Origin of the sequence: Hyphomicrobium sp. (assembly GCF_036833075.1) — a bacterium.
Taxonomy (GTDB): domain Bacteria; phylum Pseudomonadota; class Alphaproteobacteria; order Rhizobiales; family Hyphomicrobiaceae; genus Hyphomicrobium_C.
In genome coordinates this window covers 1-57,403 of the sequence record NZ_DAITQL010000016.1, presented here as the reverse complement: position 1 = coordinate 57,403, position 57,403 = coordinate 1, and the positions used below count along the sequence as shown (strand labels likewise).

52 protein-coding genes (1 of these 52 cut by a window edge) are annotated in these 57,403 nt (G+C 63.8%); 38 read left to right on the top strand and 14 right to left on the bottom strand.

Annotated elements, in window-relative coordinates; translation table 11 throughout:
- From V7082_RS07170 to V7082_RS07150, 5 genes are all read right to left on the bottom strand, one after another.
- On the bottom strand, window positions 1-3,073 hold the 5' portion of the coding sequence (locus V7082_RS07170) for an Eco57I restriction-modification methylase domain-containing protein (RefSeq protein ID WP_334147164.1). It extends 1,769 nt beyond the left edge of the window; only the first 3,073 of its 4,842 coding nucleotides appear in the window; the start codon lies at window positions 3,071-3,073; its stop codon lies off the left edge, out of view.
- A 3-nt stretch (window positions 3,074-3,076) separates the two neighbouring features.
- Window positions 3,077-5,536: a DEAD/DEAH box helicase gene (locus V7082_RS07165; RefSeq protein WP_334147162.1), complete on the bottom strand. Its 2,460-nt coding sequence runs from the start codon at window positions 5,534-5,536 to the stop codon at window positions 3,077-3,079.
- Window positions 5,537-5,859: 323 nt separating this feature from the next.
- Window positions 5,860-11,043, bottom strand: coding sequence for a DEAD/DEAH box helicase (locus V7082_RS07160; RefSeq protein ID WP_334147160.1), 5,184 nt, complete (start codon window positions 11,041-11,043; stop codon window positions 5,860-5,862).
- 130 nt (window positions 11,044-11,173) lie between these two features.
- The gene (locus tag V7082_RS07155; protein ID WP_334147158.1) at window positions 11,174-12,190 is read right to left on the bottom strand and encodes a nucleotidyl transferase AbiEii/AbiGii toxin family protein; all 1,017 of its coding nucleotides are present in this window, start codon (window positions 12,188-12,190) and stop codon (window positions 11,174-11,176) included.
- Complete coding sequence (locus tag V7082_RS07150; protein WP_334147156.1) at window positions 12,183-12,776, bottom strand: DUF6088 family protein; 594 nt, start codon at window positions 12,774-12,776, stop codon at window positions 12,183-12,185. Before V7082_RS07150 ends, V7082_RS07155 begins: the two co-directional genes overlap by 8 nt.
- Window positions 12,777-12,926: 150 nt before the next feature.
- Here V7082_RS07150 and V7082_RS07145 point away from each other — a divergent pair, with 150 nt between their 5' ends.
- The 6 genes from V7082_RS07145 to V7082_RS07120 all read left to right on the top strand — a co-directional run bounded on the left by V7082_RS07145 (window position 12,927) and on the right by V7082_RS07120 (window position 22,602).
- Window positions 12,927-13,679 (top strand): ImuA family protein, encoded by a 753-nt coding sequence (locus tag V7082_RS07145; RefSeq protein ID WP_334147154.1) that lies wholly within the window; start codon window positions 12,927-12,929, stop codon window positions 13,677-13,679.
- Window positions 13,594-15,117: a DUF6504 family protein gene (locus tag V7082_RS07140; RefSeq protein WP_334147152.1), complete on the top strand. Its 1,524-nt coding sequence runs from the start codon at window positions 13,594-13,596 to the stop codon at window positions 15,115-15,117. The genes V7082_RS07145 and V7082_RS07140 overlap by 86 nt, the downstream gene beginning before the upstream one ends.
- The gene (locus V7082_RS07135) at window positions 15,114-18,386 is read left to right on the top strand and encodes an error-prone DNA polymerase (protein ID WP_334147150.1); all 3,273 of its coding nucleotides are present in this window, start codon (window positions 15,114-15,116) and stop codon (window positions 18,384-18,386) included. Before V7082_RS07140 ends, V7082_RS07135 begins: the two co-directional genes overlap by 4 nt.
- A 153-nt stretch (window positions 18,387-18,539) precedes the next feature.
- Entirely contained in the window at window positions 18,540-20,831 is a 2,292-nt protein-coding gene (locus V7082_RS07130; protein ID WP_334147148.1) for an AAA family ATPase, read from the top strand.
- A gap of 5 nt (window positions 20,832-20,836) precedes the next feature.
- Window positions 20,837-21,688 carry a hypothetical protein gene (locus V7082_RS07125; protein ID WP_334147146.1) on the top strand — a complete coding sequence of 284 codons (852 nt, stop codon included), beginning with the start codon at window positions 20,837-20,839 and terminating at the stop codon, window positions 21,686-21,688.
- Window positions 21,689-21,750: 62 nt separating this feature from the next.
- Window positions 21,751-22,602, top strand: a complete 852-nt coding sequence (locus V7082_RS07120) for a DUF6615 family protein (protein WP_334147144.1) — start codon at window positions 21,751-21,753, stop codon at window positions 22,600-22,602.
- Window positions 22,603-22,619: 17 nt separating this feature from the next.
- Here the strand turns inward: V7082_RS07120 and V7082_RS07115 are convergent, their stop codons facing one another.
- Window positions 22,620-23,210, bottom strand: a complete 591-nt coding sequence (locus V7082_RS07115; protein ID WP_334147142.1) for an SOS response-associated peptidase — start codon at window positions 23,208-23,210, stop codon at window positions 22,620-22,622.
- A gap of 60 nt (window positions 23,211-23,270) precedes the next feature.
- Between V7082_RS07115 and V7082_RS07110 the strand changes: the two genes are divergently transcribed.
- Window positions 23,271-23,777, top strand: coding sequence for an SOS response-associated peptidase (locus V7082_RS07110; protein WP_334147140.1), 507 nt, complete (start codon window positions 23,271-23,273; stop codon window positions 23,775-23,777).
- A 214-nt stretch (window positions 23,778-23,991) separates the two neighbouring features.
- Here V7082_RS07110 and V7082_RS07105 read toward each other — a convergent pair whose 3' ends face one another.
- Entirely contained in the window at window positions 23,992-25,851 is a 1,860-nt protein-coding gene (locus V7082_RS07105) for a bifunctional diguanylate cyclase/phosphodiesterase (RefSeq protein WP_334147138.1), read from the bottom strand.
- A 302-nt stretch (window positions 25,852-26,153) separates the two neighbouring features.
- Here V7082_RS07105 and V7082_RS07100 point away from each other — a divergent pair, with 302 nt between their 5' ends.
- The 4 genes from V7082_RS07100 to V7082_RS07085 all read left to right on the top strand — a co-directional run bounded on the left by V7082_RS07100 (window position 26,154) and on the right by V7082_RS07085 (window position 28,826).
- Complete coding sequence (locus V7082_RS07100) at window positions 26,154-27,113, top strand: ArdC family protein (protein ID WP_334147136.1); 960 nt, start codon at window positions 26,154-26,156, stop codon at window positions 27,111-27,113.
- A complete protein-coding gene (locus tag V7082_RS07095; protein WP_334147134.1) occupies window positions 27,110-27,481 on the top strand; it encodes a DUF2958 domain-containing protein in 372 nt (123 codons plus the stop codon). The genes V7082_RS07100 and V7082_RS07095 overlap by 4 nt, the downstream gene beginning before the upstream one ends.
- Window positions 27,482-27,770: 289 nt before the next feature.
- The gene (locus V7082_RS07090) at window positions 27,771-28,163 is read left to right on the top strand and encodes a DoxX family protein (RefSeq protein ID WP_334147132.1); all 393 of its coding nucleotides are present in this window, start codon (window positions 27,771-27,773) and stop codon (window positions 28,161-28,163) included.
- A gap of 27 nt (window positions 28,164-28,190) precedes the next feature.
- Window positions 28,191-28,826, top strand: coding sequence for a TetR/AcrR family transcriptional regulator (locus V7082_RS07085; protein ID WP_334147130.1), 636 nt, complete (start codon window positions 28,191-28,193; stop codon window positions 28,824-28,826).
- 118 nt (window positions 28,827-28,944) lie between these two features.
- Here the strand turns inward: V7082_RS07085 and V7082_RS07080 are convergent, their stop codons facing one another.
- Window positions 28,945-29,193, bottom strand: a complete 249-nt coding sequence (locus V7082_RS07080; protein WP_334147128.1) for a hypothetical protein — start codon at window positions 29,191-29,193, stop codon at window positions 28,945-28,947.
- 268 nt (window positions 29,194-29,461) lie between these two features.
- Between V7082_RS07080 and V7082_RS07075 the strand changes: the two genes are divergently transcribed.
- The 4 genes from V7082_RS07075 (at window position 29,462) to V7082_RS07060 (ending at window position 32,638) form a co-directional block, all read left to right on the top strand.
- Window positions 29,462-31,609 (top strand): ParB/RepB/Spo0J family partition protein, encoded by a 2,148-nt coding sequence (locus V7082_RS07075; protein ID WP_334147126.1) that lies wholly within the window; start codon window positions 29,462-29,464, stop codon window positions 31,607-31,609.
- A 60-nt stretch (window positions 31,610-31,669) separates the two neighbouring features.
- Window positions 31,670-31,888 carry a hypothetical protein gene (locus V7082_RS07070; protein WP_334147124.1) on the top strand — a complete coding sequence of 73 codons (219 nt, stop codon included), beginning with the start codon at window positions 31,670-31,672 and terminating at the stop codon, window positions 31,886-31,888.
- A gap of 70 nt (window positions 31,889-31,958) precedes the next feature.
- Entirely contained in the window at window positions 31,959-32,372 is a 414-nt protein-coding gene (locus tag V7082_RS07065) for a hypothetical protein (protein ID WP_334147122.1), read from the top strand.
- The gene (locus tag V7082_RS07060; protein WP_334147121.1) at window positions 32,369-32,638 is read left to right on the top strand and encodes a DUF6117 family protein; all 270 of its coding nucleotides are present in this window, start codon (window positions 32,369-32,371) and stop codon (window positions 32,636-32,638) included. The genes V7082_RS07065 and V7082_RS07060 overlap by 4 nt, the downstream gene beginning before the upstream one ends.
- On the opposite strand, the gene V7082_RS07055 is transcribed toward V7082_RS07060, so the two are convergent.
- A complete protein-coding gene (locus tag V7082_RS07055) occupies window positions 32,607-32,966 on the bottom strand; it encodes a hypothetical protein (protein ID WP_334147119.1) in 360 nt (119 codons plus the stop codon). The genes V7082_RS07060 and V7082_RS07055 overlap by 32 nt on opposite strands.
- Before the next feature lie 232 nt (window positions 32,967-33,198).
- Here V7082_RS07055 and V7082_RS07050 point away from each other — a divergent pair, with 232 nt between their 5' ends.
- From V7082_RS07050 to V7082_RS07040, 3 genes are all read left to right on the top strand, one after another.
- Window positions 33,199-37,527: a strawberry notch family protein gene (locus V7082_RS07050; RefSeq protein WP_334147118.1), complete on the top strand. Its 4,329-nt coding sequence runs from the start codon at window positions 33,199-33,201 to the stop codon at window positions 37,525-37,527.
- A complete protein-coding gene (locus V7082_RS07045; protein ID WP_334147117.1) occupies window positions 37,527-38,561 on the top strand; it encodes a DUF7146 domain-containing protein in 1,035 nt (344 codons plus the stop codon). The genes V7082_RS07050 and V7082_RS07045 overlap by 1 nt, the downstream gene beginning before the upstream one ends.
- 308 nt (window positions 38,562-38,869) lie before the next feature.
- On the top strand, window positions 38,870-39,793 hold the full coding sequence (locus V7082_RS07040; RefSeq protein WP_334147115.1) for a DUF2493 domain-containing protein: 924 nt from the start codon (window positions 38,870-38,872) through the stop codon (window positions 39,791-39,793).
- A gap of 19 nt (window positions 39,794-39,812) precedes the next feature.
- On the opposite strand, the gene V7082_RS07035 is transcribed toward V7082_RS07040, so the two are convergent.
- Window positions 39,813-40,313, bottom strand: coding sequence for an SRPBCC family protein (locus tag V7082_RS07035; RefSeq protein WP_334147113.1), 501 nt, complete (start codon window positions 40,311-40,313; stop codon window positions 39,813-39,815).
- Window positions 40,306-40,659, bottom strand: coding sequence for an ArsR/SmtB family transcription factor (locus V7082_RS07030; protein ID WP_334147111.1), 354 nt, complete (start codon window positions 40,657-40,659; stop codon window positions 40,306-40,308). Before V7082_RS07030 ends, V7082_RS07035 begins: the two co-directional genes overlap by 8 nt.
- Before the next feature lie 322 nt (window positions 40,660-40,981).
- On the opposite strand from V7082_RS07030, the gene V7082_RS07025 reads away from it, so the two are divergent.
- The 3 genes from V7082_RS07025 (at window position 40,982) to V7082_RS07015 (ending at window position 42,626) form a co-directional block, all read left to right on the top strand.
- A complete protein-coding gene (locus V7082_RS07025) occupies window positions 40,982-41,149 on the top strand; it encodes a hypothetical protein (protein WP_334147110.1) in 168 nt (55 codons plus the stop codon).
- 141 nt (window positions 41,150-41,290) lie between these two features.
- On the top strand, window positions 41,291-41,734 hold the full coding sequence (locus V7082_RS07020; RefSeq protein ID WP_334147108.1) for a hypothetical protein: 444 nt from the start codon (window positions 41,291-41,293) through the stop codon (window positions 41,732-41,734).
- 565 nt (window positions 41,735-42,299) lie between these two features.
- On the top strand, window positions 42,300-42,626 hold the full coding sequence (locus tag V7082_RS07015) for a DUF736 domain-containing protein (protein ID WP_334147106.1): 327 nt from the start codon (window positions 42,300-42,302) through the stop codon (window positions 42,624-42,626).
- Between the two features lie 193 nt (window positions 42,627-42,819).
- Here V7082_RS07015 and V7082_RS07010 read toward each other — a convergent pair whose 3' ends face one another.
- A complete protein-coding gene (locus tag V7082_RS07010; RefSeq protein ID WP_334147179.1) occupies window positions 42,820-43,749 on the bottom strand; it encodes a LysR family transcriptional regulator in 930 nt (309 codons plus the stop codon).
- A 106-nt stretch (window positions 43,750-43,855) separates the two neighbouring features.
- Here V7082_RS07010 and V7082_RS07005 point away from each other — a divergent pair, with 106 nt between their 5' ends.
- From V7082_RS07005 to V7082_RS06990, 4 genes are all read left to right on the top strand, one after another.
- Complete coding sequence (locus tag V7082_RS07005; protein ID WP_334147104.1) at window positions 43,856-44,608, top strand: 3-oxoacyl-ACP reductase family protein; 753 nt, start codon at window positions 43,856-43,858, stop codon at window positions 44,606-44,608.
- 35 nt (window positions 44,609-44,643) lie between these two features.
- The gene (locus V7082_RS07000; protein WP_334147102.1) at window positions 44,644-45,246 is read left to right on the top strand and encodes an NADPH-dependent F420 reductase; all 603 of its coding nucleotides are present in this window, start codon (window positions 44,644-44,646) and stop codon (window positions 45,244-45,246) included.
- 61 nt (window positions 45,247-45,307) lie between these two features.
- Entirely contained in the window at window positions 45,308-45,706 is a 399-nt protein-coding gene (locus V7082_RS06995; protein WP_334147100.1) for a hypothetical protein, read from the top strand.
- A gap of 76 nt (window positions 45,707-45,782) precedes the next feature.
- A complete protein-coding gene (locus tag V7082_RS06990) occupies window positions 45,783-46,829 on the top strand; it encodes an IS110 family transposase (protein WP_334147099.1) in 1,047 nt (348 codons plus the stop codon).
- A 199-nt stretch (window positions 46,830-47,028) separates the two neighbouring features.
- Here the strand turns inward: V7082_RS06990 and V7082_RS06985 are convergent, their stop codons facing one another.
- Window positions 47,029-47,247 (bottom strand): helix-turn-helix domain-containing protein, encoded by a 219-nt coding sequence (locus V7082_RS06985; protein WP_334147098.1) that lies wholly within the window; start codon window positions 47,245-47,247, stop codon window positions 47,029-47,031.
- Window positions 47,248-47,406: 159 nt separating this feature from the next.
- On the opposite strand from V7082_RS06985, the gene V7082_RS06980 reads away from it, so the two are divergent.
- The 3 genes from V7082_RS06980 to V7082_RS06970 all read left to right on the top strand — a co-directional run bounded on the left by V7082_RS06980 (window position 47,407) and on the right by V7082_RS06970 (window position 48,544).
- Entirely contained in the window at window positions 47,407-47,670 is a 264-nt protein-coding gene (locus V7082_RS06980; RefSeq protein WP_442909764.1) for a DNA -binding domain-containing protein, read from the top strand.
- A gap of 108 nt (window positions 47,671-47,778) precedes the next feature.
- Window positions 47,779-48,093: a transcriptional regulator domain-containing protein gene (locus tag V7082_RS06975; RefSeq protein WP_334147096.1), complete on the top strand. Its 315-nt coding sequence runs from the start codon at window positions 47,779-47,781 to the stop codon at window positions 48,091-48,093.
- A gap of 67 nt (window positions 48,094-48,160) precedes the next feature.
- Window positions 48,161-48,544, top strand: coding sequence for a DUF2285 domain-containing protein (locus tag V7082_RS06970; protein ID WP_334147095.1), 384 nt, complete (start codon window positions 48,161-48,163; stop codon window positions 48,542-48,544).
- 38 nt (window positions 48,545-48,582) lie between these two features.
- On the opposite strand, the gene V7082_RS06965 is transcribed toward V7082_RS06970, so the two are convergent.
- On the bottom strand, window positions 48,583-48,981 hold the full coding sequence (locus V7082_RS06965) for a hypothetical protein (RefSeq protein ID WP_334147094.1): 399 nt from the start codon (window positions 48,979-48,981) through the stop codon (window positions 48,583-48,585).
- A gap of 302 nt (window positions 48,982-49,283) precedes the next feature.
- Here V7082_RS06965 and V7082_RS06960 point away from each other — a divergent pair, with 302 nt between their 5' ends.
- The 10 genes from V7082_RS06960 to V7082_RS06915 form a co-directional block, all read left to right on the top strand.
- Window positions 49,284-49,565 (top strand): helix-turn-helix transcriptional regulator, encoded by a 282-nt coding sequence (locus V7082_RS06960; protein ID WP_334147093.1) that lies wholly within the window; start codon window positions 49,284-49,286, stop codon window positions 49,563-49,565.
- A gap of 11 nt (window positions 49,566-49,576) precedes the next feature.
- The gene (locus tag V7082_RS06955) at window positions 49,577-50,464 is read left to right on the top strand and encodes a replication initiator protein A (protein WP_334147092.1); all 888 of its coding nucleotides are present in this window, start codon (window positions 49,577-49,579) and stop codon (window positions 50,462-50,464) included.
- 211 nt (window positions 50,465-50,675) lie between these two features.
- The gene (parA, locus tag V7082_RS06950; RefSeq protein ID WP_334147091.1) at window positions 50,676-51,314 is read left to right on the top strand and encodes a ParA family partition ATPase; all 639 of its coding nucleotides are present in this window, start codon (window positions 50,676-50,678) and stop codon (window positions 51,312-51,314) included.
- Window positions 51,311-51,565, top strand: a complete 255-nt coding sequence (locus tag V7082_RS06945) for a hypothetical protein (protein WP_334147090.1) — start codon at window positions 51,311-51,313, stop codon at window positions 51,563-51,565. The genes parA and V7082_RS06945 overlap by 4 nt, the downstream gene beginning before the upstream one ends.
- On the top strand, window positions 51,562-52,071 hold the full coding sequence (locus V7082_RS06940) for a DUF2840 domain-containing protein (protein ID WP_334147089.1): 510 nt from the start codon (window positions 51,562-51,564) through the stop codon (window positions 52,069-52,071). Before V7082_RS06945 ends, V7082_RS06940 begins: the two co-directional genes overlap by 4 nt.
- Window positions 52,068-52,613 (top strand): S26 family signal peptidase, encoded by a 546-nt coding sequence (locus tag V7082_RS06935; RefSeq protein WP_334147088.1) that lies wholly within the window; start codon window positions 52,068-52,070, stop codon window positions 52,611-52,613. Before V7082_RS06940 ends, V7082_RS06935 begins: the two co-directional genes overlap by 4 nt.
- 45 nt (window positions 52,614-52,658) lie before the next feature.
- Window positions 52,659-52,997 carry a DUF736 domain-containing protein gene (locus V7082_RS06930; RefSeq protein WP_334147087.1) on the top strand — a complete coding sequence of 113 codons (339 nt, stop codon included), beginning with the start codon at window positions 52,659-52,661 and terminating at the stop codon, window positions 52,995-52,997.
- 3 nt (window positions 52,998-53,000) lie between these two features.
- Window positions 53,001-53,765 carry a lytic transglycosylase domain-containing protein gene (locus tag V7082_RS06925; RefSeq protein WP_334147086.1) on the top strand — a complete coding sequence of 255 codons (765 nt, stop codon included), beginning with the start codon at window positions 53,001-53,003 and terminating at the stop codon, window positions 53,763-53,765.
- Between the two features lie 244 nt (window positions 53,766-54,009).
- Entirely contained in the window at window positions 54,010-55,749 is a 1,740-nt protein-coding gene (locus V7082_RS06920) for a relaxase/mobilization nuclease domain-containing protein (RefSeq protein ID WP_334147085.1), read from the top strand.
- Between the two features lie 23 nt (window positions 55,750-55,772).
- Window positions 55,773-57,403, top strand: a 1,631-nt coding sequence (locus V7082_RS06915) for a conjugal transfer protein TraG (protein WP_334147084.1), incomplete at its 3' end; no start/stop codon positions are given.

Genomic DNA, 57,403 nt, shown 5'->3' with positions numbered 1-57,403 from the left:
CGTCCTTCCGCCAGCCCTCAGCCTCCATCTGCGCCGGCGTACGGAAGAACTCCGAGTCCCCGGACATATCGAACATGCGCTGGAAAGTGATGCCCCAGGGATTGACGTTTCCACCTTCTTCTTGGGAGCGTTCTTGGATCATTACAGGCGCGTTGGCATAAATCTTAGCCGATAGCTCTGCGTCCGCGCGGGAACGGAAGACTGGCGCTGTACCCGTGTTGGGGTTAATGCGCGCGATCTCATCCTCTGCAAGAATGAACAGGCGTTCTTCACGGTCAATTTCCGCCATGTCCTTTATATCAAAACAGAAACTCGCAGCCTTTGCCTCGCCGCCAATGCAAATAATACAGAATGATTTTCGATCGTCGGTTCCTCTGAACCATCCTCTGATCTCATAGAAACTAAACAACGACTGGAGCTTGCGACTCCGCACGAGATGCCGGAAGAATCCGGACGTGGAGGAATCCGTTGCGATGCCCGTTGGCACGACCAATCCGGCTCGGCCAGTGGGCTTGGCCAAGTTCGAAAACAGCTCCGCAAAAAGAGCGTAAGTGTTGACGTCGCCCCGACCCGTAAGTGGGTATCGGCCCGACGAACGCGCAAACTCGCTGGCAGCCTCTGCCGTACGTTTGGCGAAGACGAAATCCCGCCATAGCCTACCATCCGCGCTGTCGGGATCAGCCCTCTCGAGGGGGGCAATCAGCTTCTGACGTTCTGCCTTGTTGGGCGCGCTTGCGATCGCCGGCGAGCGCGTGGCGAAGAACTCTTGCTCCTCAAGCTTGATACGCTCCCAAGGTGGATTGCCGATGACGATATCGAAACCGCGATCGCGCTCCATGATCTCAGGAAATTCGATGAACCAATGGAAGGCGCTCACCTTCTCGGAGGTCAGCGTAGCGCCCTCGCGCAGATGCTCAGCGGGCGCTTGGCCACCTGCCGCCAGCCACACGTGCTCGGTTAGGGGCATAGCATCTAGACCCGCGCTGCCAGCCGCCTTCGGCGTGAAGAACGCCGCCATGTAAAAATTGGCCGAGATATAGAGATCACTAGCAGTCTTCAGGCGCTGCCAATCATCCGATGCCCGTATGGCCTCGAACCCTCGTGCTTTTGCCTCGACGCTCGCCAGATCGTCCTGCGCCATCTCCTTCAATTTATGATCCCGCTCGGCCAGGATTTCAGGTGGCGACCAGCTCTTGAATAGTTGTGGATGTCCTTTCGCGCGATCGCGCTGTTCTTTGTTAAGGCGCGCGTAGCGGCGAGAGAGTTCCTTGTCGTCGCCTGTCAGCGGCTTGTAGGCTTCGTCCGGCAATCCTTCCCGCAGCATCGCGCGATCGAACACGCCGATCAGACTGTCGCCGCAGCGAATCTGCGCATCGAAGAAAGCGAGCGGTCGACCCGGCTCCAGCGCTTCGATCCAAAGCGCGACCTTGGTCAGCTCGACCGCCATAGGATTGCGGTCCACACCGTAGAGGCAGCGGCACGCCACTTCGCGCAGCGCATGGCGGAAGTCCGCCGCTGAAGGAATCCCACCGGCGCGATGGCGTGCGACCCGGGTGGCGATGCGCCGTGCAGCCGCAAGGAGGAAATGTCCTGAGCCGCAGGCAGGATCGATCACAGTAAGCTTCAGTAGTTCTTCGGCGGGATCGGAAGCTCTGGCCTCCCGGGAGTCGAGCACCGGATTGAGCGTGGTGTCGAGCAGGAGCTGCACCAGGCTGTCGGGCGTATAATAGGAGCCGGTTGTCTTCCGCTGGTTGCCTTTCTGCTCGGCCGCCTCCGACGCGAAGGTCAGAGTCTTGCCGTTGTCGCCGAGTTGCGGTTGGAGCTCGAGCAGGGACTCATAGACCGAACCCAGCTCCTCGGTCTCCATCGCCCGCCAGTTCACCGGGACCATGCCGGTTTTGTCGGAGAGCCAAGAGAGACGAAACAGCGCCTCCATGAAAGCGCGGTTGCGTAGGCGGGCGGTTTCGAGATGCGGCAGCATGCCCGCACCGAAGAGGCCACCAAGGGCAGGGAGGCCGAGCGTCTCCTGCCCATGGGCGAGAGCGCGGAACACGACTTTCACGCCTTCGTAGCGGTCGTGATACCTATCCCAGGAAGCCGCGCGAGCGCATTGTGCGCGCAACACAGCAAGGCTGTAGCCTTCGGCATACAGCTTGCGAGCGTCGGGTTTCGTCACCTCGGGGTGAAGCAGGTTCCGATCCTCCGCCACCATCAGGAAGATGAGGCGATACACGAGGCGCAGAAGCTCGTTGAACCATTCGGTCAAGTTGACCTCGCCCGATTTCAAGCGTCCGGCGAGATCGGAATTGGCTTCGAGGAAGCCGGAGCCAAGCACCTTAAGCGCAGTTTCCACCTGGTCCGCCAGTCGATCGCGGACAGCCTCGCCTTCGCGCGAACCCGCTTCGCGCCAGCGTTCCAGTGCGCAGTCGGTGATAGGCGTGTCGGCAACACCGAAACGGGTTCGGTGGATCAGCGACCAAAGGACAGCGAAAGAGGCGGCGTCCTCATTCGTGAAGATCTGGGTAAGGTCGGCTTCGATATAGGCCGGGCGGGTCAGCGAGGCATTGTCCCGCATGAGCCGGAGCACCACGCCGTTCGTGACTAGGCCCCACAACGCCTCATCGCTATCATTGAGCCAATCCTGGAGCGCGAAAGCCGGTGATCGCGAGCGGTCGGTCGATAGCGTCGGACTGCGCCTATCGAGCTTTTCGTCGGTAGGCGGCACAACGACCACAGGGACGCGGCCACCCGCAACGAAGGAAATGACTCCATCAACCGGACGGAGATCATCGAAGCCGAAGGTTTCCGCGAGGAAAGCACGCACGAAGCGCCGTGTGGCCTCAACTGAGGGCTTCTCCAGTTTGGCGAAGGCATCGTAATGCGACTGGCCGACTCGGAAAGCGGTCGAGATCTCCTCGCGGATCGTCAGTCCCTTGCGGATCCGGTAATCCTCTTCAGTCTGCTCGGCCGCTTGTCTGCGATCGATGCTGGCGACCATCGCCGGCGCAATGAGGGTGCCCTCAAGCGTGAGTGAGGGCCAAGCGGACATGTCGGTGACGGGCTTACGTGACATCGCTCAGGCCTCGCCCGGCATCAGCACGAACAGGCCAATCACGTCCGGCGGCAGCACGGCCTCCACCGTGACGCGCGACGCAGACCCCGACGCTGCGCGGAGTCGAGCATGGTCGTTCATGAGTTGTTGCGCATGCGATCGACCGAATTCAGCGATCGGACCTTCAAGCAGGCCAGGCAGGTCCTCCTTCGCCCTCGCGACGAACCTATCGCGCGCCACGGGCGCGAGATCTGCGGTGGCGGGGGCATTCAGCAATTCTCGCGCGACCTCGCCGATCGCAACGATCCGGCCGCCCTGGATCGCAACGAGTGCGGCCTCCTCAGCCAGCAGCAGTCGTTCCTTGCGAGCATGGACTGTCAGCTTGAAGCGGATACGAAGCAGGAGCACACGGGTGATCTGCTGTACGGCCATGGTCGGCCAGGCGCCGACCCGACCGATGCCGAGACCGGATAACGCTTCCGGATCAAGCGAGGCCTCAACCAGCGCTTCTGCGAGAGTCGCTGTCAGGGGATGTGTCCTGGTCAGCAGCGCCGTGCCCGAGGGTGCCGGCTCGGCTGTCGCCAGACGCACCGATGCAGTCAGGTTATGCTCGGCCAGACGTTCGCGCAGGCCGACATCGAGCGCATCGACATGAGCCAGCAGCACAGTTTTCCGCCTTTCCAGCGGCACGCCGAAGCGTGACATTGCCCGTTCGACGAAGAGCTTTGCGTCCGTCGGCGAGCCGAGTAGGGTCCGGACCTTCTCCCATTCTGGGGCCACTTCCTGCGGCTTCATTGCGTTCTGAGCGAAACGCGCCCGGGACTTTTTCTCGTTTTCGGCGGCGTCTCGCCACCGCGCCTCCATGATCCTGGCGCCATCATCAAAGCGCAGATCGAGCATGAGTTGGGGGGATACGCCTCGGCGTAGCATCATCGAGGCCATCAGGGCGTCCGTCACCGGACCTCGCTCCTCGGGAAGCGGGACGGTTACCCCTGTCGCTTTGCGAATCTCCTCGGCCTTGCGAATGATGACCTCGAGCACTGCGCCGTCGATGGCGCTGTCCGGCGAGAACATCATGATGGATCGGACGAGTTCCGCCGGCTGGCCGAAGCGGTCCACCCGTCCTTCTCGCTGCTGATGCCGGGTCGGGTTCCAAGAAAGATCGTAATGGACGACCGTATCGAAGAGCAGCTGCAGGTTGATGCCTTCCGACAGACAGTCGGTGGCAACGAGAATGCGCTGGATCGGCTTTTCCTCGTCCACGGGCGCCATGTCCGCTACACGGTCGCGACGCTCGTCCGGCGTGAGAACGCCTGTCACGGCTTCGATGGTCAGTTTCGGGAAGGCCTTACGCAGGCCATCGCGGACATGCTCGGCTGTCGCCAGATAGCGGCAGAAGACAACTGGGCTGACGCCCTTTTTTACGAGGGGGGTCAGTGCATCGACCAAAGCAGCCAGCTTCGGATCGGGTTTGCCGACCAATTCTTCGGCGCGCTTCACCAACGCGAGAAGCTCCGGATCGGCGTCAAAGGTCGTGCCCGGTTCAAGGTCGACCGCGTCTTCGTCGTCCCCGTCATCATCATAAATTTGAGGCTCGAGGCGATCGCTCTCGTTTGACATGCGGTTCCGCAGCGCGCTCAGGGCCGCGGCGGGCGAAGAGCCGACGCAGCGCATCAGCGCCAGCGTGCCCCAGAAGGCCAGGCGCCGCTCCCGCTGCCCCGTTCCTGCTCGCGAGGCGACGCCGAGGCAGTAGTCGATGACAGCTTCGTGAAAACTGAGATGATCAGGTGAGAGGCGGAAGGGAAAGCCGAGCTCTCCTTCGCGATGCTCGTATGCCTGATGCTGTGGAAACGTGCGATCTTCCGACCAGTCACCTTCCTTAAGATCTATCCTTCTACGCTGCACGAAGTGCCGCGCGAGACGTTCACGATAACGAGGATCCTCGAAGCTCATCGATGCAAACGACGGCTCGATGAGGGACAGGAGGCGTGCGAAGGCTTCCTCGTCTCCGGAATGCGGCGTCGCGGTCAGAAGGATCATCCGCCGCTCGGGATTCCGGGCCAGTCCCGACAAGAGCTCGAAGCGTTGTTGTCGGCCCCGGTGCGTGCCCACGCAGGCATGGGCTTCATCGACGATGACGAAATCCGGGCAGGTGCGCGCAAAACCTTCGCGGCGCCTTTCGGCCTTGATGTAGTCGAGGCTGACGACCGTGAAGGGATAGGCATCGAATAGGGTCTGAGTAAGAGGCAGGCCGCGTTCCAACCGGCTCGCGGTGCCCGACGTAACCGGAACGGCGTCGATCCCGAATCGCGCCTTCAGCTCTCCGACCCACTGCTCGACGAGATGCGGCGGGCAGAGCACCGAGAAGGCATCCACCTCACCTCGGTCCATCAGTTCGCGTAGGATGAGGCCAGCCTCGATCGTCTTGCCGATGCCCACGTCATCCGCGATGAGAAGGCGCGGCACTGGCAGGCGAAGCGCCATAAGCAAGGGCACGAGCTGGTAGGTCCGCGGTTCGAAGGCGAGGTGCGCGGCGGATCGGAAGGGACCCGCACCGCGACGCAATGTCAGACGCATTGCATCCGAGAGAAGCGCCGCCTTCGCCTGGACAGTTGTCGTAGCGTCGGCAGGCAGATCGAAACGGGCGGGCTGGACCGGGAGGAGCTCGAGCCTCGGGTCGAGGATCACCGTATCATTCTCGCTGCCCGAAAGTGGGCGAAGGGCCAGAATGCCGTCCTGCCGCGATGGCAACGCGACCCACTCGCGCCCGCGTGCACGGACCAGATCTCCGGGTGCGAAATTCACCGTCATCGGGACGCCCCCCCAAACATCGAGATCATGGCGTCAGGCAGGCCTGCAGCAGCTGTTTCCGGCAACTCAAACAGCGTCCAGCCCTTGGCTTCAGCCTCCCGGTGCGTTGCCTCGGTCAGAGGAGATACGCAAGCAGCGACAAAGTAGCTGCGCCACACGAAGCTCATCGTCTGGCCGGAGGAGAAGCTGACAGCGGAAGTGTCGGGAGCCGGAAGCCCTGCGTCTTTGAAGACGCTCTCCCATTCGGCGCCTTCGCCGAATTGACCAGGCGCCGTGGTAAGCACCACCTGCCCACGCGCCAGATCGATCAGCATCTGTTTCGCTTCGCCGCTCGTGCGGTCGATCAGCTCGTGATCGGGTTGGTTGAAATAAGAGAGCAGGCAGCGATAGCATCCACGGACGCAGGCCTCGCCATCGTGACTGACGAGCAGTTTGGCATCGCCGGCCGCGATCGCTTCATCGACCTTCTCGAAATGCATGAGGATCAGCGCTTCCCGTGCGACTTTGCCGAGAGCTTGCGGATCCTCGATCAGACGGCTCAATACTCCGGCGCCACCCTCCGTAGCTTCGTAGGCTAGGACAGCGCGACGGTTGTCACGGGCAGGCAACGGCTCGCCGAGGACCTCGCCTTCCTCCAGTTGGAAGACGACCTCAATGCCTCTCATCAGTGCGTGTTGCACGGTGACAATCGTCCCAGGCGCATAGGCCGTCGGCTCGTTGAACCGGAAGAGCAGCGCGTTCTTGTGGTCCCGGACGATGGGAACGATCCGAACCGGCTTCACGACGTCCGGCGGCACATCAACATCCGAATCTTCGTCTTCGGACTTTGCCCAGTAGCCACTGCGCGGGTCGATATAGAAGCCAAGCTCGGTTTGTTTTGCGCGCCGCTTTAGTCCCTTATTGATCCGGCTGATCTCGGCGCTATTGGCATATTGTAGTTTGAAGATCGCCGTGTCATCGCAACGGAAATCGGCCTCGGTGATCTGCACTCGGCCATCCCGTTTTGGCCAAGAAAAGACAGTCTGAATCTCAAATCCTTGGCGGACTCGCTCTTCGTCATTGGCAGTGATCCGCTCGGCAGGCATGGCTTCTACATTGTCGATCCGCAGCGTTCTCTGCACACCATCTTTGTCCGTTATCGGGGTATTGCAGGCGTGGCAGCGCTCGACCTCGCCGTCATGACAGGCTCCGCAGTTCGAGCAGATGAAGACGTCTCTGGTGGCGAGCTCCGACCCGTCTCCTGTCCGGACTTCGGGCGGCAGCTTGGCTTTCATGACCCTGTAAGCGCGGCCTTCGTGATAGATCAGGCTGCGCGGCCCAAACTCTGAGATGGCCAGGAAGCGGGCACGCTGCAGGAACGAGCCCGTTTTTCCCTCTCCAGGGATGAAGGCGTAGAGCGGCAGACGCGGGAAATTATAGCCCGGCAGGAAGCCCTCTGTCGCGAGATAGCGATAGGAGTAGAAGTCCGAGCCGTTCGAGGCCTTGCCCTGCTCGAGAATTGTGATCTGGTCGCTCGCCTGCATCTGCGCGGCCTTGATTCGACGACGGTCCGCGCCCGAGAGACCAGTGATCTCGGAGCGGGCATTGGCCTCCATCAGCTGCGTCCGGGCTGAGTTGTAGAGTTCCCGCCAACGATCAAAGGCCCGATCGAATTCCTGCGGCGCGCGCCGGGCGACCGCGGAGACGAAATCATCCGGTTCGTCCATCCAGACCGGTTTCCGGCCCCCTACCGAAGCGAGAATCTGATCGAGAACGCGCTTCATCGCGAAATGCGTCGCACTTGCCAATTCAGGCCGGTCGATGACGTCGTGGATCTCCTGCTTCAGTGGGTAGCCGGTCTGCGTCAGGTCGAGAATTTCCGGAATGTCCGGTGACAGTGCGAGCTTCGCCTCGGCAAGCCAGACGGCGTGCAGGTGCGAGCGCACAAGCTCCTCATTGGTGATGTCGAGGGCCGGAGGACGAACGACACCCGCCACCATCTCATTACGCCGTTCGAAGAAGTACTGGTCGTGAGGCGACTGGGCTGCGCAATAGGTCACAATGACGGCAGCTTGCCCGGAGCGACCTGCGCGGCCGGCGCGTTGCGCGTAGTTGGCCGGTGTCGGCGGCACGTTTCGCAGATAGACGGCATTGAGTGCCGAGATGTCCACGCCGAGCTCCATGGTCGGCGAACAGAACAGGGCGGGCAGAAATTGCTCGGATTCGCCAGCCGCCTTGAGATCGACGGCGTTCTTCGCGAGGCTCTGCTGGTCGTCCTTCTCGAAGCGGAAGCGCCACTCGCGCCATACGCGCTGTCTCTGAGACACCTGGGCCGTGTGTTCACGGCCTTCAAGACCCCAGAAGCTGCTGTGGCCGGCTTTCAGATCGGCAGCGATCTCGTTGTAGAGATCATGAAAGTAACGATTGCCTTGCGCTTCGTCGCTTCGAATGGCTTCGCCGGGCACGATACGGACGGCTGACGGCGACAGACGCCACCCTTGCAAGTCCTCCTCTAGGTCGACGCGCGACACGAGTCCCTCCCGCGCGAGGAGGTCCATCAGGCCGGTCATGACCGTCAGGTAGTCGGCCTTGCCGAACTTGGTGCCGATGACACTTCTGCGATTGATCAGGCGTCCGATACGGGAATTGTGACCGGCGCGGACGATCGTCTGTTCCTCTCGCAGCCCCACGCGGTCCTTGCCTGGAGCCTGCAGGAACAGGGTCGTTCGGCTTCTAGGCATCTCCTTGATGTCGATGGCCCACGGGGCGCGCAGTAAGTTGCGGGACTTCTGGGCGACCCCTTCGAGAACGGTCGGGTCGAGGGCTTCCGTTCCGACGGCCAAGCCGTCGAGCATGGCTCCGAGGACCAGCTTCAGCATCTTCTTGCGCGCGGGCGCATCAAGCGCGCCGAATTCTGGCCGGATGGCCGTCAGACGCTTGGCATCTTCCGCGATGTCATCGAGGCCGATGAATTCGACGTCGATGAGCTTGAGAACAGAGAGGCTCGGGTTGGTGTAACGCCATCCCCGGCGCAAGTCCGTCCAGAGTCGATGGGCGAGCACCTTCTGGAGAGAGCGTTGGGCATCCTCGCGGATCACGGCTCCCGCCTCAGAGTCGAGCATCCAGTGGATGCGAGCATCCCGGTTGGCGGCGGTGAAGCCGAGCGCCCTGACGATCCGAAGGCCGAACTCGTCCTCGGTCAAGCCATCGTCGCCGGCGTCCAGAACGGCCCGCAAGATCGCACCGCGCAGGAGACTGACGAACAGAAAGTCATTGAAGTGACCCGCCTGAAGGGCAGCGTCCTGACGATTGTCCGTGAAGCCCAGGAGCTTGCGCTTCTCCTTTGGAACACCGCTGTCGCGCCTGTTCATCCATTCGAGGGCGGTGGCAACGAGAAGCGTCGTGGCCGAGCTTCGACCCTCGCCCGACAGGCCCGTAAGCTTGGTGCGTTCGCGCATGCCGGGGTGCGGTTGATCGAGGCAACACGGGCAGAACCCAAACTTGCCAGGTATGAACCAGAAGCTCTTCCCCGATGAATCGTAGCGCCCATCCGGAGCCACTGTGACCATCTGAGGCATCCGGCGTTTCCGGTTCGCGCGAATCCGCTCGACGCCATTGCGCTCCTCGCGCCAATCCTCGGGATAGGATTCGATATCGCCTGTGAAGTAATAATTGGGATCGGCGTCACCTGTAGGAATCAGGTAACCTGCGGCATCTTCCTCCTGATCGTCGAGCGGCGCGTCATCGATGTTCCTTGGTAGGAACAGCGCGCGTTCGGCGTCCTCGGTCCGGGTGACGACATGGACCTCATGTCCGCACTCTCGGCAGAAGCGCGTTGGATAGAGGCGATGGCCCGGCGCGCTGGGGTCTTCGAGTTGACCTTCGAACAGCACATTCCGGGGCATCTCGGCCAGCGTCGTGAAAACTTCGCCTGCGCCGGAGATGAACTGGTGTAGCTTGAACGCTAGAAATGCGCCGCTTCCAGAGCCACCGCGCTCCGTTTCCGGTAGGCTAATGCGGGTCAGAAATGTCTCGAATCCGCTTCGGCACGTTTCGAAATTCACACCGCTATCCTTTGACAGCAGCGCGACGGCCTCTCCGAACGGAATCGGCTTCTTGCGTTTGAGTTCCTGCGCATCCTCCAGACCGATCGCCAGTTCAGCCCAGACCGCCAGAGGATGCACTCTCAGGACTTCATCGGTCAGGGCGTCTGAAATTGTGGATGTCAGCACAGACGCGAGCTTCGGCCGCGCGTCGTCGAGTTTCAGCCGATCATCCGTCGCTCTCTGAAGCGACTCGTCGATGACCGCTTCGGAGCCAATAGGGGTTCCGAATAGGCGCGATGCAACGTCCGCCACCGCCTGCGCGCGGTTGGCGTCGGATCCTTCGCTCACCATGGTGGCCGAGGTTCCGATGCAGATTGGCGCCTTGTCCGGCGTACAGCGGTTGCGAAGACGACGAACGAGAATTGCGACGTCGGCGCCCTGGCGGCCGCGATAGGTGTGCAATTCGTCAAGAACGATGAATTTCAGACCGTTTGCATTCTCTATGACCTTGGTGTCGAGGCTGTCCTGCCGAGTCAGAAGCAGCTCAGCCATCATGAAGTTGGTCAGCAGAATGTCGGGCGGATTGTCTGCGATCCGCTGGCGCTCCTCCTGACTCTCCTGGCCAGTGTAGCGCCGCACGACCGGCTTTAGATCCTCCGGCAGGCCGGACTTGGAAACGAAGTCCTCGATCCCCTTGAGCTGGCTGTTGGCCAGCGCGTTCATCGGATAGACGATAATGGCGCTGGTCCGGCGCGGCGTCCCGGCCTTCCGCGCGCGGACAATAGCGTCAACCACCGGCACGAAGAAGCACAAGGACTTTCCCGAGCCGGTTCCGGTCGTGACGACATAACTGTGCCCAGCCCGAGCTTTTGCGATGGACTGCGCTTGGTGACGATGAAACCGCAGAGGCGCTTCGCCGAAACGAAATATCTTGCCAGTCGCCTCGTCGAGATCACCGGAAGCAACCAGTTCATCGACGGTCGGACCCTGAAGATAGCGAGGGTTCAGCGACAATAGAGCATCTGGCCAAAAGCGTCCGGCATCGTACTGCCGATCGATCTCTGATTTCAGGTCATCGGATCGAATGGTGCTGAATGATCGCGAGAAGCGAGCGTAAGAATCTACAACACGATGGCCAAATTCAAACGCCCTCATTGCCACCCCCCACTGCCGACGTTGTTGTCATTGAGAACAACAATGTCATCACTCGGTGCGCACATCAATTTTGAGAAACTGACAAAGTTATTTATTTGAGAAATTTGCACAATGCCCCCCTGCTATTTCTCTATGTGCCCATCCGGTTTACACGCTCGGCAATGTGTGCGCACCGCTCAATGAGCGCGTCGAACGGCTCGGCTTCTTCGAGCAATAGGCCATCATCGATCATTTGGTTGTAATCCTTGGCCAGCGCCGCGAGCGCTTCACCCGTCGGCACAAGCTGAACGCCTCCATTCACGGCGGCGTCGTAGTCAATCGCCGCGCCGTGCGCAGCCTTCTCGGCGAAGAACATGCCCTTGTGTCGCGCGACAGCATTCGCGAGGTCGCGATCGGCCACAGCGCTCCCAACGATTCCAGCTTCGTCGAGCCGAACGACATCGTGCCAGTGACGCGCAAAACGATCTCCGCGAAGCCGTTCCTGCAAACAAAACACGTGGATCGCCGTCGCCTTCTCCCAGAAGGTCCGCTCGGCATGCATCACCCGCGGCCGAGCCGTCGGAAAGTCCACACCCTCAATCAGTCCGGCCGCATCGCACACGACATCGCGCGGGCTCGCCGGCTCCCCCGTCGAGCGAGCGCCGAATTCCAGCATCACGCTTGGAGCCACGTAACCCGATCCCGCCGAGGTCGCCTCGTAGTCGACGAACAGCTTCTCGCCTTCGACCCTGAGCGTTGCGGGAAGCGATTGCGCGTCGATAGCGCTGGCAACAAGAGGCAGGACGGTTCCGTTGATCCACTCGGGCAGACGGTGTCGGACGGCCTTCGACCACCGCTTTTCCTCGCTGCGATTTTTCGGCAGGGCCTCGCCATTCTCACCCACGAGGTCGGGAGCGATTGCGCGAATGTCGTAGGTCAGATCCACGTCCTCGGAAAAACGTCGGATGACGCCGTATGCCTTGGACAGGGATGTGCCGCCCTTGAACACGAGATGCTCGCCGAGGTTGGACCCAAACAGCGTGGCAAGGGTCCAGACGACCCACGCGTCCTTTTCCAGCAGATGGGCTGGGCGCCCAGACCGGTCGGCAGCGACGGCCAAAGCTTCGCGCCGATCACCCGCCGACAATTTGAGGAACGCCTCAGCCATGCGCGACTTTGCCGACGGTTCTGGCGAGCCAGCTCGGTAGCTGAGGCGCGGCCGCGACGAGTTCGCCAAAACTGGAAGACGGCAGCTTACGCTTCAATGTCTTCAAGGCCGCTTCCGCCTTCTCAGGCCCCAACCAGGCGAGCGCGCGCACGGCCTGCCCGGCGGGCCGATCAGCCAGCGCCAACTGCCAGCGCGGCGCGTGCCGCAGCTCAACGACCTGTTGGCCCAAATTCATCGTTCGACTGCGGCCGGATGTCAGATAGACCGACCGGACTGGCACCTGGGTTGTGAGGCCAAGCGCGTTTGCGGCCGCGGCACCGTTCGGTACGATTACTTCGCCGCGCTGAAGGGCGAGCGCTTCGACGGCCTTCTCGACGGAAGGCGCCCGAACCCCAAATCGGCTCGAAACCGGGCGCAAGTAGACACCGCGCCCGGCACGCATCAGCCGGCCACGTTCAGCCAATCGCGACAACGCTTGGTCCACCGCGGCTCGAGTACCGAGATGGAGCAGGCCTTTCGCTGCGATCGGCGCGCCCTCGGGCAAGCCTTCCGTATGCGCCAAAATCTGTTCGGTCAGTCGCTGCATGATCGATCTCCTGTCAGAAGTTTAAGCGGTTTTCTGACAGTTTTCAATCTCGGCTGCGCCGCGGACGCTTTGGGCCTTGACTCCCAGCATCAGGAAGAGAACAAATAGCGAACATGAGAACTGCCCCGCCATCGGAGGTCAATAGGGAGCTTGCGGCCGCGGCCCGCCATAGAGTCTTTGCGCGCGCAGATCGAGAAGATCGAAGGCCGGAGCCAGCGCGCCAGATCGGCGCTCCCATTCGGGATCGCCGAAATTGACTCGCGACTCCCGGGTGGTGGTTTAGCTCTCGGCGCACTGCATGAAATAGCAGGCGGCGGAAATGGCGCCATCGATGGCGCTGCCGCGGCACTTTTCGTCGGCGGAATCGCGGCGCGCACCAAAGGCAAGATCCTGTGGTGCATCACTCGGCCCGACCTGTTCGCGCCGGCCCTCGCGCAGACCGGACTCGCGCCCGATCGCGTGATCTATGTCGAGGCGGGCGACGACAAGACGATCCTCGCGTGCATGGAGGAAGGCTTGCGGCATGGCGGGCTAGGCGCCGTCGTTGGTGAGGTCGCGCGCCTGTCCATGACCGCGTCACGGCGGCTCCAGCTCGCCGCTGAGGGAGCCAACACCATCGGAATCGCGCTCCGACGCTGGCGGCGGCAGACCGAGGCGGCGGATTTCGGCCAGCCCACAGCGGCGATGACACGCTGGCGCGTCTCGGTTCTTCCTTCAACACCGCTCCCCGTGCCGGGTGTCGGCCGCCATCGATGGCTTGTCGAATTGATCCGAGCCCGCGCGGGCGACAGTGCAGATTTCGAATTGGAGGCGTGCGATGACACGGGTCGTCTCGCTCTTCCTGCCGACCTGGTCCACCGACCGGCTGCGGCGGAAGGCTGGCGACGCGGCGCCTCCGGCTGAGGCGCCGCTCGTCCTGATTGGCCGGGAAGGAAGCAGGCGGGTGGTTGTTGCAGCGGACGTCGCCGCCCAGGCCGCGGGCCTGCGTCTCGGCATGCCGGTCGCCAAGGCGCTGGTGCTCGTGCCCGACCTCATCATTCAGGATGCCGATCCGGCAGCGGACGCCGACGCGCTGGAGCGCTTGGCTCTGTGGGTTCTCCAACGCTTTGCGCCGATCGCCGCCGCCGATCTTCCGAGCGGCATCGTGATCGACTCAACCGGCGCAGATCATCTTCATGGCGGCGAAGCCGCGATGCTCGACGTTTTGATCGGCCGGCTCGCCGTCTCCGGCGTCACCGCGACAGGTGCGATCGCCGACACCTGGGGCGCGGCCCACGCGCTTGCGCGCTACGTTGCGCGGCCGACCTTCGTCGCGCCGCGAGGACACGGTCCCTCGGTGCTGGCCACGCTGCCGCTGGAAGCGCTTCGGTTACCCGCTGAGATGGCGACGGACCTGCGTGTCCTCGGCTTCGACCGCATCGGCGATCTTCTGGCGCAGCCGCGTGCTCCGCTCACCCTGCGCTTCGGCCCGGAGCTCGGCCGGCGTATCGACCAGGCCCTTGGCCATCTCGCCGAGCCGATCGAGCCCGTCCGACCGGCCGATCTCGTCGAGGTCCGGCGCGCCTTCGCTGAGCCGATCGGCGCCGCCGAGACTATCGCGCGCTACATCGGCAAGCTGGTTATCCAGCTCTGCGCCGCGCTCGAGGAGAAGGGCCTGGGCGCACGACGGCTTGATCTCCTATGCCTGCGCGTCGACAACCGCCGCCAGGCCGTCCGCGTCGGCATGGCCGTGCCAGTGCGTGATGTGAAGCGCCTGACGCGCTTACTGTGCGACAAGATCGAGACGATCGATCCGGGCTTCGGCATCGAGGTGATGACACTCGCCGCAAGCATCGCCGAACCGTTCGTCCGTAAGCAGACCGTCAGCGCGCTGGTCGAGGAGACCGCGCCCGACATCTCGGATCTAATTGACACGCTCGCCAACCGTGTCGGCGACCGCGCGATCTACCGCGTCGCGCCGATGCCTAGCGATGTGCCGGAGCGGTCAGTCTGCCGCATTCCCGCGATGACGTCCGATTCCGGCGCGACTTGGCCCAACCATTGGCCGCGGCCGTCGCGTCTCTTGCCGCAGCCTGAGCTGATCGAGACCGTCGCGCTGTTGCCTGACCATCCACCGGTGTCCTTCACCTGGCGCGGCATCCGCCGCCGCGTGCAACGTGCCGACGGCCCGGAGCGCGTGTTCGGCGAATGGTGGAAGCGCGACGCCGAGTTGATCGCCGTGCGCGATTATTTCCGCGTCGAAGACGATGCAGGCGAGCGCTACTGGATCTATCGCGCCGGCGATGGCGAGGATGCCGCCACAGGGTCGCATCACTGGTTTCTGCATGGGGTGTTCGGATGAGCGCTCACCGCTATGCCGAACTGCAGGTCACCTCGCATTTCAGCTTCCTTCGCGGGGCGTCATCGGCGGAGGAGCTGTTCGCGCAGGCCGCGCTGCAGGGCATCGAGGCGCTGGCCGTCGTGGACCGTAACAGTCTGGCGGGCATCGTGCGGGCCCATGAGGCGGCGAAGGCGACCGGCGTACGCCTCGTCGTGGGCTGCCGTCTCGATCTCGCCGACGGCACCTCGCTGCTCGTCTATCCAACCGATCGTCCGGCTTATTCTCGCCTGTGTCGGCTGCTGTCGCTCGGCAAGCAACGTGCCGGCAAGGCCAAGTGCCATCTCGAATGGGCGGACGTCGTCGCCTATGGCGACGGCCTGATCGCTGTTCTCGTGCCGGATATGGCCGACGATCAAACCGGACTTCACTTGCGCCGCATGCGCGAGGCGTTCGGCGATCGCGCCTATATGGCGCTGACGCTGCGCCGCCGGCCGAACGACCAGCTTCGTCTTCACGACTTGTCGAACCTCGCCGCGGTGATGAAGGTCCCGACCGTCGTCACCAATGACGTGCTCTTTCACGAGCCCGGCCGACGCATCCTGCAGGATGTGGTCACCTGCATCCGGCATAATGTCACGATCGACGCGCTCGGCGATCGACGCGAGCGTCACGCCGACCGTTATCTCAAACCACCTGACGAGATGCACCGGCTGTTTTCGCGTTATCCGGAGGCGCTGGCACGCACACTCCAGATCGCCGAGCGTTGTCGGTTCTCGCTCGACGAGCTCGCTTATCAATATCCAGAGGAGCGCGACGATCCCTCGCTCACGCCGCAGCAAACGCTCGAAAAGCTGACCTGGGAAGGCGCGGCTGCTCGCTACCCGGAAGGACTTCCGGACAGGGTTCGCGCCACGCTTCAGCATGAGCTCCGGCTGATCGAGAAGCTCCGCTACGCACCGTATTTCCTAACGGTGAACTCGATCGTGCGGTTCGCCCGTTCGAAAGAGATCCTTTGCCAGGGTCGCGGCTCGGCCGCCAACTCGGCCGTCTGTTATGTGCTGGGCATCACCTCGATCGACCCGGGGCGCAACGACCTCCTGTTCGAGCGCTTCGTGTCGGAGGAGCGCCGAGAGCCTCCCGACATTGACGTCGATTTCGAACACGAGCGGCGCGAGATCGTCATGCAATGGGTTTTCGAAACCTATGGCCGCGATCATGCTGCTCTGTGCTCGACGGTCATCCGCTATCGTACCAAGGGGGCGCTGCGCGACGTCGGCAAGGCGCTCGGCTTGCCGGAAGATCTGGTCCGCACGCTCTCGAGCCAGGTTTGGGGGTGGTCGCGGGAAGGCGTCGAGGATCGCCATGTCGAGGAACTGAACCTCAGTCTCGCCGATCGGCGTTTGCGCCTGACGCTTGATCTCGCGCGCGAGCTCATGGGTGCGCCACGCCATCTCAGCCAGCACCCAGGCGGCTTCGTTCTCACCCATGACCGGTTGGACGATCTCGTGCCGATCGAGCCGGCGGCGATGAAGGATCGCCAAGTCATCGAATGGGACAAGGACGACATCGACGCGCTGAAATTCATGAAGGTCGATGTCCTCGCCCTCGGCATGCTCACCTGCATGAAGAAGGGGCTGGATCTGCTCGCCGAGCACAAGGGCGTCCACCTCGATCTCGCGACGATCCCGGCCGAGGATCCGCGCACCTATGCGATGATCCGCAAGGCCGACACGCTCGGCACGTTCCAGATCGAGTCGCGTGCCCAGATGTCGATGCTGCCGCGGCTCAAGCCACGCACCTATTACGATCTCGTCGTCCAGGTCGCGATCGTCAGGCCGGGGCCGATCCAGGGCGACATGGTCCACCCCTATCTCCGGCGCCGCGAAGGCTTGGAGCCTGTGCATTACCCCAAGCCAGAGCTGGAGAAGGTGCTCGGCAAGACCCTCGGCGTGCCACTGTTTCAGGAGCAGGCGATGCGGGTCGCCATCGAGTGCGCCGGCTTCACACCCGGCGAGGCCGACATGCTCCGCAAGTCGATGGCGACCTTCAAGCACACGGGCGGGGTGTCATCCTTCCGGGCGAAGCTGATCGACGGCATGATCGCTAACGGATACGAGCGCGAGTTCGCCGAGCAGACGTTCAAGCAGCTCGAAGGCTTCGGCTCTTACGGATTTCCGGAAAGCCACGCAGCCTCTTTTGCGCTGATCGCCTACGCCTCGGCCTGGCTCAAATGCTGGCACCCCGATGTGTTTTGCGCGGCCCTCCTCAACAGTCAGCCCATGGGATTTTATGCCCCTGCGCAGATCGTGCGTGATGCGGTTGCCCATAGCATCGAGGTGCGACCGGTCTGCGTCAACGCCTCGCGCTGGGACTGCACGCTCGAGCCAACGAAGGACGATGGCCGCTTCGCGGTTCGGCTCGGCCTGCGCATGGTGCGTGGTCTTGCCAACATCCATGCCGCGACGATCGTGGCCGCACGCGCCGACCAGCTTTTTGCCTCCGTCGACGATCTCTGGCGTCGCGCCGGCGTGCCCCAGGCGGCACTCGTCCAGCTCGCCGAGGCTGACGCCTTTCGGCAGTCGCTCGGACTTGCGCGGCGCGAGGCGCTGTGGGCGATCAAGGCGCTGCGCGACGAGCCGCTGCCCTTATTCGCGGCGGCCTCTGCCCGCGATGCCGCTGTCGTCCCTGAGATCGACGAGCCAGCGGTCGCTTTGCGGCCGATGACGGCCGGCGGCGAAGTCGTCGAAGACTATCGCCATGTCGGCCTGTCTCTTCGGAGCCACCCGATGGCCTTTCTGCGCCAGGACCTCAACAGACGGCGGATCGTCTCGTGCGCCGACGCCATGAACGCGCGCGACGGCCGCTGGCTGGAGGCCGCGGGCATCGTGCTTGTGCGGCAGCGACCCGGTTCGGCTAAGGGCGTGATGTTCATCACCTTGGAAGACGAGACGGGCATTGCCAACCTCGTGGTCTGGCCCAAGGTGTTCGAGCAAAACCGCCGCGCGATCCTGTCAGCCGGCGTGCTTGCTGTGCGCGGGCGTATCCAGCGCGAAGGTGAGGTGGTTCATCTGGTCGCGCAACGGGTCACCGATCTATCGGCCGAGCTCGCCAGCGTTGGCGAGCGCGAGGCCAGCTTCCCCGTGCCGCACGGCCGCGGCGACCAGGTCCGACGCGGCGGTTCGGGGCCCGATCCGCGCGAGGTGCCTCCCAGGGGCCTTCGCATGCGCGACATCTATATTCCCGATCAGCATATTGATACGATCAAGGTGAAGACGCGGGATTTTCGCTAATCGAAAATTTGCAAGGCCTCTGCTACACTTAGCGAGGTGCATTCGATACGAGCAGGTTGCGGGTGGAGGGCAAAAAAAACAGGGGACAAGATAGTGGTGAGCCAGTGACGATCTGAACAAGAAAGTATCCGGGCATAGAGGGGGGCTCTAGATTTGCTCGAACGCATCCAATTGCTGCGCAATATCGGACAGTTTGAATCGGTCAATGCGGGCGCGCAGCTTCCATTTGCAAAATTGACGCTGATTTACGCTGAGAATGGGCGCGGCAAGACGACGTTAGCTTCGATCTTGCGATCGCTCGGCACCGGCGCTGCAGACCTTGTCCTCGAACGCCATCGATTGGGGGCAGCTCATCCACCCCACATCGTGCTCGGTATTGCGGGCGCGCCTGTCCAGTTTCAGAACGGCGCATGGACCGCTGCCCTGCCCCAAATTGCGAGCTTCGACGACGCCTTCGTCGCAGCCAACGTCTGCTCCGGCGTCGAGATCGGAGCCGGACACCGCCAGAACCTGCATGAGCTTATCCTCGGGGCACAGGGTGTTGCGCTCAACGCGGCACTGCAGGCTCATGTCGCGCGCATCGAAGAACACAATCGCAACCTCACACAGAGGAGCGCAGCAATTCCTGCGGCTGCGCGCGGCGATCTCGGCGTTGACGATTTTTGCGCCCTCGCAGCTAATCCCGACATCGATGCGGCGATTGCTGTTGCGGAGAGGAATCTCGCTGCCGGCAAATCCGCCGACGCCATCCGGCAGCGGCCGGACTTCCAGCCGCTCGCACTAGCGGAATTCGACGTCGCAGGCCTGAACGAGGTATTGGCCCGCTCGCTGCCCGATCTAGAAGCCGACGCGGCTGCTCGCGTCCGCGCGCACCTGCGCAGCCTCGGCCGCGGCGGCGAGGCCTGGGTCGGGGACGGCATGACGCGGATCGCAACGGCCTCCGAAGGACACGAGCATCAGGTCTGCCCCTTCTGCGCCCAAGACCTGGCGGCCTCACCAGTGATCCACCACTATCAGGTCTACTTCAGCGAGGCCTATCGAGGGCTGAGAACGGCGATCAACGAGGCCGGTCAGGCGATCAATGCTGCTCATGGCGGCGATATTCCTGCGGCCTTCGAAAGAGCCGTGCGCGTTGCCGTCGAGACACGTACCTTCTGGAGCGCCTTTACGGAGGTTGCCGAATTTGAGATTGACACCGCCGCGATCCTCCGCGCCTGGACCGCGGCTCGGGAGGCCGTCCTCGTTACCCTTCGCGCCAAGGCCGCCGCACCGCTCGATCGCATTGAACTTCCAGCCGAGACCATCGCGCTGATCGAGGCCTATCACGTACAGCGTGCGGCCGTCACCGGCATCTCGCAGGCGCTCCAAGACTGCAACCCGGCGATCGCGATCGTGAAAGAGCAGGCTGCGGCGGCGAGCCTTGCGGCGCTGACCGCGGATCTCGAACGCCTGCGGCGTGTGCGGACCCGACACAGCGCGCCGGTCAATGCGCTTTGCGCCGACTATCTTACGGAGAAGACCGCCAAAGCGGAGACGGAGACTCTCCGTCGGCAGGCACGGACCGCCCTCGACAACTATCGGCAGAACATCTTCCCCGCCTATGAAGCGGCCATCAATACCTATCTCCAACGCTTTAACGCCGGCTTCCGGCTCGCCTCGGTCAGTCCCGTAAACACGCGTGGCGGCTCGTCCTGCAACTACAACGTCGTCATCAACAATGTGCCTGTGGCGCTCACGGCTGATGCAGGTCCCGCCTTCCGAAACACGCTCAGCGCCGGCGATCGCAACACACTCGCGCTCGCGTTCTTCTTCGCCTCGCTCGACCAGGATCCACAGCCTGCGCAGAAGATCGTGGTCATCGACGATCCGATGACCAGCCTCGACGAGCACCGCTCGCTGACCACCGTGCAAGAAATGCGGCGCCTGGTCGGCCGCGTGGATCAGGTGATTGTCCTGTCGCACTCGAAGCCCTTCCTTTGCCAGCTTTGGGAAGGCGCCGATTCGGCCGGACGCCAGGCGATCCTAATCAGGCGAGACGGCACGGGTTCGACGCTGGCCGCATGGGATGTCAACCAAGATTGCATCACCGAGCATGACCGTCGGCACGCGCTTGTGGCGGATTATCTCCAGGCGGCCGATCCTGCGACGGAGCGGCGCGTTGCCGCAGCCTTGCGCCATATACTCGAAGCCTTCATGCGCGTCGCGTACCCAGGGTCGTTCCCACCAGGAACGCTGCTCGGGCCGTTTCTGGGTATCTGCCAACAGCGCGTGGGCCAGCCGAACCAAATCTTGGACCAGGCGGACATCGATGAGCTGCGAGCCGTTCTCGCCTATGCCAATCGCTTCCACCACGACACCAATGCAGCGTACGAGACTGCGGCGATCAACGATCAGGAGCTCATACATTTCGGCGGGCGCGTCCTCGCATTCGCGAAGCGCGGTTAGCTGCCATGCCGTCCCCATTGATTGATGTCTGGGACGCGGCGACGTTCGACGCCGAGCTCAACGCACGCCTCGAAGCCAGCAGTGAGCTCCTCCGCAACTATCTCGCTCGAGACCATGCGATCTTCCTTTCGCACGACCTGGGCAGAGGGCCGGGACGGTCGACGCTTAGGCCCGACAACGAATTCGCGGCTGAGTTTCTCGAGCTGCAGGAGGTGATTGGCCGCTCGATGGAGGCGCGCACCATTCGTGCGTACCACTATACTCGGCTCACCGACGAAGAGATTGCGCTGCTCACACGCGATGGCCTCCATCTGTCCACCCCTGCCAGCTTACGCGAGCGTCTCGATGCGCTCGTCGCGTCAGGTCACTTGCCCCATGATGTTGCGAACCTGCTCTACGCGGCGAGTCCTTTCCATAGCGATCAGCTAGAATCCCGCTCGGGCAAGTTCTGGATGACCTCACATCCCCAGGCCATCGACGACGGTGGAGTCATTTCGCTTCTCGATCGCTGGGGTGGTGAGGTCGCGTCCATGTGGGTTGACAACGAGGAGCTGGCGACGCGGCTCCGCTCTCTCGGCACACCCCACGTCTTGGAAATTGCAGTCCCGATGAGCTCGACCAGGCACAGCTATCACGCCGGTCGCGCAGTCGTCGCAAGCTTCGCTCGCGCCCATGGGTCCATACCGGAGAAGCTCGCCTTCGATCTCTATGTAGACCGGCCGCTTCCGGCGGAGGCGATCCTGGCGGCCCATTCCGAGGGAAGCGTTCCATTCGCGACCATGGGGCGCGGCTACCCAGCCCGGTTCGTCGACGTCGCGATCGGCCGATGGAAGGAACTTACGGGCGAGGATGACTAGATCGATCGCACTGGCGCAATCGCGTCAGGCCTGGAATCTGCGGCTGGGGAGCTGATGAGAACATGACAATCACGAGTGCCTTCACCGCGAGCGGACTCCTGCCGTCCGACCCGCTCTGCAGTACGTTCATCAGCATGGCTCGGAAGATATGGAATGACCTCGGTGCTGCGCGCGCACTGGGAATCAGCCGAGGCGAAGAGACCGTCACCGACAACTTCCTGCTCGATGTGCAAATGGCTCACCCCGCGGACGTAGCCACCTTCCAGTTCAACAAGCCCGAGGAAGCGATCACTGGGGCCGACTGGGAGTGGTGGCTAACAGACGGGCGCCGCTGGGCAGGCCTGCTCATTCAGGCGAAGATCCTGAAGCCGAAGGCGAACCTCTATTCCTCGATCAAACACAAAGTCCGCGGTCGGCCGCAGATCGACATTTTGTTGGAACAGGCCGGTCTCAAGGGAATTCCCGCGCTCTACTTCCTCTACAACCATACGCAGCTCACATTCCCGAAGCTGAGCTGGAACTGCGGTTCTACGTCGCCTGACATTGAGCAATTGGGCTGCACAGTCGCTTATGCAGCGGCGGTGAAGCCGCTCGTGAAACAGGGTGGCGTCGGCATCACAACGCTTGGTCCTGTCTCTGTTCCGTTGCGATGTCTCGTCTGCTGCCGCGTTCATGCCGAGCCGCCCGATGACTCCTCACTGCCTAGTCGAGTGAATGGCATCGTGCAGGTCCTGGCGTCGCGCGCAGGCGACGACGCGATCAGGGTTGATGCCCCACGATTGCGTACAGACCCACCAAGCTATGTCCGAGAACTGATCGCCGCCCCGATCGACCAACGACAACACGTGATCGAACGAGTGCGCTCGGAAGTGGGGCCGATCGGGTCTCTGGTCGTCATCAAGGACCGTTCCTAGGCGGAGATAGGCCCCGCTTATCCCACCTGCTGGACCTGTAGCGTTCCGGCCCGGAGCGGCTTGATCAAAGACTTGGCCGACACCGACGGGTCGAGCCAGTCGGCCCAACTATCCCGTTCGAGAACGACGATCTGCCGGTCATGGTATGGCACGATGTCGGGGCCAGGCTCCATGGTCAACATGGTGAAGGCCTCGCCCACGTCCTTGGTCTCGCGCCAGATGCCGGCGATGCAGAAGATCGGCTCGTCGCTCTTGGTGAAGAGCCACTTGTCCTTTCTCTTCTTTCCCTTCTCGGTCGGATCAGTGAATTCGTAGAACCCATCCGCGACGATCAGACAGCGGTTCGAGGCGAACTCGCGCCCCTCTGATCGGAAATTGTAGACCGGCCGCTTGTTCTGGCCCGGCCAGCTCCATCGCCGCTGGACCATATCGCCTTCGCCTCGGAGACCCTCGATCGTGCGGATAATCGGGGCGACGTCAGTGATCTTGATGTCCTCACGCGCCGGGATGTTCGGCGCGCCTTCGCCGAACCGGATCTTGATCTTGAGATCTGCAAAATCTTCGACGATCGAGGCGACATCCACCATCAAGCGATAGTCGTTACACATCCGTCCTTCGTCCCCATCGTCGTTGCGCCGCGATGATGTTCCTATTATGTTCGCCTGACCATGAGCGCGAAGGCTTTCGATTCTGACGCATCGCTCGACGAACGCCGTATCATCATAAGGCGCTGCGGTGGCGATGTTGAGATGGTGGAACTGCCTTGGGGGCTTCAGCCTAGAGAGCCGGGCGGACGGCCATTCACGGTCGTGCGTGCCGAGGGCCGAACCTTCCCCAGCCATCGCTGTCTCGTTCCGGCCTCCGAGTTTCGGCATCGCAGCCACGGCAAGAACTACAGCTTCTCCCTCGCCAGCGGAGACTGGTTTTACTTCGCGGGCATCTGGCGGCCGGCGACGCGCGACTGGCCTGAAGCCTACGCGATCCTGACTATCGAATCGAACGTAGATCTCGCTCCCTACCACGATCGCCAGATGGCCGTGGTTCGCCGCGAACAGCGCATGGTCTGGCTCGATCGGACATGCCGTGAGGGCGAGCTTCTCCGACCGCTGGCTGCAGGGACCTTCAAGGTCACACGAGCGCGCACTGAGCCGCGACAAGCGGAGCTTGCTGTCTGAAATCCCGACTTACGTTTGTGTATATTTACACATTTGCGGGGGGGGGGAAGCCTCCCCCTGCGGCCGAGCCAAGAGTTGCCGATCCCTTCTGCGGGGAGAGGCCAATCCGAAGGCTGGAAATTCCATGAACGGTTGAGCAAGCCTGACGGCGGGTGCAGGCTGGGAATAAGTGGGCGCCAGACGGGCGGTGATGAGCAGGCGCATTGCACGCCCGTCAGCCCGTGCCGGTGAGCGACATCTCCGGAGATGCGATGGCAGGTCCCCGCGAGAGCCTGACCGGCTCGGCGTACAGCGGTAACACACCTTCAACGCCCTGCGCGTGTCGTCGAAGCAGCCTCGACGCCTCCTCACGGGCTACAGCCGGGGAGAATGCAAAACCTTGCCCCAACCGACAGCCCATCGTCCAAAGCTGGCTGGCCTGAACCTCGGCCTCGATACCCTCTGCAGTCACACGAATATCCAGCTTGCGCGCGATATCGATCAGGCCTTGCACGATCACCATGCTGGGATCGTCCGGCCACAGCCGCGTGACAAATGAACGATCGATCTTGATGATATCGATGGGGATATTGAGCAGATGTGTCAGCGACGCGTAGCCCGTCCCGAAATCGTCTAGCGCAACGCGAACGCCACTTGCGCGCAGGGCGGCAATCTCGCGCTCGACGACTTTATCGCGTCTGCCGATGCAGACGGTCTCGTTGACCTCGATAATGAGGTGGTCGAGCGAGACGCGAGCACGTCCGAAGGTGTCGTCAAGCTTGCGCCGCAGATCACCCGTATAGAAATCGGCCGTCGAAATGTTCACGCTTACATGCTGAAACGGGATGCCGTCATCAAGCCAACGCCGGACGTCCGCCGCCGCGATCGCCAACATGCGTTCCGTGAGCTCGGATGCGACTTGCGCGTCCGAAGTTGCATCCTGGAAGGTCTTCGCAGGCATGACCTGACCTGAGGTCGTTGTCAGCCGGCACAATGCTTCGAAGCCGATAATTTCGCCTGTGTCCAGGCGAACGATCGGTTGGTAATGGGCGTCGATCCGCTGATCATCCAGTGCTTCCGAGACGTTGCGGATCGAGTCGCGACGGTGGGTGATGCGCGTTCCTATTCCCGGCCAGTAACGGACAAAGCCGCCGCGGCCGGTTTCCTTGGCGTGGTAGAGCGCGAAGTCTGCGTTCTGGTTGACCGTCTTGGCGTCGAGGTCACTCGTCTCGAACACGGCCCCACCGATCGTCCCGCCTGGAACGACGGCGTGGCCCTCGCAGTCCGCCGCGACGTCAAGCGCCTCGAAAATCTTCGCGGCGGCGGCGTCCAGGTTCCTGAGCGCTTCCGCGCTTTGAATGATGACCCCGAATTCGTCCCCGCCAAGGCGAAAGGTCGCGTCAGGCGCCATAGCCTTGGCGATCCGGGAACTGGCGGTCCGGATCAACGCATCGCCCGCCTGGTGGCCGAAGGTGTCGTTAACGGCCTTCAGATTGTCGAGGTCAATCACGAACAGAGCCCAGGATCCGGGCTGTTCGCACGGCACCTTCGCCAAGGCCGCGTTGAACGCAGCGCGGTTTGGCAAACCGGTCAGCGCGTCAACATAGGCGCGCCGCTCCCTGTCGACCACGCGTTCGTGTCGGCGCAATGCCAGCTCGCAGAGCTCGACGCATGCCGCGATCGTCTGCTGCTCGCGCTTCCGTGGGCCGCGCTGTTGTCGATAATACAAGGCGACCACGCCGATCGGCGCACCATCTTCGCCGGTGACCGGCGACGACCAACAGGCCTTGAGACCAAGCGCGAGCGCCTGATCCTTGTATTTGGACCACTTCGGATCGCGCTCGATGTTTGTAACAGTGACTGGAGTGCGGAGATAAGCAGCCGTTCCACACGAGCCGACGTCGGGACCTATCATCACCCCGACGATCGTCTCGAGGAAAGTCTCAGGCAGACTTGGCGCGGCTAATGGGTGGAGCAGGCCCGCAGCGTCGACGCTCATCACGGTGACGACGGTGCCAGGCAACATGTTCTCGAAGGACGTGCAAAGATCGCGCGCTGTCTCCTCGACCGGTGCGCCATATGCGATCGATCGCAAAATTCTGTTCTGAGTTGACAGCAAAGCTAGAACCACGCGAGGCAGGCAATCGTAGTGTGTCTAAAATAGTCGTCCGCGGTAAATTGAGCGTTCGCACAGATGATAAAAAGCAAATTAACTCTGTAAATTCCGACAAGGATGAGGGGGAATGCCTTCCCCTGCGGCCGAGTCAAGTGTCTCGGCCGACCCCTTCTGCGGGGAGACCCCGCAACGCCCCCTTAGAGTGAGAGTGCGGACCGGCTTTGCCGTGACGGGTTAAGGGCTGGGAGAGAGGCTTCCGGCGCCCGTCGCGGAGATCCGCGATGTCCAGAAAGACCGCAACCGCTCGCGCCGGCCAGAACCGGACGAGCCTCTATGACGAAATCACCGACAAGATCATCGCCGAGCTGGAAGCAGGCCGTATTCCCTGGGTTCAGCCGTGGGGAACGGCGGCGGCGAAAGCGCCGCTCGCCATGCCGAGAAACGCCGCCACCGGCCGTCACTATTCAGGGATCAATGTTCTGATTCTCTGGGGCGCCGTCATCGAGCACGGCTTTCCCGGCCAGAGCTGGCTCACTTTCCGCCAGGCGCTCGGGCTCGGCGGCAATGTCCGCAAGGGCGAGCGCGGCACGACCGTCGTCTACGCCGATCGCTTCGTGCCGGACGACGAAAAGCGTCGCGCCCGTGAGACCGGCGAGGACGCCCAGGCGATCCCGTTCCTGAAGCGCTTCACCGTCTTCAACGCGGCGCAGTGCGAGAACCTGCCCGAGGACATCGCGATCGTCGCACCACCGCCGGCGCCTGGCCTGATCGAGCCCAAGGTTGAGGCCCTGATCCACGCGACAAGCATCGACTTTCGCATCGGCGGCAACCGCGCCTACTACGTACCGGCGCTCGACTATGTGCAGGTCCCGCCGCCCCAGGCCTATTTCGAGCCGATCAACTGGCACCGCACGGCGCTCCACGAGCTCGGTCACGCCACCGGCCATCCGTCCCGTCTCGGCCGCGACCTGACTGGCAGCTTCGGCACCAAGAAGTACGCGTTCGAAGAGCTGGTCGCCGAAATGAACGCCGCCTTCTGCTGTGCCTCGCTCGGTATCGCGCCGACCGTCAGGCATGCGGACTATATCGGCTCCTGGCTCGAGGTGCTGCGCGAGGACAATCGCGCCGTCGTTCGCGCCGCCAGCCAGGCGAGCAAGGCGGCGGACTGGCTCCTGGGCTTCGCCCCGGCCGACGACGCCGAACTCTCGGTCGAACCCGCGATCGACAGGAGGGCGGCATGATCCTCCTCACGCGCGAGCTGCGCGAGCGCCTGCTCGCCAACGGCCGCGAACGCGACGCCGACCACATCCCCGTGGTCAAGTTCTTCAACCCGCTCGGCGAGGGCGTCTGGCTCGCCACCGAACTCGACGAGGATGGAGACACCTTGTTCGGCCTGGCTGATCTCGGCGAGCCGGAGCTGGGCTCGTTCAGCCTCGCCGAAATGACCGCGGTCCGGCTGCCGTTCGGCCTCGGCATCGAGCGCGACATTCTGTTCGAGGGCCTTTACCCGGTCTCGGTCTGGGCCGACGCGGCGCATCGAACCGGCAGCATCCGGGAGGCGGAGCGCGTGCTTCATGCGCTCCATCGCGCCAAGCGGCGGGACGCGTAATGCGCTTCGGTCGCTGGCGACGACCGACCGCCTATCGGGGCACGCCGCGCAAATGCGCGGCGTGCCCCCGCATGCAGCGCCTCGAGCGGGAAGCGCTGCGGCCCTCGGGAACCCCGATCGCCGCCAAGCAGCACAGCGTCGACCAGGAGATGGCCGGCCGCTGGAGGACGTCGGGCGGCTCACCCATCACCGGCCGAATTGTCGCATGCACCATTTCCAGGCTTGCCGGTATGGAAAATATATACCATACCCAAGCGTCTGCTAATTGGAGGACCCAGTGGAATATTTCGTGAGTGCCGTGCTGACCCACCCCCACTTCGCCATCGCCGCGAAGGTGGTCCTGACGTCTCTTTTCTGGATCGCGGGTCTCTTCGGGGTATTCAAGTTTGACGTGATTGTGCAGGAAATGGTCGACGTTAAGTTGCCCGCGCCGCGGCTCTTTGCGGTCGCCACGATCGCCTGCCAGTTGATCGGGTCTGCGCTGATCATCACGAATTTTGCTGGCCTTGGATGGCTAGGAGCTGGCGCCCTGGCGGTGTTTACGCTGCTCACGATTCCCTACGGTCACGCGTTTTGGCAGTTCGAAGGTCCTAAAAGGATGCACGAGTTTCAGATCGCCCTTGAGCACATCACTGTGGTCGGAGGCTTGGCCATCGCAGCGATCCTCTCGGTGAACTCGTAGAGATCGCGCTCGGGACGGAGCGATTGAATGGTTGGCGAAAAGCGCCCACGAGGTCGGCCGAAGGATGATGCGAAGAGGACTGCCGTGCTGGAAGCCGCGCGCACCCTCTTCCTGTCGAAGGGGCCCGACGTCACGCTGGACGAGGTGGCAGCAACCGCAGGCGTCGCAAAGGTCACCCTCTACGCGAATTTCACCGATAAGGACGGATTAATCGAGGAAGTCATCCGGCGAGAATCAAACGCCACGATCCTGGATGATGAATTCCCCGCTTTCAAAGAGGCGGAGATATCAGACGCGTTACTCGATTTCGGATTGCGCTATGTAAAATTCATCAATAGCCGCGACCTGCTCGGATGGGATCGGCTTATCGCTTCGCTCTCCGGCCGCGCGGACGTGGCAAAGCGATTCTTTGATATGGGCCCCGGTCGGGCTCAACGGCTTCTCACGGAACTTATCGCACACGCCGCCAAGCGCGGTGAGTTGAATGTTGCGGACGCGGATCGGGCTGCCGATGAACTCACGGGTCTTTGGCTCGGCTTCGTGAATCTGGAGATCAAGTTGGGCGTGCGGGCTCCGCTGACGATCGAAGAAATCGAACAGCGTGTCGTGCGAGGCGTCTCCATCTTCCTCGCGATCTACGAGACTGAGCGCCAACGCGATTGAGCTAGCGGCGATGCACTGAGATTTTGACAGGTCGAATGCGGCCTTGCGCATTGCCATATCCGTAAATCCGTAAATACGTGCACGCGCCTTTACGCATCTGCGCTTACGTCCGCGCGGGCTAGCACGAGACGCTGTCCTCCATGATCCCAGCCCAAAGGGCGAGAATTGTGGCTTCCAAGTCGTCTTCCTCTCCGACGACGACGCTGAAGACCCCAAGGAGGCCGGCGAACTCCTTGACGTCGAGGTGACCGCGCGCCTGGAGCGCCGTGACCAACACCGTCGGCGCCTTGCCGTTAGCAAACACCAGCGCGCGCTCGACCGGCGACAAGCGCGACGTCTGCGCATCGCTTCCAACTGCGGTGTCCATTGATTCCTCCGATCGCCCCGGGCGCCCGGACGATCCGACACGCACGAACATCCCGCAGCGCTCCTCGCGTCACTCGCCGCGCTGCCAAGCGCGACTATTATAGTCGCCCTCAATCAATTCCATAGAAATTGCGTACGACCCGATCCGGATCGGTGCAGTCCTGCGCCTGGCGGCGCCGGAAGAAGAGAGTGAGAGGGAGGACGGGGTTTCCGTGACGGGTTGGAGGTCGAGAGAGAGGCTCTCGGCCGCCCGTCGCGGAGTAATCCCGATGGCTACTGCAGTTCAGAAGATCACCTTGTCGTCCTCGCGCGACATTCCCTTCAACAAGCTGGTCCTGAGCCAGTCCAATATCCGCCGCGTGAAAGCCGGCGTCTCCGTCGAGGACCTGGCGGCCTCGATCGCCCGCCGCGGCCTCATCCAGAGCCTGAGTGTCCTGCCCGTCGTCGATGGCGAAGGGAACGAGACCGGAATGTTCGAGGTGCCGGCTGGCGGTCGCCGCTATCGCGCCCTCGAAATGCTGGTGAAGCAGAAACGCCTCGCGAAGACCGCCCCGGTCCCGTGCGTCCTGCGCAAGCGTGACGACAATATCCTGCCCGAGGAAGTGTCGCTGGTCGAAAACACCGACCGCGCGCCGCTCCATCCTCTCGACCAATTCCGCGCCTTTCAGGACCTGCGGAGCAAGGGCAAGACCGAGGAGGAGATCGCCGCGGCACTCTTCGTCTCGGTGCAGGTCGTCAAGCAGCGCCTGCGTCTCGTAGCGGCTTCGCCCGCTTTGCTCGACGTTTATGCCGAGGACGGCATGACGCTGGATCAGCTCATGGCGTTCACGGTGTGCGACAACCACGCTCGCCAGGAGCAGGTCTGGGACGCGATCAAGGACTCCTGGTCGAAGGAGCCGTACCAGATCCGGCGCATGCTCACCGAGACCACGGTACGCGCCTCCGACAAGCGCGCTGTCTTCGTCGGCGTCGAAGCCTACGAGGCCGCCGGCGGCGCGATCATGCGCGACCTGTTCCAGTCCGACGATGGCGGCTGGCTTCAGGACGCGGCGCTGCTCGATCGCCTGGTCGCAGACAAGCTGAAGAGCACGGCTGAGGAAATCGCGGCCGAAGGCTGGAAGTGGATCGAAGTCGCGGTCAGCTTCCCCTACGACACGACCCGCGGACTGCGCGAGCTGCAGGGCGTGCCGCTCGACCTTACGCCTGAGGAACAGGCGACAATCGACGCGCTCAACGCCGAGTATCAGAAGCTCGAGGCCGAATATGAGGGCGCTGACGAATTGCCGGACGAAGTCGATCAGCGGCTCGGCGAGATCGAGACGGCGCTGTCGGCCTTCGAGGCTCGGCCTGTGCGCTTTGAGGCCGAGGACATCGCGCGCGCGGGCGCTTTCATCAGCATCGCCCATGACGGACGGCTCGAAATCGATCGGGGCTATGTCCGCCCCGAGGACGAGGCGCCGGTTGGCACTGAAGGCAACGACAACGACGAAGCCGACGGTCAGACCGGTGATCCGGACGGGACGAATGTCCAGCGCGCCGTCATCACCATCGGCGGTCAGCCGGCCGAACCGGAGGATGACGAGGACGACGGGATCAAACCGCTGCCTGATCGACTCGTCACCGAGCTCACCGCCGAGCGGACCCTCGCGCTGCGCGATAAGCTCGCCAACGATCCTTCAACGGCCTTCGTCGCGGTGCTCTACAAGTTCTGCCTCGACGTCTTCTCTCGATACAGCGCGCATGGCACCGCAATGGAGCTCTATGTCCGCGGCACCGTGTTTTCCGCACAGGCTCCGAGCTTGAAGGACACGCCGTATGCGCGGGGCATCGAGGCGCGCCACAAGGCTTGGGAGGAGCGACTTCCGCAGGATCAGGTAGACCTATGGGGTGCGCTCGTTGCGCTGGAGGGGCACGAACAAGCCGCTCTCTTTGCGCATTGTGCGTCGTTCGGCGTCAACGCGCTTTACGAGAAGCCGAACCCATATGGCGGTCACGGTGTCTCGCAGCACGGCCTCGAGCAGCGGCTCGGCCAGGCCGATCGTCTGGCGCGCGCAACCGGGCTCGACATGGTCGGGGCGGGCTGGCGTCCGACGGTCGACAACTATCTCGGCCGCGTCACCAAGACCCGCATCCTTCAGGCCGTGCGCGAAGGCGCGGGCGAACAGGCCGCGCAGTTCATCGATCACCTCAAGAAGGGCGACATGGCCAAGGAAGCCGAGCGGCTGCTGGCTGACACCGGCTGGCTGCCCGAACCGCTGCGCCTGGTCGACGATGCCGATCTGCCCACGGCGGATGCCGAAGCCGGAGGCGAGGACGAAGGCGCGGCGCTGCCCGCGTTCCTCGCCGGCGACGACGAGGAGGAGGAGATCGCAGCCGATGTCGAAGACGAGGAACGCCACCTCGTTGCGGCGGAATGACCACACTCGCGTAGCGGCTTCGGCCGCTCCGCCCATTCCTCAAATCGAAGGGCCATCGAGATGGCGCGATCCACTACGACGCCCCGCCGCGTCGTCTTCCAGTACCTCGTTCCCGTTCATGTCGAGGTGGAAGACGGCATGGTCGGCCGCGTGACCGTCATCGACGAGACGCCGGTGCGCGATCCCGTCGTCGTCGAAGGCGATCCCGCCTACCTCGACGATGCCGTCCGCGCCGCAGATGACGGCCAACCCTGGCCGTCCTGGCAGTTCGGCTACTAGCCGCCCATCACCCGATCCCTATCCCGAGCCCGGCCGCAGCGCCGGGCTCTTTTCGTTTCAGGAGCCTGACATGGCCAACTATTTCACTCACTTCTCATGCCTGCTCGATGTCGGCACGCCCGACAACGCCGCCCGAGCTCTCGACCTTTATAATGAGCTATCCGCCGAAGGCGCCTCGGAAGAGCCTCCTTCGGACGGCTTCCTGCTCTCGATCCAACCCGAGCATGGCGGCACGCAACTCTGGCTGCGGGATGACACGACCGGCGATCCCGAACGCCTGATCGCGTTCGTCAAGCGCTGCGCCGTCGAGTTCAGCCTCAAAGGGCGCTGGGGCTTTCAATATGCCAATACCTGCACGCGACCGAGGATCGACGGCTTCGGTGGCGGCGCGCATGTGCTGGATCTCGCAACGGGCGAGACCATCGCATGGGCCTACACGGACGGTTGGCTCGCCGAGCATCTCGACGCGGGAGATTCGCGATGAGCATCCCTGATCATGCCCGCACCAACTTCCAGACGCTGCTACGTGCCGCCGAGAGCGGTGACCTGGCGCTGATGGAGTGCACCGACATTGCCACTGGCGAGCCTCGCTATGTCATCTGCGCTGTCGGGCGCGATAGCGGTGAATTCGTCTTCACGCCGTTCGGCCATCTTGCCGACGGCAATCCGTTCGAGCTCTACGGCCCACCGGAAGGGCGCGGACAACGCCCCGTCGCCTCTACCAGACCGCCACCTCCCATTGGCCGTTGACGCGCGCGAAGCCGATCGGCCGGTTCTGCGGCGTCGCATTCGGCTTGGTCGAATCCATCAAAAGCTGCGTCATGCACGTCACACCGGGGCCGACGCCGCCGGGCGAGCAGTCACCAAGCTTCAGCGTGGCGTTCGCGAGCGACGTGCCCGTGAACAGGCGGTGACGCCGGACGGCTGCGGTGGCTTCTTCCTCGGTCGGTTGGGCGACGCCGGCGGCGACGGCCGGAGATGCGGCGACCGGTACGATCACAGGTCGGAGGACGAACCCCGAACCGAATCCGACCGCCAAACACACGGCACCAATGATGCCGACCGCGCTGCCTTTCATATCGCCTCCCTTGATCCTCGTCGGGGCGCGACGGACTCGGATGGAGCGAACCGCCGCGGCTTGTCTTCCTGCGCGAGCTTAGCGTCCCATCTTCACCGCCGGAAGACCGAACGACTTGGCGTGGGCTCGGCGAGTCAGAGTGAGAGGTTGGCCGGGACGGGTTTGAGCCCGTCCGGTCGAGAGAGAGCGCCGGTCCGGCTCGTCCGTGTCCCGCTCTCCGAGGAATCCCTCTATGCTCCATGCTCCGATCTCGGCCGTCGCTTCGGCGGCCTCGCTTCCGCTCGCGCCTCGGACGCCGCCCGCCACGGCCATCCTGGCCGCCGCCGAAAATCTTCTGTCCCACCTCGAGCAAGGCCATCAGGTCGATGCCGCCATGCTGCGCGCGGCCATGGAAACCGCCTTCGGTGCGTCCGACGCCTCCGGCGCCTGGGACTGGAAGACGGCCTACGACGCATGCGAGGCCGCGACCGTCCTGTTTCTGCGGAAATACGGAAAAGCGCTTTTCCGTAAGTCCGCGTCGCCGGCTTCACGCCTTTCCGCCTTGGCCAAGATCACCGCGCTTCTCCCAACCCATACTCGCCGTTCCGAGGAGACCCAGGCCTTCCAGCAGTTCTCGACGCCGGTCCCGCTCGGGCTCGCTGCGCTGACGGCGGCGTCATTGACCCCGGCCGACCGGGTGCTCGAGCCATCGGCCGGCACCGGCCTCATGGCGATCCTGGCCGAGATCTCCGGCACGACCCTCATTCTCAACGAACTGGCAGAGGCGCGCGCCGATCTTCTCTCCTCTCTCTTTCCGGCCGTTCCGCTCACGCGCTTCGACGCGGCACAGATCGACGATCATCTCGACCGCTCCGCTACCCCGAGCGTCGTCATCATGAATCCGCCATTCTCGGTGATGGCGAACGTCACCGGGCGGATGGCCGACGCCGCCTATCGCCATGTCGCCTCGGCGTTGGCTCGCCTTGCTGATGGCGGGCGGCTGGTTGCGATCACCGGTGCGAGCTTCTCGCCCGAGCTGCCGGCCTGGCGCGATGCCTTCGCACGGCTGCAGGCGCGTGGACGCGTCGTGTTCACCGCGGCGATCGCTGGCTCTGTCTATGCCAAGCATGGCACGACCATCGAAACGCGATTGACGGTCATCGACAAGGCGCCGGCCGAGGATCCAGGCCGCTTTCCGCATTCCGCCGGCGTAGCGCCGGATGTCGTCACCCTGCTCGAATGGATCGATCAGCAGCTTCCACCTCGCATGCCGGTCTCGATCCAGAGTTCGATCCCTGCAACGGCGGCCACGCCTCGCACCGTGCGAGGCTATCTCGCCCGAGCAGCCACAACTCAGCCCGCCCGTCGCATCGCCCAGCTCGTTGGCGAAAAGCTTGCCTACGAAACGATCGACTGGACGCCGCCCGAGGGCGGCCGCTTGTCGGACTCGATCTACGAGTCGTATGCGCTCCAGTCGATCCGCATCGCGGGCGCGAAACCGCATCCGACCAAGCTGGTGCAGTCCGCGGCCATGGCGTCGATCGCGCCGCCGAAGCCGAGCTATCGGCCGACGCTGCCGGCCGAGATCGTCACCGACGGCATCCTTTCCGACGCCCAGCTCGAGACGGTGATCTATGCCGGCGAGGCGCACAGCGAATATCTCGCCGGGGCCTGGACCGTGGACGAGACGTGCGATCTCCTCACCGCCGCGCCGGAAGACGCCGCAAACGCGATCCGGTTCCGTCGGGGCTTCATGCTCGGCGACGGCACCGGCGCCGGCAAGGGCCGCCAGTCGGCCGGGATTATCCTCGACAACTGGCTCCAGGGACGACGCAAAGCCGTCTGGATCTCGAAGTCCGACAAGTTGCTCGAAGACGCACGGCGCGACTGGTCGGCGCTCGGCATGGAGCGTCTGCTAGTCACACCGCTGTCGCGTTTCCCGCAGGGCACGACCATTCGGCTCGCGGAGGGCGTCCTTTTCACCACCTATGCCACGCTACGGTCCGACGACCGCGGCGAGAAGCTTTCGCGCGTCAAGCAGATCGTCGAATGGTTGGGCTCCGACTTCGACGGAGTGATCATTTTCGACGAGTCCCATGCGATGCAGAACGCGGGTGGCGGCAAGGGAGAACGGGGAGACCTGGCTCCGTCGCAGCAAGGTCGCGCGGGGCTTCGGCTTCAGCACGCACTGCCCAATGCCCGCGTGGTCTATGTCTCCGCGACCGGCGCGACGACGGTCCATAATCTCGCCTATGCCCAGCGGCTCGGCCTGTGGGGCGGCGAGGACTTTCCCTTCGCCAACCGCGCCGAATTTATCGAGGCGGTCGAAAATGGCGGCGTCGCGGCGATGGAAGTGCTGGCTCGCGATCTTCGTGCGCTTGGCCTCTACACGGCCCGATCGCTCTCCTATGACGGCGTCGAGTATGAGCTGGTCGAGCACCAGCTCACGGCCGAGCAGACACGCATCTACGATGCCTATGCGGGCGCCTTCGCCATCATCCACAACCATCTCGACGCTGCGATGCAGGCCGCCAACATTACCGGCGAGAGCGGCACGCTGAATCGGCAGGCCAAGTCGGCCGCCCGGTCGGCATTCGAGAGCGCGAAGCAGCGCTTCTTCGGTCATCTCTTGACCAGCATGAAGACGCCGACCCTGGTCCGCTCGATCGAGCAGGACCTGGCCGACGGCCATTCCGCCGTCATCCAGATCGTCTCGACCGGCGAAGCTCTGATGGAGCGCCGTCTGGCCGAGATCCCCACCGAGGAATGGAACGATGTGCGCGTCGACATCACGCCGCGCGAATACGTCCTCGACTATCTCGCCCATTCCTTCCCGGTCCAGCTCTACGAGCCATTCTCGGACAGCGAAGGCAATCTCTCCTCGCGTCCGGTCTATCGCGATGGACAGCCCGTCGAGAGCCGTGAGGCCGTCGCGCGCCGGGACGAGCTGATCGAACGTCTCGCTTCGCTCCCGCCGGTCCCCGGCGCGCTCGACCAGATCGTCCAGCGGTTCAGCACCGACATCGTGGCCGAGGTGACCGGAAGATCGCGGCGCGTGGTGCGCAAGGGCGAACGCCTTGTCGTCGAGAACCGCGCCGCCTCCGCCAATCTCGCCGAGGCGGCGTCTTTCATGGACGACGACAAGCGCGTTTTGATCTTCTCCGACGCCGGCGGCACCGGCCGCAGCTATCACGCGGACCTCGCGGCCAAGAACCAGCGCTTGCGTATCCACTATCTGCTGGAGCCCGGATGGAGGGCTGACGCAGCAATCCAGGGTCTAGGGCGCACCAACCGGACCAATCAGGCCCAGCCGCCGCTCTTCCGGCCGATCGCCACCGACGTCAAAGCCGAGAAGCGCTTCCTTTCGACGATCGCGCGCCGGCTCGACACGCTCGGCGCCATTACACGCGGCCAACGCCAGACCGGCGGCCAGGGCCTCTTTCGGCCCGAGGACAATCTCGAATCGCACTATGCCCGCGACGCGCTGCGCCAGCTCTACCTCTTGCTCGTCCGCGGCAAGGTCGAAGGATGCTCGCTTGAGCGCTTCGAGTCTGCGACCGGCCTGAAGCTGATGGACGACAATGGCATCAAGGACGAGCTGCCGCCGATCACCACCTTCCTCAATCGCCTGCTGGCGCTGACGATCGAGCTGCAGGGTGTGCTGTTCACAGCGTTCGAGCACCTTCTCACCGCCAAGATCGAGGGCGCGATCCGAAGCGGCGTCTATGACGTCGGGCTTGAGACCCTGCAGGCGGAAAGCTTCGTCGTCACCGACAGCCAGGTGATCCATACCCATCCGGGGACCGGCGCGGAGACGCGGTTGCTCACCATCACGCGCCGCGAGCGCAACCGCCCGACCATGTTAGCGGCGGCGCTCGACTATGGTTCGGATCCGCGCGCGCGGCTGCTGGTCAACGGACGCTCGGGCCGCGCCGCCGTACAGATGCCGGCGCCGTCGATGATGCTCGACGACGGCGAGATCGAGCGCCGCGTCTGCCTGATCCGCCCGATGGAGCAGCATTATGCGCCGCTGCGCATGATGGACGAGAGCCATTGGGAGGAAGCCGATCACGGCCGCTTCGTCGCCGCGTGGAACGCCGAGCTCAGCGAAATCCCGGAATTCTCCGACAGCACCATCCACGTCGTGGCGGGCCTGCTGCTGCCGATCTGGAAACGACTGCCGGAGGAGTCGACGCGCGTCTATCGCCTCCAGACGGATGCCGGCGAGCGTATCATCGGTCGCCGCGTCTCTCCGGCATGGGCCGCCAACGCGGCATCGCAAGACGCGAGCGCCTTGGCGCCCGAACACGCGTTCACCTCTCTGATGAACGGCACGACAATCCTCGACCTCGCCGAAGGTCTCCAGCTTCGTCGCGCCCGCGTCATGAGCGCCTATCGCCTGGAGCTGACCGGCTTCACGGAGGCGATGCGCGACCGGTTGCGGGCCTACGGCCTCTTCAGCGAGATCATCTCGTGGAAGCTGCGCTTCTTCGTCCCCGCCGACACCAGCGGCCCCGCGGTGCTCACCAAACTGCTCGACACCTATCCGGTGGCGCGCATCGCCGAACGTGAGGCTGCGTGATGGCACGGCAGGACGCTTCCGATCTCGCGCACCGTCTCGGCCGGCAGGCTGAGACGGTGTGCCGTCACTACCTCTCGAGCGGTCGCCGCGAGGGCCGCTACTGGCTGGTGGGCGACGTGCGCAACACGCCCGGCCGCTCCATGTATGTGCGGCTCAAGGACACGCAGAAAGGCCCGGCCGGCAAATGGACCGACGCCGCGACTGGCGAACATGGCGATCTCCTGGATGTCATCCGCGAGAGCTGCGGCCTCGTCGAGTTCAAGGACGTCGCCGATGAGGCACGGACCTTCCTCAGCATGCCGCCGCACGAGCCGATGCCGGCCACCGAGCGTCAACCTCCCGCACCGCATGGTTCGCCCGAGGCCGCCCGGCGCCTCTTCGGCATGTCGCAGCCGATCGTGGGCACACTCGTACAATCGTATCTCCGGGAACGCGGAATTACGGATTTACGCGGAACCGGAAATCTCCGCTTCCACCCGCGCTGCTACTATCGACCCGATGAGCACTCGCCGACCGAGACGTGGCCGGCGATGATCGCCGCCGTCACCGACCTGGGCGGCAAGATCACGGGGGCGCATCGCACCTGGCTCGATCCGCGCCGCCGGGACAAGGCGCCTCTCGACACCCCGCGTAGAGCGATGGGCGATCTTCTCGGCAATGCGGTCCGCTTTGGCGTCGGCAGCGAAGTCATGGCGGCCGGCGAGGGCATTGAAACGGTGCTGTCGGCCCGACAGGTCTTGCCCGACATGCCGATGCTCGCGGCGCTCTCGGCAGCCCATCTCGCCGCCATCCTGTTCCCCGACGCGCTGCGGCGGCTCTATATCCTCCGCGACAACGACCCGGCAGGCGACGGCGCACGTGACAGCCTGGTCGAACGGGCCACCGCCGCGGGGATCGAGGCGATCGTAATCTCGCCCCAGCTCAGCGACTTCAACGAGGATCTGCGCACTCTTGGCCTCGATGCGCTGCGCAGCTTGACGCGGTTGCAGATCGGGCCGCAGGACGTCGAACGCTTCATGGCGTGGGCGGCGTAGCCGGCAGGGAAGGAGGGTGGCGGCGCTGCCGTCATGCTCGTCCGGATGCATCGTTCCGTCGAAGGGGACCGCGCCTCGGCCTTCGAGAGGGCGATCGGCCCACAAGCCGGCCGGCCCGGCAATGGCTGTGACCAGCTATTTTCCGGCGGCCCTTCGGGCCTTTCCATCGCGAAGCAAAATAGCCGGCCTTCGCCATCCTCCGCTGACGCTTCGGCCCTGCGCTGCGCTCCGGGTGCAGGGCCGTCCTGCCCGTGGGCTTCGTCGCCATGAAGGCCGCGACGGTCGCGGTCCTACCGACGGAGCATCCCATGAGCGAGCACGACGACTACGAACCGCACCACGAATCCTCGCCGACCGACCATGTCCTCAACGAACTGCAGCTTCACGGTTATCGGCCCTTCGCCGACGAGCCCGACCAGCGGCTCCTACCAGACGGCAACGCAGTCGCGGGCGCCGTCGCCGACATCTTCGACGCCCTAATCGTGACGCTGGAGGACACGCGCCTCGAACCTGACCTTGACGACCTCCTCTGGTCGACCGTCAACGTGTTCCACCGGGCGGCCGCGCGGATCACGCGCGAGCTCGACGACAACGAGCAAGCGCAGAAGCGCTCGCAGCGGGAGCAGGACGGCAGCGAGGTGAAGTCGGTCGAGCTCGAGCGCTTGGTCGCCGAGGGCAAAACGCTCATCGAACGCCAGAACGCCTTCGAGCTGATGCGCGACCAGGCCGCCGAACACTACGAACGCCAGGTCGGCAAGCCTTGGCTCCCGCGCAGCGGATCGAAGGTCAACCATCGCAATCTGACCTCGGCGATGATCGACAGCCGCGATTTCCTAATGGCGAAGAAGCGCGCCGACCAGGAGGTGCTCGTGCCGCCGGGCCCGAAGATCGTCGTCACCGGCGGGCTCGACTATGACGACCACCGGCTGATCTGGGCCAAGCTCGACCAGGTTTACGAGAAGCATCCCGACATGGTGCTGATCCACGGCAAGTCGCCGAAAGGCGCCGAGAAAATCGCCTCGCTCTGGGCGAAGAACCGCAATATCCCGCAGATCGGCTTCGCGCCCGACTGGACGAAGCACGGCCGGGCAGCACCGTTCAAGCGCAACGACGAGATCCTGGAGATCGTGCCTAAGGGTGTCATGCACTTCCCGGGCACCGGCATTCACGACAATCTCGCCGACAAGGCCAAGAAGCTCGGCATCCCGGTCTGGAAGTTCGGCGGCGCGTGAGCGCCGCCGTTCTAACAGGTCAGCCCTCCGCCTTCAGTTCGGCTAGCAAATCTTCCAGAACCTGCATACCCGCGCCCCAGCCCTTGCCCATGTTGTCCATCGCTGCGGCAAAGCAGGCGAGTTCGGCATCGCTCGCCTCATGCGGCGTCCAGACGAGGCGCATGGTCGTGTGGCCCAGCGCATCTTCGAAGGTCACCGTCGTCAGCAGAACGCGCGGCCAGTCGGGCATCATCTGATTGGCGACGATGTTCCATTGCGCATCAGCGTTCGCCATGAGGCAAACCAGCCGCTCAGGGGCCACGACCTCGATAAATTCCGTGCGTTGGTAGCTCGATTGACCCCGCATCTTCATTTCGTTGAGCCACAAGCCGCCCGGCTTGACGTCAAGCTTATGGATTATCGTCTCGACATTGGGTCCATACCATCGCGCGAGAAGCAGCGGATCCGTCCAAGCCTTCCACACGAGTTCTCTGGGCGCGGAAAAAGTTCGCTCCAGGACGTAATTCGGCAAGTCAGTCATCGACACCTCCAGTACCCTTCAGTTGCTCCAGAAGGTGATCGAGCTGATCGAAGCTACCTTCCCAGAATGCCAAATGCTGCTCGAGCCAGACTCGGGCCTGCTGCATGGGTGCCGGCCGGAGTGCGAACACATGATTGCGCCCCTCGATCTGGCGCGAAACGAGGCCAGCTTGCTCCAGCACGCGTAGATGCTTGGAAACCGTCGGCTGCGAACTGCTGAACAACTCGCCAAGCTCTCCAGCGGTGCAGGAACCCTTTCGTGCAAGGGTCGCGACCATGCGACGGCGTGAGCCATCGCCCAGAGCATGGAACGTCCGATCGAGCGTGTCGGAATATTGTATAGCCATTTGGCTATGCTTAGCATGGCTGCCGCCGGGGCGCAACCTCACCTGAAGGGGAACCGGACGCTGCTTCCGCAGGAGACGTGACAGGAAGTCAGTCGATCTTTGGCATGATGGATCGAGCGTCCTGTGCGGAGCATCACCCCCCGCTTATCTGCGCTGATCCTTGGTCCGACTGATCGCTTGACGCCATCAACCCGTAAAGGGTCGGCTATGCGAGCATGCCGCCGCTCCGGCTGCGCCTGCGCGGTGATTGCAGCGCTCAGTCCGACACATCGGGCGCCTGTCAGCGGGGGATGGTCCTCCGCTCAGAACAGGAGCCGGACCGATGTCCCTCAAAGACGCAAATGCCTTCGCCTTCAGCCTCGCGACGACGCTGATGGCCGCGATCGTCATCTTCCAGGCCGGCGACGGCACCCACTCGGTCGTGCCCGCCAGCGAGTACGACGGCGACATCGCCGCAATCGTCCATGAAATCGATCCTTTCGCCATCTGACCGGGGAAACCCGGTCGCAGCGCGCGGAAATCCCCCGCGATTTCCGCTCCCGGCGCAGCCGAGTTTCGGCTATGCTGAGGTTGCGCCGTGGTGGTGGTGGAAGGCGCGACCGCTAGACCTTTTTCCACGGAGACCACCACCATGATCATCCTCTCGATACTCGCATCTCTTGCGGCCATCGGCCTGCTTTGCTGGCTCTTGTTCACGCTCGCCGTGTTCGCATTGCCCGCGTTCGTTGGCTTGACCGTTGGCGTTTGGGCTTACGGCACTGGCGCCGGCACCCTTGGCGCGATCCTGGTGGGCATCGTTGCGGCCGCCGCAACGTTCGCGGTCGGCCAGCTCCTGATCACCTTCGCTCGCCCCATGTGGCTGAAGCTGATCGTCGCGATCATCTTCGTCGCACCGGCCGCCGTGGCCGGCTTCCACGCAACCCACGGAATCGTAAAGCACCTCATGCCGTCGGACGCGTGGCAAATCGCATTCTCCATCATTGGCGCGGTCGCTGTCGGCATCACGGCCTTCATTCGGGTCGCAGGAATGGCGGCACCCAGCGGCCCGGCCGGCCGGGACCTCGCGCGGGCCTGACATCACGCATTGCCTTTGAGCGGACCAGAGCGGTGACGAAATAGGGTCGCCTCGTCACTGAGAGTCGGTGCTTGGTAGGCTTGTAGCTGACCGGACGTGACTCATGGCCCAAACCGCAGCCCCGTCAGAGCGCTGGAAGCGGCGGGCCATGCCGAGCAACCACCGCGATCCGTGGCGCGGGAATTTTGCCGGTAGGGAAGTCGGGCGTGGCGGCGGCAAGTTCGCCAGGACAAGGGACGGCTGAGGCCGGTGATCCCGTATGCGATGCCAGCTTTTGGCGGCGGAAGATCGCCGTCGCTCCGTTTCTGACCGTCCCTCGAGCGCACCAAACGGCCTCTTCAATGGCCTGATCTGGCCGAAGGTCGGCTGCGCCTCGATCGCCTATGACGCAACAGCCGCGTCAGACTTTCTTCCCCTGCCGGCTACGCCGCCATTCCTCGCGAGACAAGAAAGTCCTCCTTAGCTGTCCAGCCCCTTCGGGGTGCGCCGTCGATCGCCTCCGGCCTGCCGATCGCCATCGAGGCCGCAATGGTGCGGGCCCGAATACGACAAACGGAGACTTACAATGGCGACCATCGGCACCTTCAAGAAGACCGGCTCGAACGAGTTCACCGGCGAAATCGTCACCCTCAGCGTCCAGGCCAAGGGCGTGCGCATCGTCCCCGACCAGCGCGCCACCGGCGAGAACGCCCCCAGCCACCGGGTCCTGGTCGGCCGCGCCGAGATCGGCGCCGCCTGGTCCAAGCGCTCCAACGAGGGCCGCGACTATCTGGGCCTCAAGCTCGACGATCCGAGCTTCAACGCCCCGATCTACGCCAACCTCTTCGACGACGAGGACGCCGACACCTTCTCGCTGATCTGGTCCCGCCCCAACGGGCGCCGCGGCGACTGACACCCCGCGCAAGGCCCCGGCCGAAAGGCCGGGGCCTTCGACCTGTAGAGCGACCGAATCAGTTCGGCTCTATGGCGGCACGGATCATCCCCAGAGCGTTAATTCCGCTCGCAATGGAGTCCAAGAACGACTATTTTAGATGGTGTATTCGGGCGGGTTTGCCCAAGCTTTTCAGTTCTTCCGGCGCTGATATCTAGCCGAGACTTCCCGCAAATCGCTCGGCCAATCGATCTTGTTTGAACACCTCCGCGACCAGATCGACGAAGGCGCGTGTCTTGGCTGGCAGGAGGGTGCGCGAGGCGTAGTAGAGCGAAATCGCCCCCGCATCGGAATACCAATGTGGGAGAAGGCGAACGAGGCTGCCGTTCTCAAGCTCCGTGAGGACGTCGGGCACGGCGAGCATCGCCACGCCGAGGCCGAGCCTTGCGGCCTCGCGCATCGCCGCCGGGTCGTTGACGACGATCGTTTCGCGCAATGGCGCCGTAATCTCGGCTCCTGCCGTGTCCCGCATTGCCCAATGACGGACGCGGCCGGTCCTAAGCGAGCGCATGACGATTCCGTCGAACTGCGATAGCCCTGCGGGATCGGTTGGCGGCGTGCGTTCGGCGATGTAGGCGGGTGAGGCCACAGCGATGATGTGGGCGGGCGCCAGCGTCCGGGCGACGATGCCGGGCGCCAGGTCGAAGCCGCCGCCGATCGCCACGTCATAACCCTCGGCAACAAGATCGACCGGGCGGTTCTCGAAGTGCCATTCCGGCCGGATCAGCGGGTATCGGCGCAAAAGTTCCGGCAACAGCGGCAGGATATGCGTGACGCCGAAGGTGGGGCTGAGGCTGACCTTCAGCACGCCCGCCGGCTCGGATGCACCGGACGAGGCATCGGCGATAGCCGCTTGTAGGGCGTCGAGATTGCCACCGATCGACTGGAGAAAGCGTTCGCCAGCCTCAGTCAGCATGAGCTTGCGGGTGGAGCGCTGGAACAGCCGAACGCCAAGGTTCCGTTCCAGCATCGCCACGTTGCGGCTGACGGCGGCCGGGGTGAGCGCCATGCGCCGCGCCGCCTCCGAGAAGCTGGAGGTTTCCGCGCTTTTGACGAAGCTTTCGAGGTTGGCCAGCGTCTCCATATTTCTTTCAACGATTGCTTGAAATAAGATCAAGACATTACCGCCTAATCGAGAGGAAATAAACAGGCCATCTTCCCTCCATCGAAACGCAAACGGAGTGAAGACAATGACCAACCCCACCCATTTCCTGACCGGCAAGGTCGCTCTCGTCACCGGCGGCTCGCGCTCGATCGGCGCGGCCATCGCGAGGAAGCTCGCCGCCGATGGCGCGGCGGTCGCCATCACCTACAGCGCCTCGGCCGACAAGGCTGCCCAGGTTGTCGCCGACATCGAGGCAGCCGGCGGCAAGGCTCTCGCCATCGAAGCTGACGCTGGCAACCCGGAGGCAGTGCGGGCCGCTGTGGCTCAGACCGTCTCGACCTTCGGCGGCATCGACATCCTCGTCAACAATGCCGGTGTGGCGGTGAACGCCACCATCGAAGACTTCAAGTTCGAAGACTATGAGCGGATGATCGCCGTCAACGTTACTGGCGTGTTCGTCGCCACTCAGGAGGCGGTGCGGCACATGACGCCGGGCGGGCGCATCATCCATATCGGCTCGTCCATGACGCGCTATGCGGCATTCCCGACCGCCTCGGTCTATACGCTGACCAAGGGCGCGATTACTGGCTTCAATCGTAGCCTCGTGCGCGACCTCGGCCCGAAGGGCATCACCGTCAACACGGTCCATCCTGGCCCGACCGATACCGACATGAACCCGGCCGACGGCCCGGTGGCCGCCATCGTCGGCCCCGGCATGGCGATCGGCCGCTACGGCCAGCCCGCCGAGATCGCAAGCGTCGTCGCTTTCCTTGCCAGTCCCGATGCGGCCTTCGTCACTGGCGCGGACATCGTGGCCGACGGCGGCCTGACGGCCTGATCCTCGTAAAAACCGTACCCTGAAAGGACACTGCAATGAACAGCATCGGCATCATCGGCGCCGGCAATATTGGTCGCGCCTTCGCCACGACTCTCGCCAACAACAATATCCGCGCCACGCTGTCGAACAGCCGTGGGCCGGACAGCCTAAAGGATGTGGTCGCGGAGATCGGCCCGACGATCGAGGCCGGCACACGCGAGGAAGCGGCGTCGAAGGATATCGTCCTCGTCGCGGTCAACTGGTCGAAGCTTCCGACGGCGCTCGCCGGCGTGCCGGACTTCGGCGGTCGCATCGTCATTGATGCCAACAACCCGATCGAAGCGCCGCTGTTCAAGCCCGCCGAGCTCAATGGCCGGCTCTCCAGCGAAATCGTCGCAGGTCTCGTGCCCGGCGCGCGGGTGGTCAAAGCCTTCAATCACTTGCAACCGCACCTGCTATCGGGCGATCCGCGTGCGGAAGGTGGTCGCCGCGTTCTGTTCTATTCCGGCGATGACGCTGGATCGAAGGCCGAGGTCGGCGCGCTGATCGACCGGCTTGGCTTCTTCGGCATCGACCTCGGGCCGATCTCGGTCGGCGGACGCCTCGTCCAGTTCCCCGGCGGGCCGCTCCCGGCGCTCAACCTCGTCAAGTTCGGCTGATCGGACATCAGCCTCCGCATGAACGCATCGTCTCCGAACCAGCGGCCATGACCTGAAGGACATGGCTGCCTCGCAAAAACAGGAATCGCATTTCGCAAAGAACTTCGCGAATGGCCTGCCCGAACCCGGGCAACGCCAAGCGTTCGACCGTCATATCGTTCCTGCACCGGGGCGCATCTACTACCAGTCGGTGCTTGGCGTCGGAGCGTCGGTCGATTGGAAGAAGGCCAATCGCGCGCCGCTCCTGTTGGTTAGCGGTACGGACGACCGCACAGTCGAGCCCGACATGGTTAGACAGAACGCTTCGCGATACGCGGCTTCCTCTGCCATTACGAAACTCGCAAGCGTTCCCGATCGCAGCCACTTCCTGATTGCCACACTGGGATGGGAAGAGGTCGCAGACCATGTACTGGAGCGGGCAATCTTCAATAGCCGTAGCTCGAATCCGAAGAACAACTGAAATAGTCGTAGTTTACAAAACCGTCTGAAGATTGGTTATGGGATTTGTCGGTCCTTGATTCGAAAAGGGATTCGGCATGTCCCAAAGCCACTACATCGGGCTGGATGTTTCTGCCCGTACCGTCAATCTCTGCGTGGTCGACCACGACGGTCGCGTTGTTCACGAGCGCAAGCTCTCTTCTAATCCGGACGAGATTGCACAGCACATCGTGTCCCTACCTTTCCCGATCGCGCGCGTCGGTCTCGAGGCCGGGATGTTGTCGCAGTACATCTTTGGGCGGCTGGTGGAAGACGCTGTCCCTGTGATCTGCGTCGAAACCCGGCATATGAAAGCGGCGCTTTCGGCTCAGCTCAACAAGACTGACCGGCATGACGCGCGTGGGATCGCTCAGATGATGCGCGTTGGCCTATTCAAGCCGGTTCACGTCAAGTCGCCGACCAGTCAACGGTTGCGGACCATTCTTACCGCGAGGCAATTGCTTCGCAACAAGCTCCAGGATGTCGAGAACGAAATCCGCGGCCTCATCCGAAACTTTGGCTATCACCTCGGCAAGGTGACGGCCCGAGACTTCGAGCCGCGCGTGCGGGAACTGATCGCGGATACCGACCTGTACGTCGTCGCTGACGCCCTCTTGTTGGCGCGACGCTCACTGCGCGAGCAGTTCAGTCGACTGGATGATCTTCTGGTCAGGCTGGCGCGGCAGGACGACGTGACGCGTCGCTTCATGACGGTTCCGGGTGTCGGTCCGCTGGTCGCGCTGACGTTCAGAGCGACGGTCGACGTTCCATCGCGCTTTGCGCGATCTCGCACAGTGGGTGCCCACTTCGGCCTGACACCGCGCAAGCAGCAATCCGGCGAGGTGGATCGCAGTGGCAGGATCTCGCGTTGGGGCGATGACATGATGCGAAGCCTGCTCTACGAGGCGGCGCAGGTACTGTTGACGCGCGTGAAGCGATGGTCGGCACTCAAAGCGTGGGCGGCACAAGTTTCGCGACGACGAGGGCACAAGAAGGCAATCATCGCTTTGGCGCGGAAGATCGCGGTGATCCTGCATCGCATGTGGGTGGACGGAACGGAATTCGACTGGGGCAAGAAGCCGGAGGCAACGTCCCCAGCGGCTTAAGTTCGATCGGGTGAAAGCCCGACCGAGGCAGCTCCCCGCGAGGGGACGGGGAACGGTGAGTTCGCAAATACGACTTGACCGCGAAGGCCATGCCAACGTGACGTCGCATTTTAGATTGTTCCGCCGGTTCCTCTGACCCCATCATGTGGCGGCCCCGTGCCGACCACGAAGAGAAGCATGATCCTCGCGGGAGTGCCAATCAGGTCCGATCGTCAGGCTCGACCAATTCGACGTGGCTGACGCCAAGGGCCTGGGCCAGTTCATAAAGCGTGATCACGGTCGGATTCCTCCGGCCGCGCTCAAGGCTGCTTAGATATTGTTGACTGAAACCGGACCGCGCTTCGACCTCTTCCTGGGTCAGGCCCTTCTCCCGACGCAGGCGGGCGAAGTTCCGGCCGACCAATTTGCGCATATCCATGCGCAGCAGGATCGTGATTTACATACTTTGAGTTTATCAACTATAGTATGTAAACGAGCGGATTAAGGGAGATCGGGGTCGTGCACGGGGCATGGCCCGAATAGAGAAGGCGGCGTGGAGGGCTTTCCGGAGCACGACTCCGGGATGGATGTGATGCCCATGACGTTCCTAGATCAACCGCCAGATAGCCGTTCGCTCACCGATTACGATCGCGAACACATGAAGCTTTACCTCCGCCTCCTTGACGCCGAGGCAGACGGCGCCGACTGGCGTGAGGCCGTTCGCGTAATCTTCGCCATCGACCCACAGAAAGAACCCGAGCGGGCTCGTTTAATCCACAGCTCGCATCTTGCGCGGGCCAAATGGATGACCGAACATGGTTACCGAGAACTTATAAAAAAGCAGACGCGGGATTCGAAGTGATGCCACTACCGCATCACTACTTGCCGCCGCAGATACTTCCCGCCGCCGATATGAAACGGAATCGTAGTTCCCCAGCGTGCGTCTCGCATGCGAAACTGGAGGAACGTGATGGCCGTCGAAATATCTGACTGGCGCTCATCGTCGACCTACGACTTCGTCGACGACCTTGTAGCTCCGGACCTGGCCTGGGAATGGCTGCGTCGGAATGTCGAATATCAGCGTGACTACGCAACCTTCGAAGCACCCAATTCTAATGCGCATGCCATGACGAATTTGGTGCGCAGAAAATGGGGGTTACTTTTTCGCCGTTTCCCCAAGCCTGAAGGCAACCGAGACAACGGTATATTGGGCGCCGGAAGCCGACCCCAGCACAATCATCCTCACCGCCACATCGCACTCGGACAACGCAACCAAGGCGTCTGATCTCGCGCTCAGCGCGGCAAAGCGCGGCAGCGAGGGCCTGAGTGTAATTCAATCGCTCGATTCAAATGTGAATCGCCTGCTTCTGATCGGCACGATCAGCCTCGATCAGTCGCTCGCGGCGCTCATTCCTCTCGACGTCGACCTCCTCGATCGTTTGGATGCCGTGGGCCACCTGTGGCGGATGATCCAAGGGAAGCGCGTTCCCCCGGATTCTCGCCTCACAGCACAGCGTCGTCGGCGCCTCCGTCATATGCTCCAGGCCGTCGATGGACGCGCAGCAGGCGCCAGTTACCGAGAGATCGCCGAGGCCATCTACGGCGCGCCTCGAGTTGCTAGCGATCCGTGGAAAACATCGGCGCTGCGGGACGCAACGATAGATCTCGTAAAAGACGGCCTGTCACTGATCGCCGGCGATTATCGCCGCCTGTTACGTCACCGCCGCCGCAGCTGATCGCAAACGCCCCGGCGCGAGTTGTCCGAGCGTTGGCATTAGAAGTAGCTCACCGCATAGAAGGCAAGGACAAGGCTTCCGGCGAACACAACGATCACGCCAACAATATGCTGTGTCGCCTGTTTGTGAGGCAGAAGCTCTCGCGCGACCTTCTCCTTGATCTCGTCCTCTCGCACCCCCTCGAGTGCGCTCTCCCGAAGGCGAGCGAACGCTTCAAGTGAATCCCTCGATTTCAAATGTCTCGTGAGAAGCATAGAAAGCAAGACGGACGACAGGATGAAATACCACCAGAAGAAATCCTGCAATCCAAGGATCCTGAGTGAGAGCCCCGCCGCGACGGCAAACCCGACCGCGAAAGGGACAATATGGAAGAAGTACTTATACCGCGCGGCTAGCCAGAAAAACACTGCGAGAATGAGCGCGCTCGTGATAAGCACGGCAACAAAGGTTCCAAAGCTCGTTGACACCCGGTTCGCCCTCACTTTCGTGCCGCAAGCGGACTGCGCGTTGAGCCAGAAGCGGCGCCCGTACCGAGCTGGCGCGCCAGCCTCGGCACGGTCTCAGCCCTAGCGGGCCTCTCACGCATCCTTTGTAACGCCTATACCTCATCCCTCGCAGCGGGGGTGCGAAATAGCCGTCCTCTACTTCGCCATCCCACCGCACAAACGCACTCCGCCACCGTGGCCGTAGACCGCCGTTAACAACCGGCGGCCTCCACCAACGCCACGGAGGCCAGATTATGTCCGCCACTGTAGCCGGCGTTCCGCCGCGCTTTCTCCGAACCCCGGAAGCCGCTCGCTTTCTCAGTCTCTCGAGTCGCACCCTCGAAAAACATCGGACCTACGGGACCGGGCCCGCCTACCGCAAACTCGGCGGCCGCGTCGTCTATGCGATCGAAGACCTTCAAGCATGGGCTGATCGCGGCTCCGTCACTTCGACCTCCGACCCACGCGGTTCCGTCCTACCCGCCAAGCGTCACGAGCCCGCACCGGCTCGCGCCTCCAAGCGCGCCTATCGCTGATCGGCTCGCCCATGCGCTCTCGCCAACACAGCCGCGACGAGCGCGAGCAGCTCGATCTCTTCCGGGCGCTGCCCGGTGATCTCGCACCGCGCGACGCGCAGGACCTCATGGCCTACCCCTTCTTCTCACTCGCCAAGTCGAAGCGCCTGGCGCCGATCGACTTCAAAGCGGGCTCCGTCGTCATCCGCGTTGAAGCGGTCGCCGAGCATGGCATGGCGACAATCTGGGATGCCGACATCCTCATTTGGGCCGCGTCACAGATCGTCGAGGCGCGCGATCTCGGCCTGCGGCCATCGCGCCTGATGGCGACCACGCCATATGAGATCCTCAACTTCATCGGCCGCGGCGTGTCGCTTCGCGACTACGACCGCCTCAAGGCCGCTCTCGACCGGCTCCAGTCCACGACGATCGCCACCTCCATTCGGCAACCGACCGAGCGGCGGATGCACCGCTTCTCATGGATCAACGAATGGAAGGAGCGCGCCGACCATCGCGGCCGCCCGCTCGGCCTCGAGCTGATCGTTCCCGACTGGTTCTACGGCGCGGTGCTCGACGATGCGCTCGTGCTCACCATCGACCGAAACTATTTCGGGCTGACCGGTGGGCTGGAGCGCTGGCTCTACCGCCTGGTGCGCAAGCACGGCGGCAAGCAGGAGCATGGCTGGAGCTTCGACTTCGCGCATCTCCACGCCAAGTCCGGCAGCCTCTCGCCGCTGAAGCACTTCGCCTACGACCTGCGCGAGATCGTCCGCCGCCAGCCGCTGCCCGGCTATCGGCTGACCATCCAACAGTGCCCCGGTCACCCGGACATCCTGACGTTTGCGCCGACTGACCCGATCCCATTCGGGACACCGCGCCGGCGTCGCCGCGCCACCTCTCGCCCTGGGGATAAGCTGTGAATCGTCTCGTGCTATCGGGGACCGGCACTATCGTGCCATCGGGGACTGGACTCTCGTGCTATCGGGGACCGGAATCGACGAATCGTCGTGTAGATTCAAAGTGTTGCGAGCCCCCTAACTTCTCTAACCTAGATTCCTACGGAATCTTTCTAACGCAGCTGCACGTTTCCTCGCCTGCAGATAACTGTCCGCTGGCCGCGAGGAGCGCGTCATGATCGTCGCGCTGCTCAACCAGAAGGGCGGTGTCGGCAAAACGACGCTCGCTCTGCATCTCGCAGGCGAATGGGCGCGTCGCGGAAAGCGTGTCACGCTGATCGACGCCGACCCGCAAGGCTCCGCGCTCGACTGGTCGCAGCAACGCAGCCGGGAAGGACTGGAGCGGCTTTTCGGCGTCGTTGGCCTTGCGCGCGACACGCTGCATCGCGAGGCGCCGGAGCTCGCCCGTGACGCCGACCACGTCGTTATCGACGGGCCGCCGCGCGTTGCCGGTCTCATGCGCTCGGCGCTCCTCGCGGCCGATCTCGTCCTGATCCCCGTACAGCCGTCGCCGCTCGATGGCTGGGCGTCGGCCGAGATGCTGACGCTGCTCGGCGAAGCGCGCATCTATCGCCCCGAGCTCGCCGCCCGCTTCGTGCTAAACCGCTGCGCCGCACGAACCGTGCTCGCTCGCGAAACCGCCGAAACACTGGCGGAGCACGACCCTCCGCTTCTTTCGACCACCATCGGTCAACGCATCGTCTTCGCCGATGTCGTGCAGACCGGGCGTCTCGCCGCCGAACAAGACGAGGACAGCCCAGCCGCGCGCGAGATCGCGGCGCTTGCCACCGAAGTCGCGAGGATCGGCGCATGAGCGAGCGGTCCCCGAAACGCAGCTTTGCGGCACGTCCGGGTGGCGCCGAAAGCTGGATCAAGGCGCCCGAGCGTCAGGCGCAACGTCCTCAGCCCGCCGAGGACTTCTCCGCCCGGCTCACGATCGACGTCACCGCCGACATGCGTGGACGGATCAAGATCGCCGCCTTTCAGCGCGGCGAGACCGTCGCCGACATGCTGCGCGCGCTGTTCGAGCGCGAATTCCCACCACCATCAGGAGAAGGCCAATGACATGCGCCGCTGCTGCGACGGCGTGCACGCACGCCATGTCGCCCGATGAACTCACCCAGGTCGAACTCATCTGGATCGAGAAGCAGGTCGAGCACTGGATCCGCTTCGGTCGCGAGATGCGCGAGCAGATTCTCGATCGTCGCCGGCGCATCGTCTTCTTCCGTCCCGGCGCGATCTTCGCGCTCGTGCGCTGGGCGTCGAACAAGCACGGCACCGTGCTGTCCCGTCTCGACATCCTGCGCGCCGTTGGCCGCGGCGAGGCCTGTCAGACGATCCCGACCGTGACGCCCGGCGGCGACATCCTCCTGCGCGCCGATGGCTGGCCAAAGGTCGAGCGCGTGCTCCAGCTTGTCGACGCGATCGAGGCCGCAGGCATCGATGCGGCCGAGGTTTCGCCTGATCACTGGCGCCACGTCCACAACCGTATCACCGCTGGCGAAGCACCACGGGCCTACACGCTTCAGCACCATCGCGCCTTCCTCCTGCGTCGGGAGATCAGCGCATGATCCGGCGTGGCTACCTCATCACCACGACTGTCGCGGTGTCGTTGCTCGGCTTCGTGTCCGCCGTCTCCTTCGCGCCAAAGCTCATCTGGAACGCGTCTGCCAGTACCCCAATCGGGCTCTACTCCATCGAGCCGGCGCGTTCGCCCGAGGTCACGGACCTCGTCGCGATTCGCGCGCCCGAACCACTCGCCTCCTTCATGGTGGAGCGCGGCTACATCGGACGCGGCGTGCCGCTGATGAAGCGCATCGCCGCGCTTCCCAGACAACGGGTGTGTCGCACCGACCGCAGCATCACGGTCGATGCCGTGCCGCTCGGCGATGCGCTGGAGCGCGACCATCTCGGCCGACCGTTGCCGGTCTGGGAGGGCTGCCGTGTCGTCGCCGCGGGCGAGCTGTTCCTGATGAACTGGCAAGTCCCCGACAGCCTCGACGGCCGCTACTTCGGGCCGCTTCCCGCCGCCGATGTGATCGGCCGGGCCATCCCTCTCTACACCGACGAAGACGGCGACGGCCACTTCGTCTGGCGCGCGCCGACGCGGTGACGGTGCGCCCATGTCCAACCTCACCGCATTCTCACGGAGGCAACAATGTCCTTGATTGGTCAATTCACGCGCACGAAGTCCGGCTACTCCGGGCGCGTCCGCACCCTCGGCCTGGACGCCGAATTGGTGCTCGTTCCCGCCGAACAGTCCGACGCCGAGAACGCACCGGACTATCGTGTGCATCTCGGCGCCGATGAAGACGGCCCGGAAGTCGGGGCGGGCTGGAAGCGCACCGGCGAGAAGGCCGGCGATTATGTATCGCTGCAGCTCGACGGCCCGACATTCCAGCATCCGATCCGCGCCAACCTGTTCCAGTCGTCGGACGATAAGTCAGCGTGGGGCCTGCACTGGAATCGGCCGCCCAAGCGCGGCGAGCGGGACTAGGCGATGCCGGCCCGCCGCTGCAACGCTGTCACCGGGCGGTCAACCGCCGTCCGGTGCACAGCCTCTCTTCTCCTTTCCGGCCTTCTGCTTGCGATGTCGCCAAGCACGGCGGCTATCGCACAGATAACGCCGCCTGAGCGTCCATCGCCCACCGATCCCTATGCTGTTTTCGTCACCGAGGCGGCGCGGCGCTTTGGCGTTCCCGAGATCTGGATACGCGCCGTTATGCGCGTTGAAAGCCGGGGCGATATCCGCGCCACCTCGCCCAAGGGCGCGATGGGCCTGATGCAGATCATGCCGCCAACCTGGGCCGAACTGCGCGCTCGATATGGTCTCGGCAGCGATCCCTATGATCCGCGCGACAACATCCTCGCGGGCGCGGCATATCTGCGCGAACTGCACGATCGCTACGGCGCGCCGGGCTTTCTCGCGGCATACAATGCCGGCCCCGGGCGCTATGAGGAATATCGCTTTAACGGTCGCGCGTTGCCGGCGGAGACGGTCGCCTATGTCGCCGTCCTTGCGCCGATCATCGGCGGCGGCGATCTCGCTTCCCCCGTCACGGTCGCGGTCGCCGATCCGCTCGCCTGGACGCGCTCGCCGCTCTTCGTCGCGCAGCCCGAGAGCGGTACGCGTGCAGATTCTTCGCAGCACGACGACGCCCCAAGCGCTCCTCCGGAGACACGTTCGGAGCGCGACGCAGCTCCAGCCGACTCGCAGACCGGGGGCCTGTTCGTCATGCGTGCTGCTGATGCGGGGCCGCGATGACAGCGTTCGCATCCCGGCGCGTCATAGCGGGCTCCAGCGTGGTCAAGGCGGGAGTGTGGGGAGGGGCAGGCAACACAACCGCACGATGGCAGGATAAAGGGCCGCGATGTGCGGCCTTGTGCGGTTGTGGTTTTTCAATGGGTTACTGCGCGATTGCGCGATGTGCGCACATGCGGCGCAGCCTGCGCGAAGCGCATTCTTCCAATGATTTCCGCGCCTTTGTGCGATGTGCGGGGCTCCCGACATGAGCACGGAGGACGATTTCCGCATCCGGCCTGGACGCATTCGCTCCACGCGCGCCCAGCAGGCGAGGCCATTCATCGCGCAAGCGCTCGCAGCCGCGCAGCGCGCCGGCGGCGCGGTCTCCCGGAAAGGGAAGATCAGTTCCGGCAACCGCTCGCGTTTCGGCCGGGGCCAGCGCGCAGCGGTGCAAGCCAATCGGCTGCTCACGGCCCGCTCGCGGGGCGCCGTCGTCAAGGCGCGCGTCGTTCGCCACGGTGGCCGCAACGCGCCGCTCGCCACCCATCTCGGTTACCTGCGCCGCGAGGGCGTTACCCGGGATGGAGAGAAGGCACGGCTGTTCGGCCCCGGCGGCGATGACGTCGATCCGAAGGACTTCGCCGCGCGCTGCGAGGACGACCGCCATCATTTCCGCTTCATCGTGTCACCGGACGACGCGCTGGAGATGTCAGACCTGAAGTCCTTCACCCGCGACCTGGTCGGTCAGATGGAGAAGGATCTCGGCACGCGGCTCGACTGGACCGCGGTCGATCACTGGAACACCGAGCATCCCCACGTACATCTGATCGTGCGCGGTGTGCGCGATGACGGCGAGAATCTCGTCATCTCGCGCGACTACATCAAGGAAGGGATGCGCGATCGGGCACGCGACCTCATAACCCAGGAGCTGGGACCGCGCACCGACCACGAGATCCGTCGCATCCTTGAGCGCCAGATCGAGGCCGAGCGCTGGACCAATCTCGATCGCCAGCTCGCCCGCGACAACTATCGCACCGGCGTCGTCGATCTGGCGCCCCATCCCGATCGACAGCCCGACGAATTCCATGCGCTGAAGGTCGGGCGGCTGCGGAAGCTGGAGACGCTTGGACTTGCCGAGGAGCTTGGCCCGGGGCAGTGGGCTATCGCCGACGCGGCGGAGGCCACGCTACGCGAGCTCGGCGAACGCGGCGACATCATCAAGCGCATCCATCGCGGCCTGACAGAGCGCGGGATCGAACGCGGCGCCGCCAGCTACGTGCTAGCCGCCGAGAGCATCGACGATCCGATCGTCGGACGGCTGGTCGCGCGCGGCCTGGACGACGAGCTGAAGGGCTCGGCCTACGTCGTGGTCGACGGCGTCGACGGCCGCACCCATCACATCAAGCTGCCCGATCTCGACGCCGCCGGCGACAGCGCGCCGGGCTCGATCGTTGAACTACGGCGCTTCGACGACGCGCGTGGCCAACGCCGGGTGGCGCTCGCCGTCCGATCCGATCTCGATATCTCGAACCAAGTCACCGCGAACGGCGCCACCTGGCTCGACCGGCAGGCCATCGCACGTGAGCCCGCTGCACTCGGCAGCGGCGGGTTCGGCGCCGAGGTCCGCGAGGCCATGGATCGGCGCGCCGAACATCTGATCGAGCAGCGGCTCGCCGAACGTCATGGCCGGAGCGTCATCTTCTCCCGCAACCTGATCGACACGCTGCGGAAGCGGGAGCTGGACGCGCTGGCCGACAAGCTCGCTGCCGAAACGGGACGCCCGTTCACCAAAGCCGGAACAGGCGAGTATGTCGCCGGCACCTACCGCCAGCGCATCGCACTCGCCTCCGGCCGCTTCGCCATGATCGACGACGGCCTCGGCTTCAAGCTTGTGCCCTGGACGCCATCCATCGAACGCCACCTCGGTCAGCACGTATCCGGCGTCGCTCGCAATGACGGCGCCGTCGACTGGAGCTTTGGCCGCAAACGCGGCCTCGGCCTCTAATCACGAAGAAAAGGAGCACCGTCATGTCCGCGACGAAAATCCTCTGGGGTCAGATCCTCACCGTCTTCACGATCGTCCTGCTCACGATCTGGGCCGCCACGGAGTGGACGGCCTATAGGCTCGGCTTCCAGCCCCAGCTCGGCGCGCCCTGGTTCGAGATCGGCGGCTGGCCGATCTACTATCCGCCAGCCTTCTTCTGGTGGTGGTACTTCTACGACGCCTATGCCCCACCGATCTTCGTGGAGGGCGCCTATATCGCCGCCTCCGGCGGCTTTATCTCGATTGCCGTCGCGATCGGCATGTCGGTGTGGCGGGCGCGCGAAGCCAAGAATGTTGAAACATACGGCTCGGCGCGCTGGGCGCACGGCGAAGAGGTCAAGGCCGCCGGCCTGCTTGGCGCCGACGGCGTCGTTCTCGGCAAGCTCGAGCGCAACTATCTTCGCCATGACGGGCCTGAGCATGTCCTGTGCTTTGCCCCGACACGATCCGGCAAGGGCGTCGGCCTGGTCGTGCCGTCGCTCTTGACTTGGCCGGGCTCGGCGATCGTCCACGACATCAAGGGCGAGAACTGGACGCTGACGGCCGGCTTCCGCTCGCGACACGGCCGCGTGCTGCTGTTCGATCCCACCAATCCAAAATCCGCCGCCTACAATCCCTTGCTCGAGGTGCGCCGCGGCGAGTGGGAGGTGCGCGATGTTCAGAACATCGCCGACATCCTGGTCGACCCCGAAGGCTCGCTGGAAAAGCGGAACCATTGGGAGAAGACCAGCCACGCGCTCCTGGTCGGCGCAATCCTGCATGTCCTCTACGCCGAGAAGGACAAGACCCTCGCCGGCGTCGCGGCCTTCCTCTCCGACCCGAAGCGACCGATCGAGTCGACGCTCGCCGCCATGATGACGACCGCCCATCTCGGGGAGGCGGGACCGCATCCGGTCATCGCCAGCGCCGCGCGCGAGTTGCTCAACAAGTCGGACAATGAGCGTAGCGGCGTCCTCTCAACCGCCATGTCGTTCCTGGGTCTCTACCGGGATCCTGTCGTCGCCGAGGTCACGCGACGCTGCGACTGGCGCATCGCCGACATCGTCGGCGGCAAGCATCCGACGACGCTCTACCTGGTCGTCCCACCCTCAGACATCAACCGCACCAAACCGTTGATCCGCCTGATCCTCAATCAGGTCGGCCGACGCCTGACCGAGGACCTGCAGGCCAAGGCCGACCGGCACCGGCTGCTGCTGATGCTCGACGAGTTTCCAGCCCTGGGGCGGCTCGACTTCTTCGAGAGCGCCTTGGCGTTCATGGCCGGCTACGGCCTCAAAGCGTTCCTGATCGCGCAGTCGCTCAATCAGATCGAGAAGGCGTACGGGCCGAACAACTCGATCCTCGACAACTGCCATGTCCGAGTCAGCTTCGCGACCAATGACGAGCGCACTGCCAAGCGCGTCTCGGATGCGCTCGGCACCGCGACGGAGATGCGGGCGATGAAGAACTATGCCGGCCACCGGCTCTCGCCCTGGCTCGGCCATATGATGGTGTCTCGCTCGGAGACGGCACGGCCGCTGCTCACGCCCGGCGAGGTCATGCAGCTCCCGCCCGCCGACGAAATCGTCATGGTCGCCGGCACGCCGCCGATCCGGGCGAAGAAGGCGCGCTACTA

Bases quoted from the DNA above. Each gene is read 5' to 3' on its own strand.
- V7082_RS07165 (WP_334147162.1), bottom strand. From the start codon at position 5,536: ATGGCGCTTCGCCTGCCAGTGCCGCGCCTTCTCATCGCGGATGACGTG.
- V7082_RS07160 (WP_334147160.1), bottom strand. From the start codon at position 11,043: ATGAGGGCGTTTGAATTTGGCCATCGTGTTGTAGATTCTTACGCTCGC.
- V7082_RS07155 (WP_334147158.1), bottom strand. From the start codon at position 12,190: ATGGCTGAGGCGTTCCTCAAATTGTCGGCGGGTGATCGGCGCGAAGCT.
- V7082_RS07150 (WP_334147156.1), bottom strand. From the start codon at position 12,776: ATGCAGCGACTGACCGAACAGATTTTGGCGCATACGGAAGGCTTGCCC.
- V7082_RS07140 (WP_334147152.1), top strand. From the start codon at position 13,594: ATGACACGGGTCGTCTCGCTCTTCCTGCCGACCTGGTCCACCGACCGG.
- V7082_RS07135 (WP_334147150.1), top strand. From the start codon at position 15,114: ATGAGCGCTCACCGCTATGCCGAACTGCAGGTCACCTCGCATTTCAGC.
- V7082_RS07125 (WP_334147146.1), top strand. From the start codon at position 20,837: ATGCCGTCCCCATTGATTGATGTCTGGGACGCGGCGACGTTCGACGCC.
- V7082_RS07120 (WP_334147144.1), top strand. From the start codon at position 21,751: ATGACAATCACGAGTGCCTTCACCGCGAGCGGACTCCTGCCGTCCGAC.
- V7082_RS07115 (WP_334147142.1), bottom strand. From the start codon at position 23,210: ATGTGTAACGACTATCGCTTGATGGTGGATGTCGCCTCGATCGTCGAA.
- V7082_RS07110 (WP_334147140.1), top strand. From the start codon at position 23,271: ATGAGCGCGAAGGCTTTCGATTCTGACGCATCGCTCGACGAACGCCGT.
- V7082_RS07100 (WP_334147136.1), top strand. From the start codon at position 26,154: ATGTCCAGAAAGACCGCAACCGCTCGCGCCGGCCAGAACCGGACGAGC.
- V7082_RS07095 (WP_334147134.1), top strand. From the start codon at position 27,110: ATGATCCTCCTCACGCGCGAGCTGCGCGAGCGCCTGCTCGCCAACGGC.
- V7082_RS07085 (WP_334147130.1), top strand. From the start codon at position 28,191: ATGGTTGGCGAAAAGCGCCCACGAGGTCGGCCGAAGGATGATGCGAAG.
- V7082_RS07080 (WP_334147128.1), bottom strand. From the start codon at position 29,193: ATGGACACCGCAGTTGGAAGCGATGCGCAGACGTCGCGCTTGTCGCCG.
- V7082_RS07075 (WP_334147126.1), top strand. From the start codon at position 29,462: ATGGCTACTGCAGTTCAGAAGATCACCTTGTCGTCCTCGCGCGACATT.
- V7082_RS07070 (WP_334147124.1), top strand. From the start codon at position 31,670: ATGGCGCGATCCACTACGACGCCCCGCCGCGTCGTCTTCCAGTACCTC.
- V7082_RS07065 (WP_334147122.1), top strand. From the start codon at position 31,959: ATGGCCAACTATTTCACTCACTTCTCATGCCTGCTCGATGTCGGCACG.
- V7082_RS07060 (WP_334147121.1), top strand. From the start codon at position 32,369: ATGAGCATCCCTGATCATGCCCGCACCAACTTCCAGACGCTGCTACGT.
- V7082_RS07055 (WP_334147119.1), bottom strand. From the start codon at position 32,966: ATGAAAGGCAGCGCGGTCGGCATCATTGGTGCCGTGTGTTTGGCGGTC.
- V7082_RS07050 (WP_334147118.1), top strand. From the start codon at position 33,199: ATGCTCCATGCTCCGATCTCGGCCGTCGCTTCGGCGGCCTCGCTTCCG.
- V7082_RS07045 (WP_334147117.1), top strand. From the start codon at position 37,527: ATGGCACGGCAGGACGCTTCCGATCTCGCGCACCGTCTCGGCCGGCAG.
- V7082_RS07040 (WP_334147115.1), top strand. From the start codon at position 38,870: ATGAGCGAGCACGACGACTACGAACCGCACCACGAATCCTCGCCGACC.
- V7082_RS07035 (WP_334147113.1), bottom strand. From the start codon at position 40,313: ATGACTGACTTGCCGAATTACGTCCTGGAGCGAACTTTTTCCGCGCCC.
- V7082_RS07030 (WP_334147111.1), bottom strand. From the start codon at position 40,659: ATGGCTATACAATATTCCGACACGCTCGATCGGACGTTCCATGCTCTG.
- V7082_RS07025 (WP_334147110.1), top strand. From the start codon at position 40,982: ATGTCCCTCAAAGACGCAAATGCCTTCGCCTTCAGCCTCGCGACGACG.
- V7082_RS07020 (WP_334147108.1), top strand. From the start codon at position 41,291: ATGATCATCCTCTCGATACTCGCATCTCTTGCGGCCATCGGCCTGCTT.
- V7082_RS07015 (WP_334147106.1), top strand. From the start codon at position 42,300: ATGGCGACCATCGGCACCTTCAAGAAGACCGGCTCGAACGAGTTCACC.
- V7082_RS07010 (WP_334147179.1), bottom strand. From the start codon at position 43,749: ATGGAGACGCTGGCCAACCTCGAAAGCTTCGTCAAAAGCGCGGAAACC.
- V7082_RS07005 (WP_334147104.1), top strand. From the start codon at position 43,856: ATGACCAACCCCACCCATTTCCTGACCGGCAAGGTCGCTCTCGTCACC.
- V7082_RS07000 (WP_334147102.1), top strand. From the start codon at position 44,644: ATGAACAGCATCGGCATCATCGGCGCCGGCAATATTGGTCGCGCCTTC.
- V7082_RS06995 (WP_334147100.1), top strand. From the start codon at position 45,308: ATGGCTGCCTCGCAAAAACAGGAATCGCATTTCGCAAAGAACTTCGCG.
- V7082_RS06990 (WP_334147099.1), top strand. From the start codon at position 45,783: ATGTCCCAAAGCCACTACATCGGGCTGGATGTTTCTGCCCGTACCGTC.
- V7082_RS06985 (WP_334147098.1), bottom strand. From the start codon at position 47,247: ATGGATATGCGCAAATTGGTCGGCCGGAACTTCGCCCGCCTGCGTCGG.
- V7082_RS06980 (WP_442909764.1), top strand. From the start codon at position 47,407: ATGACGTTCCTAGATCAACCGCCAGATAGCCGTTCGCTCACCGATTAC.
- V7082_RS06975 (WP_334147096.1), top strand. From the start codon at position 47,779: ATGGCCGTCGAAATATCTGACTGGCGCTCATCGTCGACCTACGACTTC.
- V7082_RS06960 (WP_334147093.1), top strand. From the start codon at position 49,284: ATGTCCGCCACTGTAGCCGGCGTTCCGCCGCGCTTTCTCCGAACCCCG.
- V7082_RS06955 (WP_334147092.1), top strand. From the start codon at position 49,577: ATGCGCTCTCGCCAACACAGCCGCGACGAGCGCGAGCAGCTCGATCTC.
- parA (WP_334147091.1), top strand. From the start codon at position 50,676: ATGATCGTCGCGCTGCTCAACCAGAAGGGCGGTGTCGGCAAAACGACG.
- V7082_RS06945 (WP_334147090.1), top strand. From the start codon at position 51,311: ATGAGCGAGCGGTCCCCGAAACGCAGCTTTGCGGCACGTCCGGGTGGC.
- V7082_RS06940 (WP_334147089.1), top strand. From the start codon at position 51,562: ATGACATGCGCCGCTGCTGCGACGGCGTGCACGCACGCCATGTCGCCC.
- V7082_RS06935 (WP_334147088.1), top strand. From the start codon at position 52,068: ATGATCCGGCGTGGCTACCTCATCACCACGACTGTCGCGGTGTCGTTG.
- V7082_RS06930 (WP_334147087.1), top strand. From the start codon at position 52,659: ATGTCCTTGATTGGTCAATTCACGCGCACGAAGTCCGGCTACTCCGGG.
- V7082_RS06925 (WP_334147086.1), top strand. From the start codon at position 53,001: ATGCCGGCCCGCCGCTGCAACGCTGTCACCGGGCGGTCAACCGCCGTC.
- V7082_RS06920 (WP_334147085.1), top strand. From the start codon at position 54,010: ATGAGCACGGAGGACGATTTCCGCATCCGGCCTGGACGCATTCGCTCC.